The following is a 55,517-nucleotide window of genomic DNA, read 5'->3' as shown; positions in this document are numbered from 1 at the left end:
CCGGGTCGGCCGTGAAGAACAGACAGACGAGCTTGGTGGAGGCTCCAAGCGCCTCGAACGTCTCGTGCAGCTCCTCGTACTCCTCCGTCGTCAGGTCGTCGTCGAGAGGGAACAGCCCTTCTTGAAGCTGCGGCCCGTGCCCCAGGAGCATCCGGCGGCGCGTAGGGGAAGCGTTGGAAGCCAACCGAGCACGATCAAGCGGCCTCGGACGGTCGGCGTACTTGAAGGGGAAGAGCGCGTGGTCATTGATGACGGCGTACTCGTACCCACGCACGTCCCGCACGGCTTCCTCTAGCTCCCGCGCCGTATCCGCCAGGTTCTCCCGCACCGCCTCCGCCAAGGTGGCACCGTAGGGACTGCGCTTCTTCAACCGGGCCGTCAGATGCACGGCGTGAGCTCGCGCGTGCGCCCTGGCCAGTTGCACCGGAACCGCGGCAGCGAGCCCGCCGGCACGCTGCCCGAACCGCTCTACCGCCCAATCCGACGGCACGACCCGATCCTCACCTAACGCAGACACGCAGCGTCCCCTCCCCCGGTCACCCCGCCTCTCAACTGTTTGACACGTACACGAAGTGCCCACAAGGGAGCGATCCGGCCACATGGGACAGAAGGCTTTGCTGCTCACAAGGCAGCAGGCAGTCAGCATGGCCAGCCGTAGATCGAGACCTGGAGCCCTTGGCTCGCCTTTTTGACGTGCGGCAAAGCCGGTGGCGGTGCACACTTCTTCGCCGTGGAGATCATCAAGGGCGAGCTGCGGCGTCTTCAGTCCGGCCTCGGGGCCGATGACGGTCGACAGCGGCCGTTTCTCGTGCGGGTCCGGTTCATTGCCGAGGATCCAGCGCGGGTCATCGCGAATGCCCGTGCCGTGCTGGCGTGTGTGGTCCAGCGGACGGGTGACTGGCCAGCGTTCGGACGATGGTCGGAGCTGCTGCCGGCGGAGTTCATGCAGCGGTGCGCGCCGGAGCCGGAGCCCGGCCCGCCATTCGGTGCCCAGACCTGGCTGCAGACGTGGCAGGCGATGACGCCCGAGCAGAAATCAGCCTTCAACCAAGAGCCTTGGACGCTGTCGGACTGGCTCTACTACTTCGACCCGACCGAGGACGGCATGGGCGACGATCGCAGCTGGTGGTGGTGGGACGCGGGGTCCGATGAGCCAGGCAACGGCTGGGTTGAGGTGGCCACCACCGGCTGGCCGTTCGGCAGCGGTTCACTGTCCTGGCTGATCAAGGCCAGCGGTGGCAGGGATCTCGATTATCGAGCCTGATCTACAGCTGGAGCATTCGGTGACATCCGCCTTGTAAGGGCGGGAGTACGGGGTGGGTCTGGCGCCCAGGTCATACGAGCTCTAGCAGCAGCCCAGGTCACTCACACATCTCCACTGTGGCGGACCGTCGTTGACCGTGATTGACCGCACCATGTGGCACGACTGTGGCACGCTCCGAGCGACCGAGCGCTTAGAAGATGCGGGCAAGCCCTGGTGGTTCCGTTCGATGCCACCCTGTCGCAACCGCTCAAGACCGCTGTGTCCCGTTGCCGTCCGCTGCCGTTGCCGTCAGCGTTGCCGTCACTGCCGTCGACTGCTGCGTTTGCCCAGGAGAGCACGAGTAACAGGCAGGCTTGGAGCACTGCGGAACGTAGATGCGCCACAGTGCATCGCCAGTGCAGAACCCTCACTTGTACAAGCTGATGTCGCCCTCGGGTGACCCTGTGGCGAACAGCATGCTGCCGTCGGCACGCGCGAGTACTTGGATGTCTATTCCAACCCACGGAATCCCGACAAACTCGCCGGTTGCTGCGTCCCACTCACGGACCTTGTTGTCGGTCCCCGAGGTGAACAGCCGCGCGGCACCATCCACCACAGCCGGGGCCACCGTGGGGTACTCCGCGCTCAGCGATATCGGCTCCCCAACCGACTCACCAGTTTGCGCATCCCAGCGCCACAAAGTGCTATCGGAGTCTACGGCGATGAGGAGGGTGGAGCCGGTCGGAAGAATCAGCGACGTGATCTGGCGGATCGCGGCGCGTGATCCAGTGATGGAATTCCCGATCCGATCGCCAGTCTTGGAGTCCCATCGCAAGATGACGCCGTTCTCGTCACCTGAAGCGATTACCGCAGTACCGTTCCGTCCTGGAACGGCCGTGACGGCCATGACCCAACCTCGATGCCCCGTCAGCGGTGCGCCCAGCGGGTCGCCGCTCATGGCGTCCCAGCGGAAGATGTCGCTGCCGGCACCGACGAAGAAGCGGCGCCCACCGGGCAACACGCCTGCGGCGACGTCCCAGACGGTGCTCACCTCTTCCATGTACGGGCTGGACAGTTCCTAGCCGGTCAAGGCGTCCAGGCGCTCGACACCCTCCTCATTTGCTGAGGCCAGTACTGCACCGCCGCCAGGTGGGCACGCGACAGCCTTGCCCGGGCCGCCGCCCACGTAGAACTCGACGGACCACACCTCGCGGCCAGTCTCTGGATCCCACCGATAGCAGCGGTCTCCGCCGTGGGAGGACGACAACACCACCAGTTGACCGTCGGCAGTTTCGGCGAGCAGGGGCCAAGCGCCGTAGGCCATGCCAGTTCTGATGACCTGTACTTGCGATGTGCGGATCGGCTGTGGCATCACACCCCAACCGTAGATCCCCCATGCAGAGAGCAGACCTCAATCGTGTCGATGCCTGGTGGCGAACAGCTGGCTGGGAGGGAGGCCTCGCCGTGCTGCAGCCAACGCCCCGTACGCGAGATGGACTCTGACACCCGCTTTAGGAGTTCGATCCGAACCCGCTCCGGAGGCCGTCGTCGACGGGTGCGACAGCCGGACAGGGGTGCTGGTGTACACCTTCGTCCGGCGTCGTTGATGTCAGCCGTGGATGTCAGAAGCCTTCTGATCCGTAGCTAAGAATGGATCGGTCATCCAGAGTCATTACGGCCGCTTTCGGGCCGCTGTCGACTTCATGGCGGGCGCTGTCGGTTGCTGTCGCTGCTGTACGGAGGGGGGCGTGCGCCTCATCATCACCAGAGCCACCAGCGGGGTAAGTGCCCTTGACCTGCCGTGGTGGTGCTTGTCGCGGTTGCTGGTCCAGGGCGGGGGAGCCCGTAGATGGCCGCGACTTACCAGCCGGTCGGGCACGCATCGGGCACGCGTTCAGCTGCACGGATTGACGCAGTCCAAGCCGTGATCCTATTGTCCGCCTTGCGCGTGGTTGCAGCCGACGGCAATGAAAGCCGACCGGATTCTGATTAATGCCGAAATCTGAGTAAGTGAGGGTAGTTGTGGGGGTGCTGCTCTCGTACCTGGTCCTTTTCCTTATTGAATGCGGCTTGATGGCGCTGCAGATTATCGGCGCGTTCCTGCTCATGTTGAGTGCCGCTCTGTTTATCCGGCGCTTCGCTATTGCGCGCAAGCGTCGACCCGATGGCCACTTCCCGAAAGCGACGCCAGTGGTGCCATATGTGCTTGGCGGCATCGGCATTTGCTCGCTGGTTCCTACTTCGGCAGCGCTCTTCATCGGGAAGGAGTTGGGCATTTTTGAAACCTGGGCGATATAGGCCGAAACCGTTGTGGTCTGCGGGGGCATCGTCGGCCTGCCGAGGCTGGTAGCAGTCGGCTGCGGGCGCGGTGGTTGCTGCACCTTGCTGCTGTACATCACCAGTTTGGAAGATCGCGTATACGGATGGAGTGATGGCGACGGGTGATCGTGAGGGACGTACGATGCCGTTGTGGATGTCTCAGGGGACGACTTGCGCTGTGGGCTCTGTGGGCAGCCTTTGAGTGGCCTGCACGAGCAGCATGGCGATGAAGCGGTGGTCGGCGCGGGCAACCGTGTGGAGTACGTGATCGTCGAGCTGCGTGGAGCCACGGCCTGCTATCAGGCCGTCGATGACCCCTCTCGGACACGCAAGACGGATGCAGCCTTTTTGGCACAAGAGCTGGGGACTGGCCTGTCAGATCTCCCCGGCCGTCATTACACCTGCTGGGAGACACCTACGGAATACGGCGTCATCCGGAGCGGTTTCGAACCGGCCTGACACGCAACGGCACCGGGCCATTCGCCGCTTAGCACGGCAGCCCCAGAGTCCAGCAGCCCCTGACAGGGGCTAGCGGATCCTAAATGACCGAGCCAAGCCGACGAAGATCTTGAAAACCGTCGTGGCAGCGATGTCACCGTGGGTTCAATCCCACACCCACCGCATATGAACGTCCCCTGACCAGGTAAATCGGTCAGGGGCCGTTCCTGTGGTCTCTGCCTGTGAGTGACCGTTGTTCCCCGGGGTTGCCCGCTCGATCGGGCACGGGAGGGGCACGCCTCGTTAGCTGCTGATCGGCGCCCAGCTCGCTGTGAGGTCTGCGCACTCGATCCGCACGGTTCCGGTCGTCAGCCTCAGCTCGTGGCTGCATCCGGCCTCGTGCGGCAGGACTTCGTCCAGGCGCACGCTGTTGTAGTCCGACAGCTCGACAGGACCACCGTCGTCAGACGTGATTTGAACGCTGCTGACGCCCCTGTAGCGGATGGTGAGTACATCGCTCTCGCACCCTGACCAGGCGAACCGAAGCTCGTAATGCCCCAGGTCATCAGCAGCTGAGGGCAGCTCTTGGGGCTTCAGGTCCTTCACACAGCGTGGTGCCGAGAAGTCGTAGTGCTCGGGGTGCGAAGCAAAGGCCCGTACCCCAGGAGGCAGCTTCGGAAGGATCTCGGACAGCTTGGCGATATAGGGGCTGGGGTCGTGCCAGTAGGTGCCTTGCCCCTGCTGCTCCACAACTGCGTACTTCACGATTCCCCTTCGGTCGGTGGTCAAAGGTACTTGCATCGCCGGGTGACCGCCCGCAGTGAGACGGGCCGGTGTCCGTCCCTCCTCAACCCATCACTCACCCCAGCTCCCATCCCGTCTGCCGTCGACCCACACACCGTGGAGCGGGCGTGGTTCATGGCGTCCAGGTGGAGCGCGCCACTGTACGAACGACCTGGACGCCATGGGCCGCGTCTGCTCGGCTTTGCCTGGGTCGATGGCAGACGGGAACCGATGGTAGAAGCCCCGGAGCGATCCGGGGCTTCTACCTTTCTCTCTGTGGTCTCTCGGCCACACTGGCTGGCGTGAACGACTGCGTGGAGTACGCCAATTACGTGGCCGCCGAGATGAAGCGAAACGGCTACGCCAGGCACTGCGTGGCCCGCGGCGACGTGGATGAGCAGCTTCTGGCTGCCTATGAAGTAGAGCTGAACGCCGCGACCGATGAGAGGCCCCTTCAACGCTTCTTCGAGGAGCACCCCGGCATCCTCGCCCAAGAGCTCGGAGCGGCCTGCCGATGGGTGCTGCCCCAAGTAAGTCTCGGTGGACGCTACGTGCCGGATTTCCTTGTTGCGCGAATCGACAGTGGCGGAGTGCGCTGGACCTTGGTTGAGCTGGAGAGTCCCACTGCGCAGCTGTTCACCAAGGATGGGCAGCCAAGGAAAGAGCTGCGCAAAGGTCTCAGCCAGATCCAAGACTGGCGGGACTGGCTGACTGCCAATCGAGATGTTGCTCGGCGGAGCCGAACCGATCAAGGTCTTGGGCTCATCGGTATCGATCACATGGCGAGTGGGCTCGTGATCATCGGTCGTCGCCACCATCGCTTGGTGGCTGATCAGGAGCGGTTGAACTCGCTCGTGTACCGCGAGCGCGTTCTGATCCGTTCCTATGACTGGCTCTTGGACGAGGCGCGGGGTCGAATCCGTATTCGCGGGGAGTTGGCTAGGAGCGGCGCAGTCATGTGTGAGGACTGTGATCTTCCGGGGCGGTCCTTCCAGTAGGAAGCTCACCACAGTCGTTGGCACTCACGTTCCGTAGCCTCCTGGAGTGGGGAGCCAGGTGACCCTGGACCTCGTGTCCAAGAGGCCCGTCGAGGTGACGAAACCCGCGATGAGCTGCAGCGGAGCACTCGAAGATCATTACGTGGTCATTACGTGATCACTGACAAACTGCTGCTTTCGGCGGCATCCGCCTGCACATACGCGAAGACCCCGACCGCAGCGTTTCCGCTGGTGACGGGGTCTTTTAGGCACCTCATACAGGGTGCCCCCGGCAGGATTCGAACCTGCGCACACGGCTCCGTAAACCGTGTGTGCGAAACTGCCGCGATGACCTCAGAGACGATCAACGCGGCAGCCGCGGGCACTTGGAAACTCGGAGATCTCACCGTCAACCGCATCGGCTTCGGCGCGATGCGGTTGACGGGCAGCGCGGCCTTCCACCACGGCATGCCGAGCGACCGTGAACGCTCGATCGCCGTGCTGCGGCGCGCGATCGAGCTGGGCGTCAACCACATCGACACCGCGGCGTTCTACTTCTCGGCGCTGCGCTCCGCGAACGAACTGATCAACAGTGCGCTCGCCCCGTACGCGGACGACCTGGTCATCGTCACCAAGGTCGGGCCGTTCCGCGACTACTCGGGGGAGTGGGGCACCTCGGCCAGGCCCGAGGACCTGCGCGGCCATGTCGAGGAGAACCTGCGCCAGCTCGGCCGCGACCACCTCGACGTGGTCTACCTCCGCCGTATGCGACAGGACTCGATCGCCGAGCACTTCGGCGCGCTCGCCGAGCTGCGCGACGCGGGCCTGATCCGGCACCTTGGCATCTCCAGTGTCGAGACCAGGCACCTCGCCAAGGCGCAGGCCATCGCGCCGGTCGTCAGCGTGCAGAACCAGTACGGGCTCGACTCCCCGGACCCCGAGGCCGACGCCGTACTGCGGGCCTGCGGTGAACAGGGCATCGCCTTCGTGCCGTTCTTCGCGATCGCGGGCAAGGGCGGTGCGCTGGGCCCGAGCGGCGCCACCGACGACGAGGTGCTCGCCGTCGCGCGGGCGCACGATGCGACACCCGCCCAGGTCAGACTGGCGTGGACCCTCCAGCAGGGCCCGCACGTGCTCGCCATCCCCGGCACCGGCAACCCGGACCACCTGGCGGAGAACGTGGCCGCGGGCGCGCTCCGTCTCACGGACGACGAGATGGCCCGCCTCGACGCGCTCCACACGCGGGGCCAGTGAGGTCGAGGGCCCCTGCCGGCGTGCGACAGGGGGCCCTCCGTGCTCAGCCCGCGTACGCGCTCAGCGGGTAGTGGTCGGACAGGTTCGTGTACGTGTAGTCGGTGCCCCAACTGGACACCGTCCAGGGCGCGCACTGCTCCTTGACGACCTCGTTCTTCCAGACCACGGGGCGCGCGTGACCGGCGCGGTGGAGCACGTAGTCGAGATCCTCGCGGGGGTCGGTCGGGTACCGGTCGTGCGCGATGGAGTTCTCCTGCGTGTCGAAGGAGTACGGGTGTCCGGTCCGCGCGTCCGCACCCACCAGGTCGGCGTCCGCGAGCATCGACGCGTACTCGGCGCTCCGCGAGTCGACGTTGAAGTCACCGGCGACCAGGACCTGTTCGTCCGCCGGGATGTTCTTGGCGTCCAGGAACGCGTCGATCGCCTTGAACTGCCGGCTGCGCATCGACGCGGCCTCACCCGCGTCGCACCCGGGATCCGTCGACTGCGCGTGGGTTCCGACCATATGAACCTTGGCGCCGTTCACATTCAGCACCACATAGGCGAATCCCTTGTTGGACCACCAGTCCGCGCCACACGCGTCCTTGTAGACGTACTGTTCCTTGTGCAGGATCGGCCACTTGCTCAGTACGGTCACCCCGCCGTCCTCGGGCGTCGTCGACGAGTACGCCCCGCCCGTCGCGTCCCAGCCGCTCTTGCTCCGCCCGACCACCGGCGTCTGGTACGGGTACTCGGCCGCTGCCGCGCTCTTGAGGGCATCCGACGACGTGTTGTCGAACGCCTCCTGGAGCACGACGACGTCGTTCCCGCGGAAGAACGAGGTCTTCGGTATCTCCGCGGCACGGTGGTCCTGCCCCCAGTTCGGGTACAGGTTCTTGCTCATGAGGAAGACGTTGTACGTCAGCACCCTCATCGAAGGCGTCGTCGCGGCCTCCGCCGGCGCGGCTCCGACGAGGCCCGCGGCGGTGAGCGAGAGGACGAGGGTGGCTGCGCCCTGGGTACGGCGCAGTGAGGAGAGCGGCACTGGATCTCCCTGTGAGTGAAGGGGGTTGAGTGGCGCCGCACATCAAATCACCGGGGATTACTGCCAGGTAACTCCCGTGCAGGAAAAGGATGTATCCCAGAGGTACGTCCAGGGGCACGTCCAGCGGTTCGCCCGGAGGCGCGTCCAGAAGTGCGGGCGTCCCTCACAAGCCCGCCCCCGTCGCGCCCGGTGCGTCCAGGCGCAGGCCCTCGCTGCCCAGGACGCGACGTAGCGGCCGCCCGCCCACGCGGGATGGCCGTGGGGCAGGCGGCTGCCGACGGGTTCAGCCCAGCCGCTCGTGCAGGAAGGCGACCGTGCTCTCCCAGGCCTGTGCGGCCGACTCGGGGGCGTACGTCTCGGGGCGGCCGTCGTTGAAGAAGGCGTGCTGGGCGGGGTAGAGGCGGAGATCGGGCGTGATGCCGGACTGCTGCTGGATCGCCTCGCTCAGCTGCTCCAGGCTCTCCTTCGGAATGCTCGTGTCGAGTTCGCCGTAGTGGCCCAGGATCCGCGCCTTCAGGCCGGAGAAGTCGGGCAGCTCGCCCTGGATCACGCCGTAGAACGGCACCGCCGCGCTGATGCGCGGGTCGGCCGCGGCCTGGTAGATGACGAAGCCGCCGCCCATGCAGAAGCCGACCGAGGCCACCGTGTCGGAGGTGACCTCGGGCAGCCCCAGTAGATGGTCGACCGCGCCGGAGAGCAACTCGACGCCGCGTGACACGGGCAGTTCCTGCATCATCCGGAAGGCCTCGCCGCTGTCATGGGCGACATTGCCGCCGTACAGGTCGGGCGCGAGGGCGACGAAGCCCTCCGCCGCCAGTCGGTCCGCGACGTTGGCGATGTGGTCGGTCAGGCCCCACCACTCCTGAATGACGATCACGCCGGGGCCCTGCCCGGAGGGCGGCAGGGCCAGATAGCCGTGCGTGGTGCTTCCGGCGCTGGGGAACGTCACGTTCTGATGGGCCGGGGCTCCGGTCGACTTCGGCAGCTCGGACATGTCACTCAACTCCTGTGGGGGCAGCGTCAGGTGGGGCGCGGCGGGGCCGGTCCCGAGTGGATCTCCACGATGTCATGCGTGCGTACGGCCCCCTCGCCCGGCCCGTACGACGAGGCCTGCCGCCACCTTCTGCATGAGGCCGTACGCGAGGACCGGCAGCAGCGCATGCGGCCGGTCGGGCAGCATCGTCGTGATGAGGACCGCGCCCGCGCTGCTGTTGTTCATCCCGCAGGCCAGGGTGACGGAGGCACCGGCGGGCGCGTCGAGGCGCAGCACGCGGGCGGTGATCCGGCCCAGCGTGAACGACAGCCCGCAGACGGTGGCGGCGACGGCCAGCGCGGCCACGAACATCACCGGTTCGGGATGGGTGAGGAAGCGGCCGAGGGCACCGCTGGCATTGATGTACGTCAGCAGCAGCGAACCCAGTATCGCCGCGTGGAGCAGGTGGTCCATGAGGTGGCGGGGCAGGGCGAGTCGGCACAGGATTCCGGCGCCGCAGGGCAGCAGGACGCCGGTGAGCGCGAAACCGTTCCCCGCGGTCCGTGCCGCTTCGGCCAGTGTGCCCGCGTAGTCGCCGCTCAGCAGCGGGCACAGTGCCGTCATCGTGACCGGGATCGTCAGGGGGCTGACGATCGTGGATGCCAGCACGAGGCCCACTGTCGTCGGCTGGTCGCCGTCTCCCTTGCTGGTCCACACGGTGGCCCCGGCTGCCACGGGCATGGCGGCGATCGTGATCATCGCCGCGACCAGTCCACTGCCTCCGTCGCTGTCGGGGGACTGTCGCAGCGCGAACGCGATGAACGGGATGATCAGCAGCGGCGCGACCAGATGCAGGATGAGTCCGGTCAGCAGCGCGGTGGGACGGCCGAGTAACGCCCGCAGCTCGTGCGGGGGCGCTTGCAGGCCTGCGGTGAACAGGATCAGGGATAGCAGGAAATGCGGTGTTCTGAAAGGGAGTTCAAGGACTCCGGCTGCGCCGATCGTGTGCGTGTGGCGCAGCCACAGGCCCGGGGCCGGCACCGTCGCGGCGGCGAGGTAGGACGCGCCGGCGGCCCATCCGAGATGGCTACGGAGTAGATCGAGGGGGGACTTCGTGCTGGGCGGGCGGTGCATGGCGGCGCTCTTCCGTCGTGGGATCTGGGCGGAGACGGGACGCCGATATCGCGGAAGCGGAAGCGGAAAGGGTACGGGGGGCGAACCGTGCGACGACGTAGGTGCACAGGCTCAGCCAGCACAGGCTGAACAGCCAGCCGCCGAGGACGTCGGAGAACCAGTGAACTCCCAGGTAGACACGGGACAGTCCGACCAGCACGGCCCAGCAGCCGATGGCCGAAGCGAGCGACTTTCTATGGCGTGGAGCCCGCGCGAGCACCGCGAGAGCGAGCAGTCCGGCGGTGACGGCGGATGTGGTGGTGTGGCCCGAGGGGAAGGACCAGCCGGAGGCGTGGGTGGCCCAGTCCGCCGTCGCGGGGCGGGGCCGGGCGACCAGGCACATCACCCCGTACCGCACGGCTTGCGCGGCGGCCAGACAGCCGAGCAGGCCGACGACGGAGAGGATCCGCTGCCGCGCCGTACGGCCGAGGACGAGGCCCGCCACGGCGACCAGGACGTACGGGAGGAGCCCCGTGCCGGTGTACGTCACGCCGCGGGCCAGGGCGAGTGCCATGTCCGGGCGGTGTCGCAGCGACCAGGAGGCCAGGTCCTCGTCGCCGAACAGTACGGCGCCGCCCCGGCCGATAAGGATCAGCGTGAGCAGCACGAACGCGACCGCGCTCCCCACCGCGGTCGAGCCGGCGAGGTCTGTGACATCCTCGCGCGACGACGCGGTGCGCGGGGCTGCGGCCATCGGTGGTCCCCCTCTGTGGTGGGCGCGCGGACGCAAGAGACCTCACCCGCGCTGACTACATTCCTGTAGACGGTCTACACAACTGTAGACGATTGGGGGTCGGGGATCGTTCCCGGACCGCTTGACGGGATGCCGTACCCTACGTGTTACGTATAACCCTGGAGAGGTCCGGATGAGACGCATCGCCCTGGTCACCCTCGTCGTCGACGACTACGACGAGGCGATCCGCCACTACACCGAATCCCTCGGATTCCGGCTCGCCGAGGACACGCCGCGTCCCGACGGCTCCCGCTGGGTCGTCGTCGAGCCGGGCATGGAGGGCGGCGGCAGCGGACTGCTGCTGGCCCGGGCCAAGGACGAGGCGCAGCGCGGCCGGATCGGTGACCAGACCGGCGGGCGCGTGGGCTTCTTCCTGCACACCGACGACTTCGCCCGCGACTACGCGCGGATGCAGGCCGCCGGCGTGACCTTCCTGGAGGAGCCCCGCCACGAGCCGTACGGCTCGGTCGTCGTCTTCCAGGACCTGTACGGAAACCGCTGGGACCTGCTCCAGCCCGCCCACTAACCAGACCTCCCCCAAGACGACCTGCCGAGGAAAGACACGCATGACCGCGCCCCGCATCGACATCGACACCATCCGCCGGCTCCCCAAGGCCGTGCTGCACGACCACCTCGACGGCGGTCTGCGCCCCGCCACCCTCGTGGAGCTCGCGGAGTCGGCCGGCCACGCCCTGCCCACCACCGACCCGCAGGCGCTGGCCGACTGGTACTACCAGGCCGCCAACTCCGGTGACCTGGTGCGCTACATAGCCACCTTCGAGCACACCCTCGCCGTGATGCAGAACCGCGAGGGCCTGCTCCGCACCGCCGAGGAGTACGTGCTCGACCTGGCCGAGGACGGCGTCGTCTACGGCGAGGTCCGCTACGCGCCCGAGCTGATGGTGAACGGCGGGCTCACCCTGCCCGAGGTCGTCGAGACCGTGCAGGAGGGCCTGGCGGCGGGCATGGCCAAGGCGGCCGCCGCGGGCACCCCCGTGCGCGTCGGCACCCTGCTGTGCGGCATGCGCATGTTCGACCGCACCCGCGAGATCGCCGACCTCGCGGTGGCCTTCCGGGACGCCGGCGTCGTCGGCTTCGACATCGCGGGCGCCGAGGACGGCTTCCCGCCCGCCGACCACCTGGCCGCCTTCGAGCACCTGCGCGGCGAGAGCGTCCCGTTCACCATCCACGCCGGTGAGGCGCACGGCCTGCCCAGCATCCACCAGGCCCTGCAGGTCTGCGGCGCCCAGCGCATCGGGCACGGCGTCCGCATCACCGAGGACATCGTCGACGGCAAGCTCGGCCGCCTCGCGGGCTGGGTGCGCGACCGCCGTATCGCCCTGGAGATGTGCCCGACGTCCAACCTCCAGACGGGCGCCGCCACCTCCATCGCCGAGCACCCCATCACCGCCCTGCGCGACCTGGGCTTCCGCGTCACCCTCAACACCGACAACCGTCTGGTGTCGGGCACGACGATGACCCGCGAGATGTCGCTGCTGGTCGAGGAGGCGGGCTGGAGCGTCGAGGACCTGCGCACGGTCACGGTGAACGCGATCAAGAGCGCGTTCATCCCGTTCGACGAACGCACCACCCTCATCCACGACGTGGTGCTGCCCGGCTACGAGGCCGCCCTCTAGCTGATCCCTACGTACAGGGCCGCGCTCTAGAGCAGCCCGCGCACGTACGCGGCCTGGCCGACATGCTGCAGATCGTCGGCCAGGACGCTCACCAGCCGTACGCCGAGGGTGACCGCCGGGGTCCAGCGCTCGTCCACGACGCGCTCCAGGTCCTTGGCGGTCAGCCCGCGCACGAACTCCAGGCTCTGTTCGTGCACCGCGTCGTAGTAGCCGATCAGCAGGTCACCCGACTCCACCTGCACCTTGGCCACCTTCGCCGGGGTGTGACCGTACCCCGTGTCCCCGCGGCGCAGATCGAGCCCGAAGCGCTTCTCCCAGCCCTGTGCCAGCCAGACCTGGTCGAGCCCGGCGGCATCGGCGACATGGTCGTCCTGGATGCGGGTGAGATGCCAGATCAGCCATGAGATGGAGTTGGCGGCCTCGGCGGGGCGGGCGTTGAGTTCGTCCGGGGCGAGCCCCTCCACGGCGGCATGGACTTCTTCCTGGATGCGGCTGTACGCGTCGATGAGGATGTCCTTCGCATGCATGCGTCCACCATCGCGCACAGCGGTCGATCACGCGTCCGGAATCCAGCTTCCGTGGAAGCCCAGCGGCACGAGCGGACCCAGCGGTTGCGATACCACTCCGCGCGGCCGTCCCGCAGCCGCACGCCGTGCACCATGCCGTCGCCGAGCATCCAGTGGTGGGCGCGCGGGTCCTCGAGTCCAAGGACGTTGGGGCCGTTGCGCAGGAAGCGGCCGTTCAGGTCGCGGGGGATCTGTCCGGTGACCGGCAGGTCGAACGCCGTCAGCTCTTCGGTGACGGGCTTGAACGCCCCCTCCAGGAACGGGTAATGCCTGGTGTCCGGTGCGCGCGGCGGGGCCGCCGCGGCTCGTCCGCCCACGCCGCCGACGAGCCCTCCCGCCGCCACTACCGCCGCGCCCCGCAGCACTGACCGTCGTGTGTGATCCGTCATCTCGGTCCCCCCGCCTCGCCGTTCTCGTGCTGGACGTCCACGAGTCTGTGGCTACGGGCCGGGCTGGGTCAGGAGTGCCGGGGCCCCTCCGGGGGTGGTCTCAGACCCCCTCTTTCGAGGTGTCGAGGAGCGCAATCAGCGTCCGCGCCGCCGGACTGGTGGCCTCCAGTGGCGGCAGCATGGCGACGGTCTCGTACGACGCCTCACCAGCGCCCTTGAGGGGCAGGGCAGTGAGATCGCCGGCCTCGCGCTTGAGGCCGAAGTGCCGTGGTACGACGGCGATGCCGAGGCCCTCGTGGACGAGCTCCAGGAGGCTGTGCACGTCGTTGACCTCAAGGGTCACGGTCCGGTGCACGCCCGCCGCCGCGAAGGCCGCGTCGGTGATGCGGCGCGGTCCCCAGTCGGGATGGAAGTCGACGAAGGCCTCGCCGCCCAGCTCCTCGGGCGTGAGCACGGCGGCGGTCGCGAGATGGTGCGTGGGATGGCAGAGCACGGTCATCGACTCGCTGGCCAGCGGGACCGAACGCAGCTGGTCGGTGTCGGCCTGCGTCCTGACCGCGAAGGCCAGATCGAGTCGGCCCGCGGCGACCTCCTCGGCCAGCGCTCCGGACCCCGCCTGCCGCAGCCGGATCTCGACATCGGGATGGCGGCGCCGGAACGCGGCGAGCAGCCTCGCCACATGCACTCCGGCGATGCACTGTTCGGTGCCGAGGGAGAGCGTGCCGCGCAGCACGCCCTGCACGGCGGCCACCGCGTCGTGCGCCGAGCGGACCTGGGCCAGGATCCGCTCCGCCTCGCCCAACAGGGCGCGACCGGCCTCCGTGAGCGTGACCCGACGGGTGGTGCGCACGAACAGCGGGGCCTGCAGCTCCCGCTCCAGGGAACGGATCGAGGACGACAGGCCGGACTGCGACACCATGAGCCGTTCCGCCGCCCGGGTGAAGTGCTGGTCCTCGGCGACCGCGACGAAGTGCTGAAGGTGGCGCAGTTCCATGAGCGGCAAGCCTAATCGCTGATTGAGAAGCGGCAGCGCTGAATCCCATCCGATTCTCCCGTTGGACCGCTGCCCGGGCGCGCGCGAGAGTGGAGACCTGTTTTCCCGGCCTTCCAGGAGTACGCGTTGTACACCGCACACCCCGACCGTTACGCGGACATGCCCTACCGGCGCACCGGACGCAGCGGCCTGAAGCTCCCGGCGCTGTCGCTCGGCCTGTGGCACAACTTCGGCCCCGACCGGCCGGTGGAGACCCAGCGCGCCATCCTGCGCCGCGCCTTCGACCTCGGCGTCACGCACTTCGACCTGGCGAACAACTACGGGCCGCCGCCCGGCGCCGCCGAGTCGGCCCTCGGCGACGCCCTGAGGGCCGACTTCGCGCCCTACCGCGACGAGTTGGTCATCTCCACCAAGGCCGGATACCTGATGTGGCCGGGCCCGTACGGCGAATGGGGCTCGCGCAAGTACCTGCTGTCCTCGCTCGACCAGAGCCTTGGCCGGATGGGCCTGGACTACGTGGACATCTTCTACTCGCACCGCCCCGACCCGGAGACTCCACTGGAGGAGACGATGGGCGCCCTGCACTCGGCGGTCCAGCAGGGCAAGGCGCTGTACGTCGGCGTCTCCAACTATTCGCCGGAGCAGACGCGCGAGGCCGCCCGCATCCTGGGCGAGCTGGGCACCCCGCTGCTGATCCACCAGCCGCGCTACTCGATGCTCGACCGCCGCCCCGAGGAAGGGCTCCTGGACGCGCTGGACGAGCTTCAGGTGGGCTCCATCGCCTACTCGCCGCTGGAGCAGGGCCTGCTGACCGGCCGCTACCTCGACGGCATCCCGGAGGGTTCGCGCGCCGCGAGCGACAGCCCCTTCCTGAGCGCCGACACGGTCACCGAGGACCTCGTACGGCAGCTGCGTGCCCTCGACGAGATCGCCAAGTCGCGCGGCCAGTCCCTGGCGCAGCTCGCCCTCGCCTGGGTGCTGCGCGGCGGCCGGGTGACCTCGGCGCTGATCGGCGCCAGCAGCCCGCGGCAGCTGGAGGACAGCGTCGCGGCCATCGGGAACCTGGAGTTCGATCCGGACGAGCTCGCCCGGATCGACGCGATCATCAAGCCCTGACGCCCACCGATCGGACCCTGCGGCGCTCGGTCGAGATGATGACGGTGCGGTGCTCGGCTCGGGCGACCAGGCCCTCGGTTCAGGCGGTCAGGCGCTCGCTGAGCTCCCACAGCCGGTCGGCCGCCTCGGGGTCGACGGCGTAGGGCAGCACACCGGCCTTCCAGGACCTGTTCATGAGGGTCCAGTCGCTTCCCTCCTCCGGCCTCATCCGGGGTGCGACGTCGCTGTTCTCGCAGTAGAGGCCGCCCCTTCCGTCGAGCAGGGGGCTGGTGGCGCACCACACGCTGGTGGCCGCCCCCTGCTCGACGGTCTTGAGCTGCCGGTCCGGGTCCAGGATCGGCTTGCCGTCGGTGTCGAGGACGCCGACGGCCTTCAGGTCCTCCTCCGCGAGGTACTTCTTCAGGCCGGTGTCGACGATGCTCCCCGGATGGAGGGAGAAGGCCCGCACGCCGTCCGCCTTTCCGCGCGCGTCGAGTCCGAGCGCGAAGAGGATGTTGGCCGTCTTCGACTGCCCGTAGGCGACCCAGCGGTCGTATGCGCGGTGCTCGAAGTGCGGGTCGTCGAACAGGACGGGCGAGAACCGGTGCCCCCAGGAGGACACCGAGACGACCCGGGCCCCGTGCGCCCGGCGCAGTGCGGGCCACAGGCGTGCGACCAGTTGGAAGTGGCCGAGGTGATTGGTGGCGAACTGCACCTCGTATCCCCGCGCGTCGCGCGTCAGCGGAGGCGCCATGACGCCCGCGCTGTTGACGAGGAGGTGCAGCGGCCGTCCGGAGGCGAGGAAACGTTCGGCGAAGGCGTCGATCGAGGCGGGATCCAGCAGATCCATGGTCTCGATCTCGACGCCGTCGATCTCCTTCAGCGCGGCCCGGGCCCTTTCGGTGTGGCGTGCCGGTACGACGACCTCGGCGCCGGCGGATCGCAGCACGCGGGCGGTCTCCAGGCCGATGCCGGAATAGCCGCCGGTGACGATGGCGACCTTGCCGGTCAGGTCGATGCCCTTGATGACGTCCTCGGCGGTGGAGGTGGCGTCGAAGCCGGAGTGGAGGGGCTGTTGGACGGTGGTCATGGCGTGGATCTCCTCACGTGTGCCTTCCAGGCCACCGTAGAACCGGTCCTCCGTACGATGAATACTTGAGAGTCCGCATTACTTGCGCGATAGTACGGATATGCCGATCGATCCGCTTTCCGACACTCTCGCGCTCACCGACGCCCGCTGTGTGATCTCCGGTGGGTTCACCGCGGGTGGGCCATGGGCGCTGCGCTTCCCCCTGCCGGACCGGCTCAAGATCACCGCCCTGGTGAAGGGAAGCTTCTGGGTGGCCCTCGACGGCATGCCGGAAGCCGTCCGGCTGGAGGCCGGCGACGCGGCTGTCTTCGACGGCAGCCGGCCCTTCGTGATCTCCAGCGATCCGGCACTGGAGCCGGTGGACGCGTCGAGGCTCTTCGCGGACTCGACCGAGCCCATGGTTCACCTCGGCGAGGCGGAAGACGTCGTCTCCGTCGGCGGACATGTCGAACTGGGGCGCTCGGGCGAGGAGTTGCTGCTGCACGCACTGCCGCCGCTGATGCATGTCCGCGCCGCCGCGGAGGAAGCGCCCGTGCTGCGCTGGCTGCTCGACCAGCTCCTGCACGAACTGACGGCGGGGCGGGCCGGTGCCGACTTCGCGGCGGACCAGCTCGCCCAGCTCATGTTCGTCCAGGTCCTGCGCGCCTACCTCGCGGACGCCGACGCCCTCCCGGCCGGCCGGCTGCGGGCCCTCGCCGACGAGCGCATCGCCCCGGCCCTGCGTCTCATGCACGCCGAGCCGGGCCGCCCCTGGCAGCTGGAGGAACTCGCCAGGGCGGCGGCCATGTCCCGGACCACCTTCGCCCAGCGGTTCCGCGCCGTGGCCGGTGTACCGCCGCTGACCTATCTGCTCGACTGGCGGATGAGCCTGGCCCGGCGGGCGCTGCGGGACGGGGAGACCTCCGTGTCCGCCCTCGCGCAGAAGGTGGGATACACGTCCGAGAGCGCGTTCAGCAATGCCTTCAAGCGGACGACCGGCGTCGCGCCGAGGCGCTACCGGGACGCGGTCCGGGCGGCGGTCACGAGCTGAGCGGCCCCTCGGTCGGCGCTACGCGTTCAGGCGCTCCTCCAGGTGGACGGTCACCGTGTCTCCCTCCTCCTTCCCGATCGCCTTGCGTATGTCGGCCTTGACCGGCAGCTTGTGGGTGCCGTCGCCGAGGGCCATGAACGAACTGCGGAAGGGCCGGCCGTCGATCGTGCCGCTGACCTTGACCAGTCCGCGGGTTCCGAAGAACGCGACGGACTCCGGCCAGACGACATAGGTCCAACCGCCTGTCGCAGGACTCTTCCGCAGTACCGCGGTGAACTCCGCGTCCACCTTGCTCGCCGTGCTCATGCGATCCTCCCTGTCCGGTGGTCCTCCTACTCAAGAGACCGCCCGGACCGGGAAAACTCATCGCTGTCGCCCCGACGTCACTGGGCAATACACCTATGCCGGAACGCGGTCCAGGAAGCCGTGCACGGTCCGGATACGGCCCTCGCCGTTCAGGGTGATCACGTCGAATCCGGCGATGGGCGCCGAGCCGTCCGCCTCGTTGACCAGCTCCCAGCCGAAGCGGGCGATGTCGTGGTGCCCGTCGACCGCGCCCAGCAGCCGGAACACGAACCCCGGGAACTGCTCGTGCGCCGCGGCGATCACGGCCGCGATCTGCTCGTGCCCGCGGACGTCGGCCAGCGGGTCGGTGTAGCTGCCGTCCACGGTCCAGGCGGCGGCGACGGCCTTCGCCAGCGCGTCCGGCTCGCCCGCGTTCCAGGCCTCGAAGTAACGGGCGACGGCGGTCTCGTAACGGTCGTTGTTCGCGGACATGGTGAATCAGCCTCCATCGAGGTCGTCTCTACTGGTCAGGGGCCGGATCCCCAGGTGTTGTGCCCCGTCGGGATCCGGTACGACCACCATGCCGGGCGCCGCTCGGGGCGTCGATTACCCCACGGGTAATGCCGTGAGCGCGGGGCCTTCGGCGCTGCCCGCACCGTTTCGGCCAGACCGGGCGGTGAATATGCCAAGAGACTGGCTGGAATCACATGGTGACAGAGTGTCAGGAGTGGCGATACTCAATTCCTAGGGCAATTCAGCCACGCCCGGGACAGCACCATCGTGCACAACGAATGAGCCGCAGGGAAAGCGAGGCCGGACCGGCAGCGAGCGACGCCGATGGGGGAGCGATCGTGCACGACGAATTCCTGTGCCATGTCACCGCGTACGGAATATGCGGTGGCCAGCGCGTCGGCGTACCCCTGGGGACGTATCGCGCGCCGACCCTGGCGCTGGCCCTGTGGTGGATGCGGGACCGCGCCGCGTGGATGGCCGAGCGGCTCGATCCGCAGCCCGAGGACCCCACCTTCCCGCCGAACTCGATCGCGCCGGTGGCGGACACCGTGCCGGACGTGCCGAGCATGCTGCGCGCCTGGTGCGGCGACTCGGTCCAACAGGAGCTGGTCGCTGAGGAGTTGGCCGCGGGAAAGCTCGTCCGCATCGCCACCAGCGACGACACCACCGAATACGAATTGCTCGCCGAATCCGTGGACGCCCTGCGCATGAGCCGGACCGCCGCCGTGCTCGGCATCTCCGCCGCCTGATCGCCGGCTGTTTCCGCCTGGGTGCACCGATCGGGCGCACATGTGGACGAATCGATAGAATTCTGGCATGGGAGAGCGGCCGGTCGCGCCGAATGCGCCGGAACTCGTCCTCGAGACCGAGACGGGCTCCACGGTGATGAGTCCGAGCCGCGACTATCACGTCGGGCGCGACCCCTTGAGCGACGTCGTGATCGACGACGCGCGGGTCTCGTGGCACCACGCGGTGCTGCGGCCCGAGGCCGACCACTGGACGCTCGAGGACGAGAACAGCACGAACGGCACGTACGCCGACGGCCGACGCGTCCACGAGTGGGGGGTGGGCCCGGGCAGCGTCATCCGCTTCGGCAGCCCCTCCGACGGCCCGCGCGTCGTCCTCGTCGACCGCCCGCCGCCCGCCGGGGAGCGTCCCTCCCGGGTCTCCATGCCGGGCGCCACCGGCACCTTCCGGCGGCCGACCACCGTACGGCGGCTCCCCGCCCGCACCGTCCGCATCGGCCGCCGCGGCGACAACGACCTGGTCATCGACGACCTGACCGTCTCCCGACGGCACGCCGAACTGCGCGCGGGCCCGGACGGGACGTACGAGATCGTCGACCTCGGCAGCCACAACGGCACGTTCCTCAACGGGCAGCCCGTCGAGCGCACCCCGGTCACGCAGGGTGACATCGTCGGCATCGGCCACTCAGCGTTCTGCCTCGTCGGCGACCAGCTGCAGGAGTACGTCGACACGGGCCAGGTCTTCCTGGAGGTCCAGGACCTCACCGTCGAGGCCGACCGGGGTCGTATCACCCTCCTCGACCAGGTGTCCTTTCCCGTCGGCGCGAAATGCCTGCTCGCGGTCGTGGGCCCGAGCGGCGCCGGAAAGTCCACCCTCCTCAACGCCCTGACCGGGCAGCGCCCCGCCGACCGCGGCACCGTCCTCTACGACGGCCGCGACCTCTACCACGACTACGCCGAGCTGCGCCGGCGCATCGGCCTCGTCCCGCAGGACGACATCCTGCACGCCCAGCTGACCGTGCGCCGGGCCCTCGCGTACGCCGCCGAGCTGCGCTTCCCGCAGGACACGGGGAAGGCGGAGCGCCGCGCGCGGGTCGACGAGGTGATCGGCGAGCTGGGCCTGGAGCAGCGCGTCGACGAGCCCATCCACAGCTTGCCCGGCGGCTGGCGCAAGCGCGTCAGCATGGCCCTGGAACTGCTGACCAAGCCGTCGCTGCTGTTCCTCGACGAGCCGACCTCGGGGCTCGACCCCGGCATGGACCGCTCCGTGATGCACATGCTGCGCGGCCTCGCCGACGACGGCCACACCGTCATCGTGGTCACCCACAGCGTGCTCAGCCTCGACATCTGCGACCGGCTCCTCGTGCTCGCGCGCGGGGGCAAGGTCGCGTACTACGGGCCGCCCGACGACGCCCTCGCCTTCTTCGGCTACCGGCACTGGCCCGAGGCGTTCGAGGCCTTCGAGCGGGACGAGGGCAGGGACTGGGCGGGGGAGTACCGGGACTCGCCGTTCCATCAGGAGTACATCGACAACTCCACCGCGCAGCCACATCTGCCGCCGGCTCCCCCGGACGCCGCCGTCGGACCGCCGCCCGAGGCCCAGAGCTGGGGCTCGCAACTCGGCACCCTGGTGCGCCGGTACGCGGCCGTTCTCAGTGCCGACCGGACCTTCCTCGCCGTCATGATCGTGCTGCCGTGCGTGATGGGGGCGATGGCCCGCGCCGTGGCCGGCAGCACACTGACGCTGGAGACGGCGATGAACGTGCTGCTCATCCTGTGCATCGGCGGAGTCCTGACGGGCGCGGCCAACGCCGTGCGCGAACTGGTGCAGGAGCGGGTCATCTACCAGCGGGAGCGCGCCGTCGGCCTGTCCCGATCGGCGTACCTGATGTCGAAGATCGTCGTCCTCGGCACTGTCACCGTCCTTCAGGCCGTCGTGCTGAGCCTCGTCGCCCTGTTCGGCGTCGACCTCAACGCGCCAGGCGGCAAAGGGGTCCTCATGCCGCCGTTGCTCGAGATCACGCTTGCCGTGGCCCTGCTCGCCTTCGCCTCGATGATGCTCGGCCTCGTCGTCTCCGCCGCGGTGACCAAGGAGGAGGTCACCATGCCGCTGCTGGTGCTGCTCGCCATCGTCCAGGTGGTATTCAGCGGTGCGCTGTTGAAGTTGTACGGGCTGCCCGGCATGGAGCAACTGGCCGTGCTCGTCCCCGCGCGCTGGGCCCTGGGCGCGATGGCGGGGACCATCGGGCTGGCCCGGATCGTCCCGGGGCCCCTGGCCGCCGACCCGCTGTTCCGGCACTCGACCGGCGTCTGGCTGCTCAGCGCGTGGATGCTGGTCGTGCTCTCCGTCGTCTTCGGATACGTGGTGTTCCGCCTGTTGGGGCGGTACGAACCCGTGGTCATGCGGAAGTAGGCGCCGATGACGATCCCCGCTTTCCGCCCCACGCATGTCGTCCCCCAGGACGGCCTGCCCGCCTGGGAGAGCCCGGACCCGTCGCGGCCCACGGTGCCGCTGGACGCGCTGCTGCCGGTCCAGCTGGTCGACCGGCTCGGGGACTGGGGCCGGGTCGTCTGCGCCAACGGCTGGTCGGCCTGGGTCGACGGCCGCCTCCTGATCGCCGTACCGCAGGCGCCGCCCGCCGCGAGCAGCCCGCTCACCCGCACCGCGGACCCGCGCCCGCTGCTCGCCCGCGTCGAGCAGGCGCTCACCCGCTATCGCACCGCCGCCGAGGAGCTCGCGGCCGGACAGCTCGACGGGGAGTCCTTCCGCAACCGCACGCAGGGCGAGCGGATCGGCGTCGTCGTCGACGGCGAGTCCCTCTGGCTGTACGACGGTGAGCACGAGCGGTGGGTGTACTGCGACGGGACACGGCTGAGCACGTTCGCGACCGAGGGAGATCCGGCGGCGGGGACGCGGGAGCGAGCCGGGGAGGCGCCCGAGGCGGGGCAGACCAGGGGCGTACGCGACGCGGCTCCGGACAGCCGCGAATCCACCCGACTCGTGACGTACGACGGCGACGACCGGGATGACGCCTGACGGATCGATCCTGCGTGAGGGCTGATCCCGGTCCGCCACCGGAAGTGCCAAGGCGGACCTGGCCGGTCTTCCCGCGTCGCCCCGACGCGACGTCAACGTCGGGGGCCGCCTCCTTGACCTCGCCCTTGTGGTGGACGCCCTTCGTCAGCAGACCGCCGAGGAACCCGGTGACCAGCCCCCACAGCAAGGCGAACCCGAGCGCGGACCACACCTCGGGCTTCAGGAAGAGTTCTCCCTCCAGGCCGCCCCCGATGTCGCCGATGCCGATGATCGACAGGCCGTAGTGCGCCGAGATCCGGCCGACGAGACAGATCATCAGCACCGTGAACGTGAGCGCGACCGCCATGTGCACGGCGTGCTGCCAGGCCCGCATCCGGGCCGGTGAGCGGGCCGCCATCAGGAACGCGGCCGCGAGGAGCAGCACCGCGTCGACCACCACCAGCCACCACACTCGGCCGTCGTGGTCGGCGAGGGTGCGGAGGTTGAGCGTGGAGACGTCCGGGGTGCGCAGCACCTCGTCGAGCAGATGCGGCATCGGCAGCCCGAAGGGCCCGTCCACACGCCCGTTCCAGGTGGCGCCCAACCCGATCGTGAAGGTGAGCCAGACGAGGTTCGGGAGCCCGAGGAGGATCAGGGCGAACGTCTCGGCGGTGTGCCCGCGCGTCGCCGCCACCACCAGCCCGATGACCACGCCGAGGGCGACGTACGCGAGCAGCAGCGCCACTATGGCGAAGGCGGCCGGACGCACCGACTCCTGGAACCGCAGCAGCCGCGCGGGAAGCGGCGCCCCGCGCGAGACCAGCAGGGCGAGCACGAACACGCCCGCCAGCCACAGCACTCCGAAGCCGAGCGTCCGCGGCAGGTCGGCCTTGAAGCCCACCTCGGGCGTGGCGCCGAGGAGTTCACCGATGTCAGCGATGGTCCCGTTCCCGAGGGAGACCTCGAAGTTCTGGCGGGCGAACAGCGCGAGTCCCACCAGGGCCAGCACCCACAGGACGGCGATCCGGGCGGCCCACCCGGCCAGTTCGGGCGCGCCGGCGACGGCCCGGTGCCGCAGCGGCCGCAGGAAACCGGCCGCGATCACCAGGGCTCCGGCCAGCGTGACCGACAGCGGAATCACCGTCAGGCCCGCCTGGGTTTCCGCGATGACTCCGGCGTCGCCCGTGAACTCGACGGTGCCGCCGACCGCCGCCACGACGGTGGCCGCGACGACCCGCGGGAACGCGTTGTCGGGGAGGTCCGTGGCACCCGCCGCCCACAGCCCGAGCGCGGCGACCACCCCCATGACGACCAGCCCGGCCAGCACGACCACGACGGCCCGGACCCAGCCGTGACGGGCCGCCGTCCGCACACCGCTGCGGGCAACTGCCTGGTCGGACGGTGTCTGGGCGCTCACGCTGCCACGCTAAGCAGCGTCGGCACGGTCCGCCCCTCGGGAGGCCCGACCGCGTCGGCTTGCGAGCAGCACGGGACCGGAGCACACAATGGGTTCGTTATGGAAAAAGCGGCACAAACTGTGGGAAGTACCGCGGATCCCTACACCGGAAGAAGAGCTCCGTGAGCGTCGAACCTCCGTCTTCAGGCCGACCCACCGGACCCCCTTCGGGCCCTCTGTCGGGGGGTCCGTCGCAGCCGAGCTCGTCCGAACCAGGCCCCACCCAGCCGACTGGCCGCCCGCCTTCGCCACCGCCGAGCGGTGCGGGCGGCGGCGGTGGTGCGGGCGGCCCGGGTGGTCCTTCCGGGCCAGGCGGTCCGGGCGGCCCGGAGAAGCCGCGCAAGGGGCCGGAGGGGCCCTGGTGGAAGTCGGCGCCGCGCGTCGCGTTGATCAGCGGTGGCGTGGCGGCCGCGGTGATCCTGGGCCTTGTCTTCACCAACACCGACTCGGGCGGCGGGAAGAACACCGGCAGTGAGGTCTTCCTCCAGGCCGCGGGCACGGCCGGCCCCGACCCGTACACCGAGTCGACGGCGACCGACAGTTCCAGCGCGCCCGAGACCCCCACGGTGTCGACCGGGTCGGAAGCCGCCAACGTGACACGCGGCGTGGTCGGTTCCACGCCCGGCCTCTACAGCGGCACCCGCAACGCCGCCAGCTGCAACGTGGAGAAGCAGATCAGCTCGTTGCAGGCGGACCCGGCGAAGAACAGGTCGTTCGGCGCGACACAGGGCGTCCAGCCGTCCGGAGTCCCGGCGTATCTGCGCTCGCTCACCCCCGTACAGCTGCGCGTGGACACCCGCGTCACCAACCACGGCTACCGAAACGGCGCCTCCAACAGCTACCAGGCGGTCCTCCAGGCGGGCACCGCCGTCCTCGTCGACTCCCACGGCGTGCCCCGTGTTCGCTGTGCGTGCGGCAACCCGTTGCGCGAGCCGGTCCAGCAGCAGACCACGCCCAGGCCGACCGGCGACAAGTGGCCGTCGTACCGGCCACAGAATGTCGTGGTCGTCGCGCCCTCGGTCACGGTCGTCAACGTGTTCGTCATCTTCGACCCTCACAACGACGAGTGGATAGCCCGGAACAAGGGCTACAACGTCCGCCACGACCGGAAGACGCGTCCGCCGGTGCGCCCGCCCTTCCCGACCGTGAGCGTCTCGTCCCCGACGCCGAAGTCTCCGACGCCGTGCGCCGCTTCGCCGGGTGGCTCGACTACGTGCCCCCCGACATCCCCGTCGCCCAAGTCCTCGTCGCCTTCACCGACGTCGACATCCCCGTCGCCCAAGTCCTCGTCGCCTTCGCCGACGTCGAAGTCCCCATCGCCCAAGTCCTCGTCGCCTTCGCCGACGTCGAAGTCCCCATCGCCCAAGTCCTCGTCGCCTTCGCCGTCGAAGTCCGAGTCCCCGTCCACCAAGCCTCCGACCACGACGCCCACGGAGGCCTCGAAGCCCGGCTCCCCGTCCGCCGATCGCACGACAGCGCCCCCGTCCGCGCAGACAGAGTCCGCTCCGGCGCCCTCTGCCGCCCCCTCCGCGCCCAACAGCGCCCCGAAGCAGTCCGCGCCCCCTGAGGAGAATCGCCCTGAGGAAAATCCCCCCGAGGAGAATCCCCCTGAGGAGAATGCTCCGGAATCTTAGGAGCCCTAGCTCCGGTGAAGACGACCGCCGAGACCACGCAACCGGCCTCCCTGCCGGCCGCCGGCCGGTGGGAGCGGGACACGCTCGTCGGGTTTCTGCGGGACCAGCGGCTGACGTTGGAGATGAAGTGCGCCGGACTCGACGCCGAGGCGATCGCCCGGCGTTCGGTCGAGCCGTCGAATCTGTCGTGCCCGGGCTGGTGCGGCATCTGGCCGGAGTCGAACAGGCCTGGTTCCGCCGGGTGATGGCCGGACAGGACGTGCCACGGCACTACCACTCCGACGGCGATCCCAACGGAGACTTCAACGGCGCGGTGCCCGACCCCGAGGTCGTCGACCAGGCCTGGGCCACCTGGCGCTCCGAAGTCGCCTTCGCCGAACGGTTCGTGGCCGAGACCCCCGGCCTGGACGTCACCAGCACGAACGACGACGAGCCCATCGCACTGCGCGAGGTGCTGGTGCACATGATCGAGGAGTACGCCCGGCACAAACGGCCACGCGGACCTCCTGCGCGAACGGATCGACGGCCGCGTCGGCCAGTAGCGGGCGGCGCGTCAGCAGGGGGCGACGGCACGTCGCGATCTCGCGTGTGACCGACCGGCCGACGCGGCACCCCGCCGGGCGCCCGGATTCACCGAGAGCAGAACGCCGATCCCTTCCCGCGCAGCTCGGCGCTTCTAGGCTGAAGGGGTGAGCAACCAAGCGCCGAACGAAGCCCGCGTCATCCCTCTGCGCCGGGGGGCCACGCCGGCCCCGGCTCCGACCGGCTCTCCGGCTCCGTCCGGCGCCCCGGATCGAGCGCCGCAGCGGCCCCGGCCGGTCCTCGCGCCGCGGCCGGCGTCACCGGCGCCCGCGACCAAGGAGCCACTGTGGCGCGACCTCGTGGGCGACGTCCTGCGGCGCGAGCGCCTCGCCCAGGAGCGCACGCTCAAGGACGTGGCCGACGCGGCCCGGATCTCCATGCCGTACCTCTCCGAGCTGGAGCGCGGCCGCAAGGAGGCTTCCTCCGAGGTCCTCGCGGCCGCCGCTCGCGCCCTCGGCCTCGGCCTCACCGACCTGCTGTCGCTGGCCCAGGACGAACTCACCCGGGTCGCCCGGGTCGGGGCGGGCCGCGGCCGCACCTCGTCGACGACCTCGACGAGCCGGGCGACCTCGACGTCGCGGTACGACGGCATGTGCCTGGCCGCCTGACCGGCCCGCGGTGGTCCGACGCACGGCGTACGGCCCCGGGCCGGGTGTCAGACCACCGCGAGCCGCCGGCTCAGCACCTCGTCCGCGAGCCCGTACGCCACGGCCTCCTGCGCGGTGAAGACCTTGTCGCGGTCCATGTCCGCGCGCAGCGTGGCGATGTCGTGGGGCGTGTGCCGGGAGAGGACCTCCTCGACCTGGGAGCGGATCCGGAGCATCTCCTTGGCCTGCAGGCTGAGGTCCGAGACCGTGCCCTGCCGTCCGCCGCTCGCCGGCTGACCGAGCAGCACGCGCGCGTGCTCCAGCACGAACCGCCGACCGGGATCGCCCCCGGCCAGCAGTACCGCCGCCGTCGAGGCCGCCTGCCCGACGCAGAACGTCGAGATCGGCGCCTGGACGAACGTCATCGTGTCGTAGATCGCCATGAGTGAAGTGAAGGAACCTCCGGGCGAGTTGATGTAGATCGCGATCTCGCTCTCCGGGCTCGACGACTCCAGATGGAGGAGTTGCGCGATGACGACGTTCGCCACGCCGTCGTCGATCTCGGTGCCGAGAAAGATGATCCGCTCGGACAGCAGCCGACTGAAGACGTCGTACGACCGCTCGCCCTGCGGGGTTCGCTCGACGACGTTCGGAATCGTGTACGTACCCATGTCAGAGCCCCATCCGTCGTCGTGACGCGGCAGGGCGGACGTCGTCGAGCGACTCCACGACCCGGTCCACCATGCCGTACTCCCTGGCCTGTTCGGCCGTGAACCAGCGGTCGCGGTCGCCGTCCTGGGAGATCGTCTCCTCGCTCTGGCCGGTGTGCTCCGCGGTGATCCGCTCGATGGCCTTCTTCGTGAACTCCAGGTTCTGCGCCTGGATTTCGATGTCGGCGGTCGTGCCGCCGATGCCGGCGGACGGCTGGTGCATCATGATCCGCGCGTTCGGCAGTGCGAAGCGCTTGCCGTGCGTGCCCACGCTGAGCAGGAACTGGCCCATGCTCGCCGCGAATCCCATGGCGAGCGTCGAGACGTCGTTCGGGATCAGCCGCATCGTGTCGTAGATCGCGAGGCCCGCGGTCACCGATCCGCCCGGGCTGTTGATGTACAGGCTGATGTCGGTCCGCGAGTCCTCCGCCGACAGCAGGAGCAGTTGCGCGCACACCCGGTTCGCGGAGACCTCGTCGACCTGCGTGCCGAGGAAGACGATCCGCTGCGCGAGCAGCTGCGCGGCCAGATGGTCGTCGAAGCGTGACGGAGGGGTGTCGCCCTCCTCGGCCCGCGGCGCGCGGGCCGGGTCCCAGCCGGTGATGAGTGGAGTCATCGGTCCTCCTAGTCGTGACGCGGCTGCCGTCGCCGCGCCCTCCACTCTCGGCCCCAACGCCTCCGTGGATCGGATTTCTCTGCCCGCGGCAGATTCGCCGAGGGCAGAGCCCGAACGCGCATGACTCGCCCCGCTCGGCCCACCGATCTGTTCGAATGCGGTATGAGCATCTTCGTACGCGCGCGATTCGACGCCCACGACCAACGGCAGGCGGATTTCGAGGAGTTGGCCCTCGCCCTGCAGAAGCAGGCGAAGGACGAGCCGGGAACCCTCACCTACCGCTGGTTCTCCGCCGGAGCCGGCAGCTACCTGGTCATCGAGGAGTACACCGACGACGAGGCGGTCGCGGTCCACCAGGAACGCGCGGCAGAACTGCTGGCACGCGCCGGGCAGTACGCGGACTTGGTCCACGCGGAGATCTACGGCACCGTCGGCCCCGAAATCCGCGCATGGGCCGAGGCACGTCCGCAGGTGACCGTCTTCCCGGACTTCCCCGAACACGGCACCGAAAGCTGAGGCGCACCGTCGTTACGGGCCACACCACAGCCCCCGTACGGCCTTATCGGCGACTGCGCGCCCGGGCCCCGCGCGGCGGGCGGATGAACTGCAGCTCCAGGGTGACCGGAGGTGCCGCGACGCCCGGTCCTCCGGCGGACGCCCAGCGCAGCACCTCGTCCGTGCAGTCGTCGTCCATGGCGAAGCCGATCCAGGTGGCCCGGCCGCCGGCCCGGCGTCCGGCGGCGGACGGCTGCACGACGATGACGTTCGCCTGATCGCATGGGCCGAGACAGTCGGTCGTACGCACCGCGAAGCGCCCACCGGACGCGTCGGCACCGGCCCGCAGTCGTTCCAACTGCCAGTCGTGGTCGGTGCCGGGGTGCTTGCGCGGGTTGCCGCAGCAGCAGCCCCGGCAGACGACCAGGGTGCAGGGCCGCGAACCGGCGGCGCCGATCGCGGTCGTGCGAAGACTCTGAGGCGTCGCGCCGGTCACGAAGATGCGGGTCCTTTCGCGTGGAGTGCCGTGCACCGGAGTACGGGTTCTCGCGGATGGCGGCGATCACACCGTACGAGACGCCGCACCTTCGGTGTTGATCACCCCCCGGTGCGAGGGCCGTTGGCGTCAGCCGGCCGTGCGAAGCTCTCGGAAGAAGGCCCGCACATCGGCGATCAGCAGATCCGGCTCCTCCATCGCCGCGAAGTGGCCACCCCGGTCGAATTCGGTCCACCGGACGATGTTGTTGGTGCGCTCGGCGACATGCCGGAGCGGTACGAAGTTCTCCCGGGGGAAGACGGCAAGGGCGGTCGGGGTGGTCGACGGCTCGGGCGGCTTGCCCCCATAGTCCGCGTGGGCCCGCTCGTAGTAGACACGGGCGGACGATCCGGCCGTGCCGGTCAGCCAGTACAGCATCACATTGGTCAGCAGCAGATCCCGGTCGACGGCGTCCTCGGGACGGTCCCGCGAGTCCGTCCACTGCTTGAACTTCTCTGCGATCCACGCGAGTTGGCCGACCGGCGAGTCCGTGAGGGCATACGCGAGGGTCTGCGGCCGGGTGGACTGGATGTCGGCGTACCCCTGTTCGTCGCGGCGCCATTCCTGGCCCCGCCGCCATGAGGTCAGCGTCCGCTCCCGCTCGTCCGGGCTCAACGCGGCAAGTTCTCCGGGGGTCGGCTCGCTGGTCGCGTGGGATCCGGGCAGCAGATTCAGATGGACGCCGATGACGCGCTCGGGGTGGGCCCGGCCCAGTTCGCGCGAGACGGCCCCGCCCCAGTCCCCGCCCTGCACGCCGTAGCGCCGATAACCGAGACGCTCCATCAGCTCGGCGAACGTGCCGGCCACCCGGGTGAATTCCCAGCCGGTGTCCCGCGTCGGCCCGGAGAGCCCGAACCCGGGAATGCTCGGCACGACGAGATGAAACGCGTCCGCCGGGTCGCCGCCGTGGGCACGCGGATCGGTCAACGGGCCTACGACGTCGGTGAATTCGACGATCGAGCCGGGCCAGCCATGCGTGATGACCAGGGGAGTCGCGTCCGGTTCCGGCGAGCGGATGTGTGCGAAATGAACGCGCGCACCGTCGATCTCGGTCGTGAACTGCGGCCATTCGTTGAGCCGCGCCTCCGCCGCACGCCAGTCGTACTCGTGCCGCCAATACCGTACGAGCTCTTTGAGATAGTCCCGCGGAATCCCGTATGCCCAGCCCACTCCCGGGAGTTCGTCGGGCCAGCGGGTGCGGTCGAGGCGTTGATGGAGGTCGTCCAGGTCGCTCGCGGGAAAGTCGATACGGAAGGGATGGATGCCGTGGGTGGTGTCCGTGGAGGTCATATGCGCGGATGCTAGCTCCGCGCGGTACGGCGCCCCCATCGGATTTCTGGCGTCCGGCGGTTGCGTCCGGAGCCGTCGGCAGCACGTTACCGGCTGGTAGGAGCGGTGGAGGCGGGGCGGTGGAGGCGGCGGTGGGCGCGCCACCGATGAGTTTTGGGACGAGGATCGGTCGACAGAGGTGACGACGTTTCCCGCCCGAGGAGGTACATATGCCCGCCGACGGATTCACCACGTGTCTGTGGTTCGACGGCCAGGCCGAAGAGGCCGCGCACTACTACGTCTCGATCTTCAAGAACTCCAAGCTCGGCAGGATCGGCCGCTACACCGAGGCCGGGCCGGGCCCCGCCGGGACCGTCGTGGCCGCCGAGTTCGTGGCCAACGGACAGAAGTTCGTCGCCCTGAACGGAGGCCCGCAGTTCACATTCGACGAGGCCATCTCGTTCCAGATCCACTGCGACGACCAGGAAGAGGTGGACCACTACTGGAACAAGTTCATCGAGGACGGCGGCGAGGCAGGCCCCTGCGGCTGGATCAAGGACAAGTACGGCCTGTCCTGGCAGGTCGTCCCGAGCCGGCTCATCGACCTGATCAGCGACCCGGACCCGGAGAAGGCGGCCCGCACGACGCGGGCGATGCTCCAGATGTCCAAGCTGGACATCGCCGAGCTCGAGAGGGTGTACGCGGGCGAGTAGGGCCAGGGACCGACCGTACGGGCGGGCCGCACGCCGCGCTGGACTCGGCTGCGGTCCGCCCCTCTTGACGCACCGCGGAACTGATGCCAGGCACGTGGTACGTGGCCGTAGGCAGGCAAGGCCTGGCCCTGGTCGTCCAGACTCGGGACGGGCGCCGTGGGGTTGCTGATGAACACGTACGGCTTCGTGCGGGGTTGAGCTCGCTGACCTCGTGGGCGTCAGCCGATCACCGATCGGGCGCCGCAGGGGACGGTCCGTCATGATCGGCGTCGTGAGACGGCGCATACACCTGGACCTGGCCGCAGAGTCTCTGATCCGGCACCGAGCGCGATGGACATCCGATCAGTGCTCGGTGTCTCCCCTGCCCGCCTCACTCGGTGAGCGTGGTCGCGCCGGGCCACGCGGGCCCGGGCCTCGGTGCGTGGATCCGGTCAGCGGACACGGTCGGCGATCACCCGCGTGATCTCGCGCGTGATGCGCACGATCCCGGGCGAGCGGACCGGGCACGGCTTCGGTGTGGACGTGGTCGGGGCCAGGCAGAAGTGCAGGTAGTCGTCGTCTCGGTGCAGGGCGGTGCGGTCGCGGTTCGGCTGGGTGCAGTACGTGGGGTGGTCGTGCTCGTACGAGGTGCACGGGAGGTACTGGGCCCAGGTGTAGCGGGCCGTTGCGGGGCTCACGGCTCTGCCGGCGTCGGCGACGAGTTCGCCGGAGGTGTCGGCCCGCTTCTCGTACAGCGCGTTCACGCGCCGGACCCGGTCGGGAGTGATCGGGTCCGGCCCCTGCAGCACCCACACGACCTTCGGTGGCCGGGCTCCGCCCGCCCGAGCGATCTGATCGGTCAGCCGCTCCGCGTCCGCGGTGTAGCGCGAGAAGTACGTGCTCTGGTTGGCGTCGTAGGTGATTCCGTCCATGCAGGGCGTGTAGCCCCAGGAGTTGCCCCAGAACTGCAGCACCACGAAGTCGGGCCGCAGCGAGCGGACCAGCGCGGCCGCCTTGTCCGCGGTCGGCACGAGCGACCTCTCCCCGGTGCCTTCCAGGTAGTCGCACAGGGTGGTCCCCGAGTAAGGGGCGCTCGTGTAGCGCGCGTGCAATGCGTCCCGCAGGGACTGCCCGAGCACCTTCTGGTTCTCCATGGCGAGCGAGTCCCCGAGATAGAGCACGGTGGGGGCCTTCGCCGGTGCGCCGGGGGAGCCGGCCGCCCGCTGGCGCGTGGTGGAGGACGGTGACGGCGAGGCGTCCCCAGGCCCCGCGGGCGTCGGCGGTGAGGCCTCCGGCCCCGACGCCGGATCCCCGCAGGCGCCGAGCAGCAGCCCGGCCAGCAACACCCCCACGATCCACGGCTTTCGCATGACGCAACTCCTGCCCCGCCCACCGAAAGGGTTCCCCAGGCAAGCACAACCGGGCACAAGGGGGAAGACATACGTCGGCCATGCGGCGGCCGCGCCCACGCGCCGCCCGCCGGCGGGCGACGGTCAGCCGTTCCGGTGGTCTCCCTGTAAGAGATCGTCCGGGGCCTCCAAGAGTTCCAGCAACTCCGCGAGCGGCAGCGGCTTCGCCAAGTGGGCGTCGAATCCCGCGGCTCGCGACTGACCGCGGTCGCTGCCCCGGCTGAAACCGGAGACCGCGATGAGGCGGACCTTGTGGCCGTGCGGGCGGGCGCGCACCGAGCGTGCCACCGCGTAGCCGTCGAGATCGGGCAGGCCCAGGTCGCACAGGACGACGTCGAAGAGATGGGACGCGGTGGCCGTGAGCGCGTCCGCGCCGGTGTGCACGGCCGTGACGTGGTGCCCCTGCCGCTCCAGCAGCGTGCGGTAGGTCGTGGCGAGATCCGTGTTGTCCTCGACGATCAGAATGGCCAGCTGCCGCGGCGCGCGCCGGGCGGGCGGCACGCGGCGCGGCTCCGGAGTGCCGGTCGTGGCGAGGGGGAGCAGCACCGTGAACGAGGCGCCGGTTCCTGGTCCTTGGCTGTGCGCGGTGATCCGGCCGCCGTGGAGTTCGACGATCGTCCGGGCCACCGCGAGTCCGAGGCCCAGACCCTCGGGGGTGCTCGGGCCCGCGGGGGCCGCCCGCATGAAGACCCCGAACAGCTCCTCGGCCTGCCCGGGTTGGAAACCGATCCCGTCGTCCTCGACGGTCAGCCGCACCTGCCCGTCCGTAACGTTCGCCGTAGCCGCCGTAGCCGCCGTAGCCGCCGTCGACAGCCGCACCCGCGTACGGCCGCCCGGGAGCGTGTACTTGAGCGCGTTGGACAGCAGATTGGTCAGCACCTGGGCCAGCCGCAGCCGGTCCCCGTCGACGAGCACCGGACCGGTGGGCAGGTCGACGTCGAGCGTACGGTCCTCGTGACCGAACAGGCCGCGGATGTCCGCACACGCGCCGTGGACCACCGAGCACAGGTCCGTCCGCTCGCGCACCAGCTCCAGCCGACCGGTGACGGCCCGCGTTCCGTCGAGCAGGTCGTTGCTCATCCGCACCAACGTGCCCAGCTGCCGTTCCAGGACCGACAGCGCCGGATGGCCCTCCGGCAGATCGAGCGCGAGCAGCTCGGTGGCCGCGGTGGCGGCGGCGAGCGGATTGCGCAGCTCGTGCGAGAGGGTGGCGATGAACCGGTCCTTGGCCTGCTGCTCCTCCTTCAACGTCCGCCCCGCCGCGTCGAGTTCGGCGTTGGCCCGACTCAGCTGCTCGTTCACCTCGCGGATCTCCCGGGCACGGACGAAGAGGTCGATCTCCATGCCCTCGGCCCGCATCTGCGCCTCGGCGACGACACGCTCCTGCTCGCGCCCGACCCGGCGCAGATGGACGAAGTCGGTGACGTCCTCGACACGGTGGATGATGTGCGTGACCCGGCCGTCGCCGTCCACGACGGGTGTGTTGACCGGACTCCAGTACCGCTCGACGAACGCGCCCGCCTCGCCCGTCGGGATGTCGTAGCGCTGCAACGCCATCGTGTCCGTACGGCCGGTGCTCACCACGGTCCGCAGCGAACGGCGCAGGTTCGCCACCCCGTCGGCCGACGGGTCGTCCGGGTTGTCGGGGAACACGTCGAAGATGGGGCGCCCGACGATGCTCCGCTCGGTGCGGGTGGCCGTCAGATACGCGCGGTTGACCTCCACGATCGTGAAGTCGGGCGTGAGGACGAGCAGCGGGGAGAGTGTCGCGTCGAACAGGCGCCGGAAGTCCGGGGCGGGATACGGGATGCTCGCGGACATGGCGGACCTCAGGGATCGAGTCGGTATCCGAAGCCGCGCACCGTGGTGATCCGCGGTGCGGGCGTGGGGAGTCCGGAGAGCTTGCCGCGCAGCCGGTAGACGTGCTCGACGACGGTCGCGGGCTGCTGCCAGGACGCTCCCCAGATCTGTTCGAGGAGCTGCTCGGCGGAGAAGACCCGGCCGGGGGCGCGGGCCAGCAGCTCCAACAGGGCGTACTCCTTGGGCCGCAGCGTCAGCGGGATGCCCGCCACGGCGGCCTGATGCGCCGCCGTGTCGACACGCAGCGCCCCGACCTCCAGGACGTCCGGCACGTCCGGCGGCTGGGAACGGCGCAGCACCGCGCGGATCCGGGCGACGAGTTCGCGCTGTGAGAAGGGCTTGACCAGGTAGTCGTCGGCGCCGACCTCCAGGCCTGCCACCCGGTCCGTCTCGTCGCCGCGCCCGGAGACGACGATGACCGGGAGACGGCTGGTGGAGCGCAGGGCCCGCAGCAGTTCCAGGCCACTGCCGTCCGGCAGCCCCAGATCGAGGACCACCAGATCGATGCCGTCGTCGTACATGACGGCCTTCCCTGCCCGTGCGTCGATCGCCCACGTGACGGTGAACCCCGCGTGCTCCAGATAAGTACGGCACATCAGTGCGAAGTCGGGATCGTCTTCGATCAACGCGAGGTGAGGACGCATCCCGCACCACCCGGCCCAGCTGCCGCCCCCGCGTTGTTTCGCTGGTGAGCGGGCGTTGATGCCCCGACCATGTGGCGAAGGTAGAACAGAAACGGCCCACGGTTCAAGGGGGAGCCGCCCGGGGGGAGTTCCGGCGCGGGCTCGTGCGGTGTGGGGATGGAGCACCGCACGAGCCCGCGCCGGAACGCGTCGGCTGTTCATCTCCCGGTGCCGCGGTGACCAGGCCGCCTACGGCACGAGAGGCCCGCGCACCGCCCACGGAACGGGACCGGACAGCTTGAGCGAGCACACCCTGGAGCGGATCACCGGCATCTCCTGGCCACTGCCCGGCGACCACGCCCGCCTCTACGCGGGAGCCGGTCTGCTGCTCGTCGAACTGCGCGGCGACATCGACCTCGCCGCCGCCCTCCACGTGCACCCGTGGCTGGACTCGGTCGCGGCCCTGCCCGCCCGGCTGTACGTCGTGGACCTGCGCCCCGCGACCTTCATCGACAGCACCGGCCTCGCCATGGTGCTGCGCTTCCGCCGGCGGGTCACCGGCGCCGACACGCACTTCGGCCTGCTCTGTACGCGGCGCCTGCACCGGCTGCTCCGTGCGCACGGCACCCTGGACATGCTCAGCCCCGCCGACACACTGGACGAAGTCCTCCCCGGGTGGAGCCGGCGGAGCGCCCGCTGACCGACGTCATGTCGTTTGCCGGCGGCGGATGCGGGCGGCCAGCACCGCCACATCGTCCTCCGCGTGACGGGCATCGAGCTTGACGAGGACGTCGTCCAGCATCACGTCGACAGGCGCCCCCGGCATCAGCCGCAGTCCGGCCAGCCGGGCGAGCGACTCGTCGATGTCCTCCCCACGGCGCTCCACCAGACCGTCGGTGAACATCAGCAGGGTGTCGTCGGCCGCGAGCGCGCGGGTGGTCAGCTCGTAGCCGCCCACACCGGTGCCCAGCGGGGGACCGACCGGCAGCTGCACCAGCTCGCCGGTGCCGTCCCCGGCGAACACCACCGGAGGCAGGTGCCCGGCCGCGGCGAGCGCCGCCGCGCCGCGCGCCGGGTCGACCTGGACGAGCAGACACGTGGCGGGACGCCGGCTGCCGTTCTCGGCGACCGCGGCGTCCAGGCGGCTCAGCACCCGGTGCGGCGGCAGATCCGTGGAGGCGACATAGCGGAGCATCGAGCGGTACGCGTTCATGTCCACCGCCGCGTCCAGACCGTGCCCCATGACATCGCCCACGACCAGCAGGGTGCGGCCGAAGTGCAGCCGTACCGTCTCGAACCAGTCCCCGCCCACCAGGGTGCTGCCCCCGGCCGGCAGATAGCGGGTGGCCAGATCGAGGTTGGGATGCGGTCGGCCCGGTTCGGCGAGAAGCGCCCGCTGGAGGTCGAGGATCGTACTGCGCACGGCGTTGTGCTGGCGCGAATGGCCGAGGTGGACGGCGGCGAGGCGTGCCGCGTAGTGCGTGCCGGAGGTCTCCGCGTCGGTGAACGTGGGCCCGTGGCGGACGGCCAGCAGCACCCCGTACAGGCGCCCGTGCGCGAGCAGCGGCACGGTCATGACCCGCCGCGGAACCAGGCCGGACAAGTCGAGCGAGGCGGTGATCGGATGCCCCTCGTCCAGGGCGCGGACGGACAGCGGTCGCGCGCCGTGCGAGGGCCACGGGGTCAGCAGATCGGTGCTGCCCGCCATGGCGACGCGCGTGAGGTCCGGGGCAGTCGTGGGCCGGGTGGCCGGGACGTCCGCGGGCAGCAGGTCCACCGCCGCCGCGTCGCAGAAGTGCCGCCGCACGAACTCGGCGAGCTCGGTACACGTGGTCCGCTCGTCCAAAGTCGTGCCGATGGACTCGACGGCGTCCTCCATGGCAGCGAACGGCGTCCGCATGCCTTCGGGGTCCTCACCGCCTCGGCCTGCCATGCCACCTCCACCGCAAAAACACGCCTGCGTCCATCCACGCACGCGGGCGGCGGGCCCGCATGCTCAATGCCGCGGCGGACGGTCGTTCACCAGTACGGCCGCCCCGTCGAAACGACCCGCCTTGAGGTCCTGCAGGGCTCGCTGGGCCTCGGACAGCGGGTACGGGTGTGTGGTGGCGCGTACGCCGTGCCGGGCCGCGAGCGTCAGAAAGTCCCGGCCGTCCTCGCGCGTATTGGAGGTGACGCTGCGCAGCTCCTTCTCGTAGAACAGCTCGCTCTCATAGCGCAGCGGCGGGGTGTCGCTCAGGTGGATCCCCGCGACCGACAGGACCCCGCCCCGGTCGAGTGCCCGCAGCGCGACCGGGACCAGGTCGCCGACCGGCGCGAACAGGATCGCGCTGTCCAGCGGCTCCGGGGGCTCGTCGTACGCCCCGCGGGCGGACGCGGCGCCGAGCTCCAGCGCCAGCTGCCGCGCGGCCGGATCGCGGGTCAGTACGTGGACGGTGGCGCCCTGCGCGAGGGCGAGCTGCGCGCACAGGTGGGCGCTGCCGCCGAAGCCGTACATTCCGAGCCGCCCGCCCGGTGGCAGCGAGGCCCGCAGCAGCGCGCGGTAGCCGATGATGCCCGCGCACAGCAGCGGGGCCAGGGCGATGTCGTCCATGTCGCCGGGCAGCCGGTACGCGTAGGCGGCAGGAACGGTCGTGTACTCCGCGTAGCCACCGTCGGCGTCCCAGCCGGTGTACTCGGATGCCGGGCAGAGGTTCTCGGACCCGCGTACGCAGTAGCGGCAGGTGCCGTCCGTACGGCGCAGCCAGGCGACGCCCACGCGATCGCCCACGGCGAAGCCGCTGACGTCCGCGCCCGTCCCAGCGACCACGCCGACGACCTCGTGCCCCGGCGTCACCCCCGGCCGGCGCACGGGCAGATCGCCCTCGCTGACGTGCAGATCGGTACGGCACACCCCGCAGGCGCGGACGTGTACGAGGAGCTCGTCGGGCGCCGGCGTCGGTACCGGCTTCTCGACGAAGCGCAGCGGATTCGCGTCGATCGGCCCGGGCAGGGCCACTTCCCACGCGTGCATCGTCATCCCGTGCCCCGTCCTGTCGACGACCACCTCTGCCCGCTCCCCAGTGTCGTGCAGCTCGTCCCGCTCGGCGCGCGGCTCTGGCGGAGGCTGGTTAGCGTGACATGCGGAACTGTTCATCGAACCGGAGGAGGTCGACGTCGTGGCCGTACAGCCCGAAGGAACGCCCTGTTGGGCGGACGCGATGTTCAGCGATGTCGAGGGGGCCAAGAGTTTCTACGGCGACGTACTCGGCTGGACGTTCGGCGAGGCGTCCTCCGAGTACGGCAACTACACGCAGGCGTACGCGGACGGCAAGGCGGTGGCCGCCGTCGTCCCGCCGATGCCCGGGCAGGAGGGCCAGTCCGCCTGGTGCCTGTACTTCGCCTCGCCCGACGCGGCGGCGACGGCCACGAAGATCAAGGACAACGGCGGTGAGGTGCTGATGGAGCCGATGCAGGTCGGTGACTTCGGCACCATGGTGCTGGCCCGAGACCCCAGTGGCGCCGTCTTCGGCGTCTGGCAGGCGGGCATCCACCAGGGCTTCGAGGCGACGGGCGTGCCCGGCGCGTACGCCTGGGCCGAGCTCTTCACCCGTGAGCCCGAGAAGTCCGACTGGTTCTTCCCGGCCGTCTTCCCGTTCAGCGCGAAGCAGATGGACGACGAGGGCGTGGACTACAGGATCTTCAGCCTGAGGGAGAACCCGGTCCTGGGCCGGATGAAGATGACGGACGAATTCCCGCCCGAGGTACCGCCGTACGTCAACGTCTACTTCGCCGTCGAGAACTGCGACGCGGCGGTGGCGAAGGCGACCGAGCGCGGCGGCGTCCTGCGCTTCGGGCCCATGGACAGCCCGTTCGGCCGGTTCGCTGCACTGAGCGACCCGCAGGGCGCGGCGTTCTCGGTCATCGACGTCAAGACGACCCAAGGGGACATGCCCAAGATGACCGATGTGTGAGGCATTGCCTCGCGCGGGGACTGGTGACCAGCCACCGCGACGGCGAGTACGTCCTGCATACGGCCACCCCGCTGGGCCTGCGGCTCCTGGGCTCGGGCGGCTTCCCCGGGGCCCGGTGAGCCCGCGGCGCGAGGTCCCGGCCGGACCGTGGCATGATCGGGGCCATGCCTGAACGCGTTGTGGCCGCCTGTGACGGGGCTTCGAAGGGAAACCCGGGACCCGCCGGATGGGCCTGGGTCGTCGCCGACGGGGACGAGTCCCCCACCCGCTGGGAGGCCGGCCCGCTGGGCACGGCGACCAACAACGTCGCCGAACTCACCGCGCTGGAGCGCCTGTTGACGGCGATCGCACCGGACGTGCCGCTGGAGATCCGGATGGACTCCCAGTACGCGATGAAGGCCGTCACGACCTGGCTGCCCGGCTGGAAGCGCAAGGGCTGGAAGACGGCCGCCGGAAAGCCCGTCGCCAACCAGGAACTGGTCGCCCGCATCGACGAACTCCTCGACGGCCGCACCGTGGAGTTCCGCTACGTGCCCGCGCACCAGGTCGACGGCGACCGTCTCAACGACTTCGCCGACCGCGCCGCGAGCCAGGCGGCCATCGTCCAGCAGCCCGCGGGCAGCGACCTCGGCTCCCCGGAGCCGCCGCCCTCTCCCGACACCCCCGCGCCTTCGGGCGGCACCCGCCGCCGTACCTCCGCCAAGACGCCCCGACAGGGCACGTCGGCCCGCACGATCAAGGCCAAGTTCCCCGGCCGCTGCGTCTGCGGCCGCTCGTACGCCGCGGGCGAGCCCATCGCCAAGAACCCCCAGGGCTGGGGCCACCCGGAGTGCCGCACGGCCGAGCCGAGCAACGCGTAGGCGCTCCGCGTCAGGAGACGCGCGCAGCGACGCGCTGACGGCCAGGTCTTCACCGAGCCCCGCCACGACCTGAGCGGCGAGAGCGGCGGGGAAGTCCTGGGCCGTCCACCGCCCGTCATGGAGTGCAAACCCGAGCTACGTTCCTCACCGTTTTGGAGCCCACACGCCCCGCAATCTGCTGCGGTGGGGGCCCAGTGGGCGCCGCGCTACTGGTTGGACTTGGCCGCACTGATGTCGCCAAGCGCGGACTGCGGATCGCGTTCGATGGCCATGTCGCCCAGGGAGACGATGCCGACGGGGTGTCCATGGTCGACGACCGGGATGCGGCGGACGGAGTGCTCGCGCATGAGTTCGATGGCGTGGTCCACGTCCTCGTCGGGGCCGACGGTGACCAGGTCTTCGCTGCACGCGCGGGCCACCGTCGTCTGCTCCAGGTCGCCTCCCTCGGCCAGTGCGCGGACCACCAGGTCGCGGTCGCTGACCAGGCCGCGCAGCTGGTCGCCGTCCGTCACCAGGACAGTCCCGATGTTGTTGTCGCGCATCAGCTGGGCCACCGCCGTCACCGAGGCCTGGGGTTCGACCGTCACCGGTGCGCTGGTCATGATGTCGCGTACGTGCTGAGCCATGATGTGTCCTTTCGCCAGGTCCAGCGGTGCCGATCACCGCCATTCACCAGCCGGGTACCCATGGAGAGCGCACCAGCACGTCGTCCCCCTGGGGCATCGGCTGCCCCGCGCACGCGGGCGTGGATGCGCCGCCGGCTTACGGGTCAGTGCGCTTGACGGGGCCGTGGGGTTCGCCGGTGCCGGGGGCGAGTTTCTTCTCCGGGGCTCCTGCCACGCGCGCCAGCTCCGGCGAGGCCGTGTCCAGCGGCACCGACCACCCGCGCAGCAGCCCCAACTGGACGGCCTGGCGCGGGAGTACCGCGTTCAGGAGCCAGTCGGCGGCGACGCGGACGCGGTTGTCGGGCATCGCGGCGAGGTGATAGCCGCGGGTGATGGCTCCGGCGAGCGGGCCCGAGAGCGGCACGCCGAGGGGGTTGGCGGCGGCCTTCGCCCCGCCGAGGTCGACGGTGAAGCCCAGGTCGCGGTGGCGGTAGGCGCGGCGGCTGCCGCTGCCGAGCGAGGCCGCGACGTTGTGGGCCGCGACCTTGCCGTGCCGCCAGGCGTGCTGCGCGGTCATCGGGGTGTACTCGCCGGGCTTCTCCAGATTGGGCACGGCGGCCGCGTCCCCGCAGGCGAACACCTCGGGACGGCCCGGCACTTGGAGGTAGGGATCGACGAGTAGGCGCCCGCGTTCCAGGGGCAGCCCCAGCCCCTCGACGAGCGGATCGGGCCGTACGCCGACGCACCACACCAGGGTTCGGGTGTCGACGAACTCCCCGTCGCTGAGCCGCACTCCGGTCGGCGTCGCCTCCTCAACCGAGGTCTCCGTCCGCACGTCGACGCCCCGCTGCCGCAGAACGCGGTCGGCGGTGCGCGAGAGCCGCTCGTCCAGCTCTGGCAGTACGCGCGGCGCGATGTCGAGCAGCAGCCAGCGTGGCCGGATGCCCTCGCGCAGCGGTTGCTTCCGTACCAGCGCGTCGGTGAACAGTTTCCCCTGCGCGGCGACTTCGGTCCCGGTGTACCCGGCGCCGACCACCACGAACGTGCACCGCGCGGCACAGCTCTTGGGATCGTCGGACCCGGCCGCGAGTTCCACCTGCCGGGTCACGTGATCGCGGAGATACAGCGCCTCGGGCAGACCTCGGAAACCGTGCGCGTACTCGGCGACCCCTGGAATGGGCAGCAGCTTGTTGACGCTGCCGACGGAGAGGACGAGACGGTCGTACGTCAGCGTGCCACCGTCCCCCTCGGGGTCCGTGTAGTGCACGGAACGCGCGTCGAGATCGACGCCGTCGGCCTCGCCGAGCACCAGCCGCACCTGGGGCAGGGTGCCGGACAGCGACGCGGTGACACGGCGCGCCTCCAGGAGTCCGGTGGCGACCTGGGGCAGCAGGGGCAGATACAGAAAGTAGTCGGTCGGGTTCAGCAGGGTGATGTCCGCCTGGTGCCGGGTCAGCCGGGACAGCGTGCGGGCCGTCCGGTACCCGGCGAAGCCGGCGCCGACGATCAGAATGCGGGGTCGACTCACGGTTCGCCTCCAGCGGGGTCGCGCGTACGGAGTCTTCTGTCGCTGATATCGGGCTTCTCGCGTCCCCCTGGTCACGGCACCGAAACGCGGCGCTCGGCGTTTCGCACCTGCCCGGGGTTACCCGGCCAGTGGCCCGACCTGACCCGACCCTGTCGCGTCCCGTACGTGGCAGGTCCTGGCGGCGCTCAGCTCCGGCTGCGGCGAACCGGTCATTTTCCGGCGTAAGCCGTGGCTCTGCGCGGCCAGCGGGGGAGGGTCCTCTGCCGGGGGCGTCATCGAGCAGAGGAACGAGCACAATGAGCGACTCATTCGTCCTGGACGTGACCAGGATTCGCGAAGAAGCCCAGCGGAAGATGGAGGCGGGACCAGTCACAGGCAGCTACGGCCTCGACGAGGAGCGGGTGATCGCCATCCTCAATGACGTGATCGCCACGGAGGTGGTGTGCTGGCTCCGATACACCCGCCACGCGATCTCTGCGATCGGCATTGACCGTGCCCAGGTGTCAGCGGAGTTCACCGAGCACGCAGCCGCGGAGATGCAGCACGCGATCCGGGCCGCGGAGCGCGTCTCTCAGCTCGGCGGCGATCCCGACTTCGACCCTGCGACGCTGGTTCAACGCGCCCACACCGACTACACCACGCCGGCCAGCGACGACCTCAAGGCGATGCTGGAGAACAACCTGCTCGCCGAGCGCATCGTGATCTCCACCTACCAGGAGATCATCCGCTGGCTGGGCGACCACGACCCCACCACACGTCGGCTGATGGAGTCGATCCTGGAAGAGGAAGAGGAGCACGCCGACGACATCATCGACCTCCTCGGTACCTGACCTTCAGCAGTGGTGCCGAAAGGATCACTGAGCTGCACGCTGGATGCTCCGGCATCCAGAGGAACTCAGCTCTCGCCGCTACAGCAGGACCGGCTTCTCGCGCGGAGGAGTGGGGCGACCCGGAGTCACCCGGCTGGGCTAGTTCCGATGGTCCATCCGGCGCAGTGGGGGTTGCATGAACAGGTGGGCGGCGCCAGGAAGTAGGCGCAATCGTTCCGGTACCGCCTGAGCAAGCCAACCGACCGTCAGCCGTGGGGTGGAGCGAGGGAGAGGCCGATGTATGAGATGCGAGCCGGCCCCGCGACGACCGGCATGTGCGGCACGGTGTGGCACGTCATCGCCAAGGATGATGCGCGCACCACCTTGTGTGGACGCCAGTTGGCCCAAGCCGCACCAGGCTCCGGTCCGGTCCTCGATGAAGCGCCGGCGAAAGCCTGCTGTTCGCCGTGCATGGCAGCCTTCCGCGCTGCCATACGAGCCGAGGCGAACTGAACCGCGCCGCTGTCAGGGGCGCGTATGTCTCTACCTACGGTGTGCCGGTATGCCTCCCGACCAGCTGGATACGCCCTGGCTGGTCACGCCCCGACAGCTCGTGCGATCAGCTTCCTCACCAGTGCGGCTGCGCCTCCCAACGCCGCTGACGTGAGGGCGGGATGCCGCGCGAGCGCAGCCTGCCCGGACCGTGATGCTGCACGGTCGTCGAACTCTCCGTGGGCGCCGTAGTCGCTTCCGTCGCGCCCGTCGAGGGGCTGCCAGAGATTGTGCGGGGCATCGGCGGGCGCCCTCTGGCTTGTCTGCTGCGAGGAAACTCCGGTTCGTGCCAGATAGCGGTCGAGCATCGCGGGTGCTACACGGTTGCCGAGGATGGTCGCGAGGGTGGAGCCGCCGACGTAGTACTGCTTGCGGCGTGGATGGTCGGCCGCGTACGCGATGGCCCTGGCGGCGACCTCGGGCTGGTAGATGGGTGGCACTGGCTGCGGACGGTTGGGGAGCCGGGAGAGCACCCAGGAGAACTGCGGAGTGTTCACGGCCGGCAGCTGGACCACCGTGATCCGGACGTGGCTGTGCCGATGCATCAGCTCGGTCCGCACGGTTGAAGTGAAGCCGTTCACGGCATGTTTGGCGCCGCAGTACGCGGACTGCAGGGGGATGGACCGGCAGCCGAGTGCCGAACCGACCTGGACGATGGTGCCCGAATCGCGCGGCAGCATCCGTGTCAGCGCGGCCCTGGTGCCGTACACGCAACCCAGATACGTCACCTCGGTGACCCGCTGGTACTCCTCGGGCTCGATCTCCATGAAGGGGGCGAACACTGAGGCGAAGGCGATGTTGACCCAGATGTCGATGGGGCCGAAGGCTTCCTCTGCGGCTTCGGCGGCTGCCTCGACCTGCCGGTGGTCGGCGACATCGGTCGGGAGGACCAGGGCCTGTCCGCCGAGTTCCTCGACCTCCGCCGCAGCGGCCTCGAGCCCGCGCTCGCCGCGGGCGACGAGTGCCACATGCGCTCCCCGACGGGCGAACATTCTGGCCGTCGCCCGGCCGAGTCCCGCGCTGGCACCCGTGACGACGACGGACTGAGTCATGCTCACGCCTTTCTGGTTCCGGGGCCCCGCGGACAAGTCGGCCGCTCAGGGGCTCTGTCAAGCCGTGCGGTGTCTCTCTGCCCGGTCCGTGCCCAGCGTCATCCCGTGACCCGGTGCTCCCTCGGCGCCCGGGGCGAGTCGCCCGCCTGCGGGATCCAGGACCCCGGTGAACAACAGTTGCTCCACCTCGACATGGTCGTGGAACCATTCGAGGTGACGCTAGGTCAGGATCTCCAGACGCCGGACGTTGTCGACGGTCTTGCCGTAAACCTGGGCGGACGCCCCACACGAGTTGTTGCCGATCATCCCGCCCAGGCTGCAGTGGCTTTGCGTCGCGGCCTTCGGTCCGAATTGCAGGCTGTACTCGGCCAGTTGACGGTTCCGTTCGTCCAGGACGATGCCCGGCTCGACGACACACGTTCTGCCGTCGGCATCCACGGACAGCAGACGGTTGCAGTACTTCGTCCAGTCGATGACCACGGCCGCGTTCGTGCACTGACCCCCAAGGCTCGTGCCGCCACCCCGCGACAGCAGGGGCGCACCGAACCGTGCGCACACCGCGACCGCCCGCGCCCCGGCGTCAATGCTGCGAGGCAACACCACTGCGATGGGGACTTGTCGGTAATTCGATGCGTCGGTCGCGTAGGCGCCGCGACTTCCCGCGTCGAAACGCACCTCACCGTCGACCTCGCCATGCAGCGCCTTCTCCAACGTTGCCAGATCCAGTGCCGACTGCTCATCTACGGCGTGCCGGGTGGCAGCGCCTGGTGCTGGGCTGCGACTCGTGACCATGCCCCAGTGCCTCCGTTGCATGGGTGAGGTTGTTGAGTACCCGGCCGTCCGATGCGCATACCCGCCGCCGGCGTCGCCCTCGCGGACACATCCACCGGGCGCAGGCAGGCGCCGGGGGACTGCCGCCGGCGATCGCAACAGGTGGGACAGATGACGGTGGATCGCTGACGCGTCGGCCAGGGTTCCATCGACATCGAATCCAGCCAGGGTTCCGTCGACATCGAATACGGCCGCTCGCGCCATGGGACTGCCTTCCCTCTCGTGCCAGGACGGATGGGTCACGACGCTGCGGCATGGTGGCGTCCCTGCGCGCCCGCGAGCGCCTTGACGAGCTCCTCGCGGCTCATGGCGGAACGGCCGGCGATATCCGCCTCCGACGCCAGCTTGTACAGCTCCGACTTGGTCAGCGAGTCGAGTGAGGAGGCGGACTTCCTGCGGCTCGGACGTTCGGAGGCGGTCTTCTTCGACGTGGCCTTCTTCTTCGTCTTCGACGGGGCGTTCTTCTTCGTCTTCGCCTGGTCGAGGCTTGCCCGCAGGGCGTCCATCAGGTCCACGACGTTGGTGGACTCGGCGGGCTGCTCCGCCTTCTCGACGGTCTCGCCCTTCTTCTTGGCCTTGATCAACTCCTCGACCTTCTCCTGGAAGGTGTCGTGGAAGTCCTCTGGGTCCCAGTCCATGCTCAGCGAGTCGATCAGCTGCTCGGCCATCTTCAGCTCTCGGTCGGCCAATTTGGTCCTGCCCGGGAGTTGGTCGATCTCCTTGTGAGGGTCACGGATCTCGTCCGCCCAGTGCAGCGTGTGCAGCGTCAGGATCCCCGCCTCCGCCTTCAAGGCCACCAGATACTCGCGATTGCGCATGACGAACGTGGCGATCCCCGCCTTCCCCGCGTGCTCGAGGGCCTCCTCCAGCAGCGCGTACACCTTCGCGTACTGCTCGCTCTTGGGCCCTAGGTAATACGTCTTGTCGAAGAAGATCGGCTCGACATCCTCCAGGTCGACGAAGCCGGTGATCTCCAGCTCTCGTGACCGGCCGGGCGCGATGTCCTCGAGCTCGTCGGGCTCGACCAGTACGTACTCGTCGCCCGTATCAAACCCTTTGACGATCTCGTCCGGCGGAACCTCCTCCCCAGTGCGCTCGTTCACGCGCTTGTTGCGCACCCGGTCCGAGGTGCCGCGCTGGAGCTGATGGAACCGGATGGTGTGGCTGTCCGTCGCGGTGAACAGTTGCACTGGCAAGGACACCAGGCCAAAGGTCAGAGCCCCGTTCCACACCGCACGTGCCATGGCGGCAGCCACCTCCTCCCGCTCCCTCCATGGCACCGCGCTGGACGGATGATCGCATCTCATCCGAAGTCGGGACGGACGCATGCTCAGCCCCTCGGAGGCCACAACGTGATCACGCTGTCGGCCTGCGGCGTTGCTGTCGCGACTGCACCAAGAGCTGCGCTCGCTTCAGTTTTCATGCGATATGTCGTCATCGTTCCGTTTACGTGCCCTGGCTTCGGGCAGTCGGCCCTGTGTGCCGCGGCCCGCGTCTGGGAGCGAGGGAAGAGGCGGAATAGGTGGTTACCCCCTGCGCCGCGGCACACCATGCGGTGCGCACGGTGCCTGTGTAGGGCAAGCGGTCGCTCTTATCCGCCCGGGGATTCTCGTCGTGCGCCGTGAACTCCTGTCGGAGAAGGTGAGGGAGTGTGTCATGAGCAAGAAGGACGAGGCCGCAGTTCGGGCACTGCTCGATCAGCATGGCCAGACCTACGCTGCTCAGGCAGGCATCAAGCTGCGGAACACCCCCGCGCCGCTGTACCAGCTCTTGGTGCTCTCACTGCTGCTGTCCGCCCGTATCCGGGCGGACACCGCGGTGGCGGCGGCTCGCGCGCTGTTCGCCGCCGGGATGCGCGATGCCCGCCGGATGGCGGAGGCCACCTGGCAGCAGCGCGTTGATGCGCTCGGTGAGGGTGGCTACCGTCGCTACGACGAGCGGACCTCGAGCCAACTCGGCGCTGGAGCCGAACTGCTCCTGGAGCGGTACAAGGGCGATCTGCGCCGACTGCGCGAGGGCGCAGACCCGAAGAAGTTGCTACAGGAGATCCCCGGCATCGGTCCCACCGGGGTGGACATCTTCTTGCGGGAGGCCCAGGCCGTGTGGCCGGAGTTCTCCCCCTACCTCGACCGCAAGGTGCTGGAAGGGGCGGAGCGACTCGGGTTGCCGACGTCTCCGGAGGCACTGGCGTCCCTCGTAAAGGACGCTGATCTGCCGCGACTGGCCGCAGGGCTGATCCGAACCGCCCTCGACAAACGCATAGCCGAGGAGGTGCGCGGCGCAGCAGCGGCCTGAAGGCAACCCGCTGGGGGATTCGGCGGAGGGCCAGGGATTCACGGGATGACGCCGGGAAGGCAGACGAGGTTTGATCCACCACGGGTTTCCTGCCCGGAGAGACCGGTTTTCCACTCCGGCACGAGAGGAGATGTCGATCATGTCCGCCAAGGCCAGGAGCTCACTGGAGCAGTACCGCTCCAAGCGGCACGCTGACCGCACGCCCGAGCCCATGGGTGGCACCTCGCGCAGGAGCGGCAAGCGGCGGTTCGTCGTGCAGAAGCACGCGGCCACCTCCCTGCACTACGACTTCCGGCTCGAGGCGGGCGGTGTTCTGAAGTCGTGGTCGGTGCCCAAGGGGCCCTCCACCGACCCGCGTGAGAAGCGTCTGGCCCTGCGCACCGAGGACCACCCCCTGGACTACGTCGACTTCGAAGGCGTCATCCCAAGTGGCGAGTACGGGGCCGGGGCGGTCATCGTCTGGGACTCGGGCACGTATCGGAATCTGGCCGCGCGGGAGGGGAAGAAGCTTCCCGTCGCCCAGGGGGTCAGCGACGGGCACGTGAAAGTGTGGCTGGAGGGGGAGAAGCTGCGCGGCGGCTACGCATTGACACGCACGGGCCAAGAGGGCGAAAAAGAGCGGTGGATTCTGGTGAAGACGTCTGACGAGGAGGCCGATGCCCGCCGCAACCCCGTGAGTACCGAACCTGCCTCGGTGCGGACCGGCCGTACCGTGGAGGATGTCGGCGAAGACGCCTGATGACCAGAAGCGGCCTATGATCAGAAGCAGGCGACTGCGGCAACGACCAACGCCGTTGTGAGCGCCGCACCAGCCCCGCTGTGAGTGCCGCAAGCCCCCGGGAACGGGTATCCGGTCCGGTACTCGCAGGCACCGCCGCCGGCTCGCCCTCGCCGTACTGCCCAAGCAGAAGTACCGATGCCGGGGAACCGACGGCCGGCCTGTTCGCGTGCCGCAATACGGGGTCCTCAGGAGGCGTCTTCCTGCACGAGGGCGTTGAGTTGACGCCTGGCCGGCCCCAGGGAACGCCTGCAGCGGCTCAGCCCCGTCCAAGGGTCGCCGTGTCCGGAAAGTCGGTCGGGGAGGGTGCGCAGGGTCCAGTGCCGCGGGCCGATGCGGGGGTCGTCGAGTTCGTCCCATTCGAGGGGGGTGGCGACCGGTGCGTGTGGCCGGGCCCGGACGGCGTAGGGGGCTACCGAGGTCTGGGCGTAGGCGTTGCGCTGGGTGTCCAGGTACAGCCGGCCGCGGCGCTTGTTCTTGCGCACCTCGGTCGTCAGTTTCTCGGGGTGCCGGGCGGCGAGCAGGTCGGCCACCTGCCGGGCGAAGGCACGCGTGGTGTCGAAGTCGGTGCGCCGGTCCAGCAGCAGGACGAGGTGCAGGCCGCGTGAGCCCGTTGTCATCACCGCGGGTCGCAGCCCCAGTTCTGTGGTGAGGAGGTCCCCGAGCTTATGGGCGGCCCAGCGCACGATCTCGAAGTCCTCACCCGGGGGGTCCAGGTCGAAGATCAGCCGGTCCGGGCAGTCGAGCCGGTCGATGCGGCTGAGCCATGGGTGCGGAGTGATACAGGCCTGATTGGCGAGGTAGGCAAGGCTGGCGGCGTCGTCGCACACGGCCATGGTGACGGTCCTGTCCTCTTTGGCGACCTCCTTGCGGTGTATCCAGTCCGGGAAGTAGTCGGGTACGTCCTTGTGGAAGAACGACTTCCCGCCATAGCCGTCGGGGTGGCGTTCCATGGCCATCGGGCGGCCCCGCAGATGGGTCAGCATGGGCCGGGAGACGGTGCGGTAGAAGTCGACCAGTTCGGCCTTGGTGATCCCCTCGTCGGGGAAGAGTTCCTTGTCCGGGTTGGACAGTGCAATCGTTCGACCGCCGACGCGTATCTCGTCCTTCGTGCTCACCGTTTCTCCTTCGGTCTCTCCCGTACCACCTCGGTGGCGGGTTTGTCGCTGCGCAGACCGATGAACCGCGGGTGGCGCAGTTTGCCGTCACGGGTCCACTCGGTGAACGCGATGTCGGCGACCAGCTCCGGACGTACCCAGTGCGCGCCATGCTCGCGGATTTCGCCCCCGGTGAAGGGCTGCCGATCGCATTCCAGCTCGTCCAGGCGCTGTCGCAAGTCGGCCAGGATCCGGCGGTCATAGCCGGTGCCCACCTTGCCCGCATAGCGCAGTCGACCCTGCTCGTGGTGCCCCACCAGCAGTGCTCCGAACCCGGTGCGGCTGCCCTTCGGTTCGGTGAAGCCGCCGATCACCAGCTCCTGCCGCTGCCCGCACTTGAACTTCAACCAGTCCGTGGAGCGACGCGGAACGTAGCGGCTGTCGGCTCGCTTGGCGATCAGCCCCTCCCACCCCCACTCGCACGCCTGGCGCAGGTAGGCCTCGCCGCTTGTGTTGCGGTGCGGGGTGAAACGCAGAGGGAGAAGGAGAGGGCGCGGCGCAACAGCGCCTTGCGTGTGCGCAGGGGCAGGTGGGTGAGGTCGCTGCCGTCCAGGTGCAGCAGATCGAAGACGTAGTAGACGATCGTGATTCCACTGGAGCGGGCAGCATCGGGATCGTGGATGCCCATGCGCTGTTGCAGCCGGGCGAAGCTGGTCCGGGTGCCTTCGAAGGCGACGACTTCTCCGTCCACCACGAAAGCCTCGCACTCTTGCCGGGCGAGGGCTTGGGCCACCTCGGGGTAGGTGTCGTGCAGCTGATCGCCGCTCCGCGACGCCAGCCGAGGATGGTCCCGAGCCCGGAAGCCCAGGCACCGCTCCCCGTCCAGCTTGCGTTCGAAAAGCACCCGGGGTCGGAGAAGTAGTCCTCGGTCAGTGTCGCGAGCATGGGCCATACGGTGCGTGGCTGGGCTGCGGAGCGTAGTGCTGCGCGCTCTTCGGCTGACAGATCGTCAAGCAAACCAGCCATGCCGTTCATCTCTCGCCACGCCGTTCATCCGCCGGTGCCCTGGCCACCGCGTCGACCAGCGTGAAGAACTCCTCATACACGACAGCTCCGTCGGCACCCGGTCGTCCGCCGGGTGCCCCGTTGGCTGACCTGCGCATCACCAGCCCCAACTGTGGCTAATCAGCCGAGTTTCCCTGGGCCCCACTGTTCCGGCCCACCGCCCCGCCACTCGATCAGTCGCGGGTCGTCGATCGTCGTGTCCGCCTCAGGCAGACCTGCACGACGCAGGAACTCGATCAGGTCGAGAAGGCGGTACGCAGTGCCGACGTCCTCGCTCCGGATCGTCACTGGCCTGCCACCCTCTGGCAGTGGAGCGTGCACGATCACAGGCGCATCTTGGGACATGCTCCCAGCCTGCTCTGGATCATCCGGACACGCATCCCGGCTACTGGCCCGGTTCGACTCGTTCGGGCGGTTCGAAGAATCTGGCGTAATCACTGGGGATACGGCTGAGGATGCCCTTGAGCTGCGTGTCGCTGACGGTGTCCGCGATGGCGCCAAGGACGGCCGCGGCGTCGAGGGCGGCCTCTTCTTCGAGTGTGCCTGCCGCCTGTGCGACGCGCGTGACAAATGTACTCACATCCCAAGTGGGCGTTCTCTCTGCTGAGCCGGCGATGAGGGCCTCACCGGCCACGGAGGGGAGCTGAGTGGCCAGCTCCCGCGCCATGGAGCGACCGAGTCGGCGGCCCAGGACGCCGAGGACGGTGTGAACGGCGTCCTCGGCGCATTGGCGGTCGTCGTAGCCGCCGCGCCCCCGGACGGCGGCCAGATACGTCGCGTAGTCGATGACGTGTGTGTCCATGGATGGCCTCCCGTGGCTGCTGGAAGGAGCTGTCCGACGGATCACCGATCAACGTGCGGAATCGTCACGGGATGCTGTGCCGGATTCATTCCGCAGGCCCATGGGCCAGAGCGGGGATGATTCCGCCGGCGAGGACATGTGTCCGCTGGCGGTCCGAGAGTTGGTGGTGCACCGGGTACTCCTCACCCCGGCCGGTGTTCCGCACCCGCAGCGTCGGTGGTGTGCCCTGGGCGAGGGCGGCGTGCAGGCCGTCGAGCCGCAGCCGGTCGCCTCGGGTGATGCGGTCGTAGTCGGCGGGGTCGTCGAATTCCAGGGCGAGTACGCCGAAGTTGGCGAGGTTCTGCCAGTGGATGCGGGCGTAGGACTTGGCGATGACGACGCGCAGCCCAAGGTAGCGCGGGGTGATCGCGGCGTGCTCCCGGGAGGAGCCCTGGCCCCAGTTCTCGCCGGCGACGATGAAGTGCCCTCCGGCGTCCCGGGACTCGGCGGCGCGGTGCGGGTACTCGGGGTCGATGCGTGTGAGCGTGAATTCGGCGAGCTTGGGGATGTTGGAGCGGAAGGGCAGCGCCTTGGCCCCCGCCGGGGAGATCTCGTCGGTGGATACGTCGTCGCCGGCCTTGAGCAGGACCGGGGCCTCGATGCTGTCCGGCAGTGGGTCGAAGTCGGGCAGGGTGGAGATGTTGGGGCCGCGCTCCAGTTCCACCTCGGCGGCCTCGTGCGGCGGCAGAGGTGGTTCGAGCATGGCGGTGTTGATCGTGGCGCGCTCCGGTATGTCCACGGCGGGGTTCTGCGCTCCCTCCCGGGCGGCCCAGTCGCGCGGGTCGGTGATGACTCCGGTGAGGGCGGAGGCTGCCGCGGTCTCCGGGGAGCAGAGCCATACCGCGTCGTCCTCGGTGCCCGAGCGGCCGGCGAAGTTGCGGGGGAAGGTGCGCAGCGAGTTGCGTCCCGCGGCCGGAGCCTGGCCCATTCCGATGCAGCCCAGGCATCCGGCCTGGTGCAGCCGGGCCCCGGCGGCGATCAGGTCGAAAACCGCGCCCGCACGGCTGAGATCCTGGAGGATCTCCCGGGAGGAGGGATTGACGTCGAAGCTGACTCCCGGCGCGGTCTGGCGTCCTCGGACCATGGCGGCGGCGACGGCGAAGTCGCGCAGGCCGGGATTGGCGGAGGAGCCGATCACCACTTGGTCGACACGTTCACCCGCCGCCTCGCGCACCGGCACCACGTTGCCGGGCGAGGAGGGCTTGGCGATCAGCGGCTGCAGGGTGGAGAGGTCGATCTCCTCCTCAAGGTCGTAGCGGGCGTCCGGCTCGGCGCCGATCTCGGTGAAGTCCTGTTCGCGGCCCTCCGCACGCAGGAAGTCGCGCACCGCGGCGTCGGCCGGGAAGACGGTGGTGGTGGCGCCGAGCTCGGCACCCATATTGGCGATGACGTGCCGGTCCATCGCCGTCAGCCCTGCCAGGCCCGGACCGTGGTACTCCAGGATGCGGTTCACCGCGCCCTTGACCCCGTGGCGGCGCAGCATCTCCAGGATCACGTCCTTGGCGCTGACCCATTCCGGCAGGCTGCCGGTCAGCCGTATCCCCCAGATCTGGGGCATGCGCAGATACAGCGGCCGCCCGGCCATGGCCAGCGACACCTCGAGACCGCCCACGCCAATCGCGAGCATGCCCAGGGAGCCGGCGGCACAGGTGTGGGAGTCGGAGCCGGCCAGGGTCTTGCCCGGGATGCCGAAACGCTGCATGTGGGTGGGGTGTGAGACGCCGTTGCCCGGCTTGGAGTACCAGATGCCGAACCGGCGCACCGCCGAGCGCAGGAAGGCGTGGTCTTCTGCGTTGCGCTCATCCGCCTGCAGCAGATTGTGGTCCACGTACTGGACGGAAACCTCGGTCCGCACCCGGTCCAGGCCGAGCGCCTCAACCTCCTGCATCACCAGTGTCCCGGTGGCGTCCTGGGTGAGGGTCTGGTCGACCCGCAGGCCGATCTCCTCACCCGGCACCATCCGCCCCTCCAGCACGTGCTCCCCGATGAGGCGGTGCGCCACCGTGCCAACGGATCGCTGCACGCCGCCCATGCGCCCACCTCCCTGCACATCACGAACCTAGGCATCGCTTCCGCCGGACGATCCCCGGGTACCCGGAATCACGACGGCGACCCGCACCGAAAGCGGCGAGAAGCGATGAAAGGGGGCGATGTCCGGGGCGTTCTGCACCGCGAGCGGCTTGGCATCAGACTGTGAACGTGGGCCTAGGGACAGGCGCCGCGCAAGCGCCCACCATCGGAGTGCTCGGCTCGTACGGCGGCTTCAACGTCGGCGACGAGTCCATCCTGGCTTGCGTGCTCGGTTGCCTGCGCGCCGCACGCCCAGGCGCGCGGTTGGTCGTTTTCAGCAGGAACCCCGCGCACACCAAGGCACATCACACATGCGCGGATCACGTGACGGGCTGGGAGGGGATCAGCCAGCAGCAGATCCGGGAGTCGTTGTCCGGTCTCGACCTGCTCGTCCTCGGTGGCGGCGGGATCCTGTACGACGGAGAGGCCCGCCGCTATCTGCGGCTGGTGGGCGCCGCACAGGACCTGGGCGTGCGCACCTTCGCCTACGCCGTCGGCGCCGGACCGTTGCACGATGCCGAAGACCGGGAGGCCGTACGCACCGTCCTGGCGGAGATGGGTGACGTGGTGGTACGCGACGACGAGTCCCGGCTGGTGCTGGAGGAGGCGGGTCTCGAGCGGGACATCACGGTCACCGCGGATCCCTCCTTGATGCTCGCACCCGATGAGTTCACCGAGCAGATGCTGCGATACGAAGGCATTCCGGCCGACACGCGCCTGGTGACGATGTCCGTGCGGGAGCCCGGCCGGGCGGCTGAGCACCTGGATGTGGCCGACTACCACGCATTGCTCGCCGATGTGGCGGACTTCCTGGTGCGCCGCCTCGAGGCGTATGTGGTGTTCATGCCCATGGAGCGGCAAGATGTGCGCCACGCACACGCGGTCCTTTCCCACATGACGGCGCCGGACCGAGGCCGGATCCTCAACGGCGAGTACGGGCCGGCGCAATTGCTGGGCTTCATGCGGCATGTGGAACTGGCCGTGGGGATGCGGCTGCACTTCCTGATCTTCGCCGCGCTGGCCGGCGTGCCGTTCCTGCCGCTTCCCTATGCCGGGAAGGTCTTCGACTTCGCCCGCAGGCTGGGGGCTCCGGCGTTGGTCGGCGTGGCCAGGGAGCAGGCCGGGCTGCTGCTCGCGGAGGTGGACCGGCTCTGGGACGAGTATCCGAAGCGGCGCGAACCGCTCGCTGCGCGCGTGGCGGAGCTGCGGGAGCTGTCCCGGGTGACGTGCGGACGCTGCGGGGCGCTGCTGGCCGATGTCGAAGTGGCACGGGCCGGGGCCTGGGCCGGACCGGACGAGCCCGGGCAGGGCGCCGGAGTTCCCGCCCCGACACCGGCAGGGTCGGAGGTGGCCGAGCGGAGCGCGGGAGGTCGCGCCCCCGCGGAGGGAGAAGCGGATGCCGATCCTGACACAACCTGACAAGCCCTCTACCGTCGTGCTGCCGCCCCGCGAGGCCGCGTACGCCGGTGTGGCCGACGTGCTCGTGGTGGGCGGAGGGCCGGCCGGGCTCGGCGCGGCACTCGCCGCCGCGGACGCGGGGGCCGACGTGATCCTCGTCGAACGCTACGGATTCCTGGGCGGCAACGCGACGGTGGCCCTCGTCATGCCGCTGATGTCCTTCCACAACGAGATGCAGCAGGCCGAGGAGGGTGACTCCGCCCGTCTGCTCCCCACCGACCACGGCCGGGGCGAGCCGGTGGTCGCCGGCGTGGTGTCCCGGCTGCTGGACCGGCTCGCCCAGCGCGGCGGCGCCATCCCGCCCTCGGTCGAGACCGGCTACACCGTGCCGTTCGACCCCGAGATCTTCAAGCTCGTCGCACTCGACCTGCTGGACGAGGCGGGGGTGCGGCTTCTCCTGCACGCCTTCGCGTCCACGGTCCTGCCACTCGAGGATGCCCAGCGGGTCGTCTTCGAGACCAAGTCCGGCCCGGTCGTGATCGACGCGCAGGTGGTCGTGGACTGCACCGGTGACGGCGACGTGGCGGCGGCTGCGGGCGCCCCGTACGAAATCGGACGGCGCGAGGACGGGCTGGTGCAGCCCATGACACTGATGTTCCGCGTCGTGGACTTCCAGCAGCCGGACTTCGCCGCCTATGTGCGGGAACATCCTGACCAGTGGCGCGGCGTCCATGGCCTGTGGGACCTCGTCAAGGAGGCGACGGAGCACGGCGAACTGGTCCTGCCACGTGAGGACATCCTCTTCTTCGCAACGCCGCACCCCCGCGAGGTCAGCGTCAACAGCACCCGCATCACCCGGGCGTTCGGCACCAGCGTCTGGGACCTCACCCGCGCCGAATACGTCGCGCGCCGCCAGATGGAGCAGATCGACCGCTTCCTGTGCCAGCACGTACCGGGCTTCGAGGGCTCGTACATCGCGCAGAGCGGCGTCCAGATCGGCGTACGCGAGAGCCGCCGCATCCTGGGCGACTACCAAC

General features: G+C 69.5%; 53 protein-coding genes and 5 pseudogenes (2 of these 58 cut by a window edge). 24 read left to right on the top strand and 34 right to left on the bottom strand.

The window, feature by feature from the left end; translation table 11 throughout:
- Nucleotides 1–340, bottom strand: partial view of a hypothetical protein gene (locus ACFY0T_RS28345; protein WP_388876277.1) — the 5' portion only. The gene continues 110 nt to the left of window position 1, outside the view; the window shows 340 of its 450 coding nt (coding positions 1–340); its start codon is at nt 338–340; its stop codon lies off the left edge, out of view.
- Nucleotides 341–730: 390 nt separating this feature from the next.
- Between ACFY0T_RS28345 and ACFY0T_RS28340 the strand changes: the two genes are divergently transcribed.
- Complete coding sequence (locus ACFY0T_RS28340; RefSeq protein ID WP_388876274.1) at nt 731–1,264, top strand: hypothetical protein; 534 nt, start codon at nt 731–733, stop codon at nt 1,262–1,264.
- A gap of 406 nt (nt 1,265–1,670) precedes the next feature.
- Here ACFY0T_RS28340 and ACFY0T_RS28335 read toward each other — a convergent pair whose 3' ends face one another.
- On the bottom strand, nt 1,671–2,294 hold the full coding sequence (locus tag ACFY0T_RS28335; protein WP_388876271.1) for a WD40 repeat domain-containing protein: 624 nt from the start codon (nt 2,292–2,294) through the stop codon (nt 1,671–1,673).
- Nucleotides 2,295–3,265: 971 nt separating this feature from the next.
- On the opposite strand from ACFY0T_RS28335, the gene ACFY0T_RS28330 reads away from it, so the two are divergent.
- On the top strand, nt 3,266–3,541 hold the full coding sequence (locus ACFY0T_RS28330; RefSeq protein WP_388876268.1) for a hypothetical protein: 276 nt from the start codon (nt 3,266–3,268) through the stop codon (nt 3,539–3,541).
- A gap of 171 nt (nt 3,542–3,712) precedes the next feature.
- On the top strand, nt 3,713–4,021 hold the full coding sequence (locus ACFY0T_RS28325) for a hypothetical protein (RefSeq protein WP_388876265.1): 309 nt from the start codon (nt 3,713–3,715) through the stop codon (nt 4,019–4,021).
- A 282-nt stretch (nt 4,022–4,303) separates the two neighbouring features.
- On the opposite strand, the gene ACFY0T_RS28320 is transcribed toward ACFY0T_RS28325, so the two are convergent.
- On the bottom strand, nt 4,304–4,765 hold the full coding sequence (locus ACFY0T_RS28320) for a hypothetical protein (protein ID WP_388876263.1): 462 nt from the start codon (nt 4,763–4,765) through the stop codon (nt 4,304–4,306).
- Between the two features lie 320 nt (nt 4,766–5,085).
- Here ACFY0T_RS28320 and ACFY0T_RS28315 point away from each other — a divergent pair, with 320 nt between their 5' ends.
- Together ACFY0T_RS28315 and ACFY0T_RS28310 are read left to right on the top strand one after the other, a co-directional pair.
- On the top strand, nt 5,086–5,781 hold the full coding sequence (locus ACFY0T_RS28315) for a Shedu anti-phage system protein SduA domain-containing protein (RefSeq protein WP_388876260.1): 696 nt from the start codon (nt 5,086–5,088) through the stop codon (nt 5,779–5,781).
- Nucleotides 5,782–6,108: 327 nt separating this feature from the next.
- Nucleotides 6,109–7,014 carry an aldo/keto reductase gene (locus ACFY0T_RS28310; RefSeq protein ID WP_388876257.1) on the top strand — a complete coding sequence of 302 codons (906 nt, stop codon included), beginning with the start codon at nt 6,109–6,111 and terminating at the stop codon, nt 7,012–7,014.
- A 43-nt stretch (nt 7,015–7,057) separates the two neighbouring features.
- Here the strand turns inward: ACFY0T_RS28310 and sph are convergent, their stop codons facing one another.
- From sph to ACFY0T_RS28290, 4 genes are all read right to left on the bottom strand, one after another.
- On the bottom strand, nt 7,058–8,038 hold the full coding sequence (gene sph / locus ACFY0T_RS28305) for a sphingomyelin phosphodiesterase (protein WP_388876253.1): 981 nt from the start codon (nt 8,036–8,038) through the stop codon (nt 7,058–7,060).
- 283 nt (nt 8,039–8,321) lie between these two features.
- Nucleotides 8,322–9,032 carry a dienelactone hydrolase family protein gene (locus ACFY0T_RS28300; RefSeq protein ID WP_388876250.1) on the bottom strand — a complete coding sequence of 237 codons (711 nt, stop codon included), beginning with the start codon at nt 9,030–9,032 and terminating at the stop codon, nt 8,322–8,324.
- A gap of 72 nt (nt 9,033–9,104) precedes the next feature.
- Nucleotides 9,105–10,145, bottom strand: a complete 1,041-nt coding sequence (locus ACFY0T_RS28295) for a sodium-dependent transporter (protein WP_388876247.1) — start codon at nt 10,143–10,145, stop codon at nt 9,105–9,107.
- Nucleotides 10,099–10,878, bottom strand: a complete 780-nt coding sequence (locus tag ACFY0T_RS28290; protein WP_388876245.1) for a phosphatase PAP2 family protein — start codon at nt 10,876–10,878, stop codon at nt 10,099–10,101. Before ACFY0T_RS28290 ends, ACFY0T_RS28295 begins: the two co-directional genes overlap by 47 nt.
- Before the next feature lie 172 nt (nt 10,879–11,050).
- On the opposite strand from ACFY0T_RS28290, the gene ACFY0T_RS28285 reads away from it, so the two are divergent.
- Nucleotides 11,051–11,443 carry a VOC family protein gene (locus tag ACFY0T_RS28285; protein ID WP_388876242.1) on the top strand — a complete coding sequence of 131 codons (393 nt, stop codon included), beginning with the start codon at nt 11,051–11,053 and terminating at the stop codon, nt 11,441–11,443.
- A gap of 40 nt (nt 11,444–11,483) precedes the next feature.
- Nucleotides 11,484–12,554 (top strand): adenosine deaminase, encoded by a 1,071-nt coding sequence (locus tag ACFY0T_RS28280; protein ID WP_388876239.1) that lies wholly within the window; start codon nt 11,484–11,486, stop codon nt 12,552–12,554.
- Nucleotides 12,555–12,580: 26 nt separating this feature from the next.
- Here ACFY0T_RS28280 and ACFY0T_RS28275 read toward each other — a convergent pair whose 3' ends face one another.
- From ACFY0T_RS28275 to ACFY0T_RS28265, 3 genes and pseudogenes are all read right to left on the bottom strand, one after another.
- Complete coding sequence (locus ACFY0T_RS28275; protein ID WP_388876236.1) at nt 12,581–13,081, bottom strand: DinB family protein; 501 nt, start codon at nt 13,079–13,081, stop codon at nt 12,581–12,583.
- A 56-nt stretch (nt 13,082–13,137) separates the two neighbouring features.
- Nucleotides 13,138–13,509, bottom strand: a pseudogene (locus ACFY0T_RS28270) (carotenoid oxygenase family protein); the annotation flags it as partial.
- Between the two features lie 100 nt (nt 13,510–13,609).
- Nucleotides 13,610–14,503: a LysR family transcriptional regulator gene (locus tag ACFY0T_RS28265; RefSeq protein ID WP_388876233.1), complete on the bottom strand. Its 894-nt coding sequence runs from the start codon at nt 14,501–14,503 to the stop codon at nt 13,610–13,612.
- A 126-nt stretch (nt 14,504–14,629) separates the two neighbouring features.
- Between ACFY0T_RS28265 and mgrA the strand changes: the two genes are divergently transcribed.
- Nucleotides 14,630–15,619, top strand: a complete 990-nt coding sequence (mgrA, locus tag ACFY0T_RS28260; RefSeq protein ID WP_388876230.1) for an L-glyceraldehyde 3-phosphate reductase — start codon at nt 14,630–14,632, stop codon at nt 15,617–15,619.
- 79 nt (nt 15,620–15,698) lie between these two features.
- Here mgrA and ACFY0T_RS28255 read toward each other — a convergent pair whose 3' ends face one another.
- A complete protein-coding gene (locus ACFY0T_RS28255) occupies nt 15,699–16,688 on the bottom strand; it encodes an oxidoreductase (RefSeq protein ID WP_388876227.1) in 990 nt (329 codons plus the stop codon).
- 100 nt (nt 16,689–16,788) lie between these two features.
- On the opposite strand from ACFY0T_RS28255, the gene ACFY0T_RS28250 reads away from it, so the two are divergent.
- The gene (locus tag ACFY0T_RS28250) at nt 16,789–17,718 is read left to right on the top strand and encodes an AraC family transcriptional regulator (RefSeq protein ID WP_388876224.1); all 930 of its coding nucleotides are present in this window, start codon (nt 16,789–16,791) and stop codon (nt 17,716–17,718) included.
- Between the two features lie 18 nt (nt 17,719–17,736).
- On the opposite strand, the gene ACFY0T_RS28245 is transcribed toward ACFY0T_RS28250, so the two are convergent.
- A complete protein-coding gene (locus ACFY0T_RS28245) occupies nt 17,737–18,024 on the bottom strand; it encodes a DUF1905 domain-containing protein (protein ID WP_388876221.1) in 288 nt (95 codons plus the stop codon).
- A gap of 93 nt (nt 18,025–18,117) precedes the next feature.
- On the bottom strand, nt 18,118–18,495 hold the full coding sequence (locus ACFY0T_RS28240; RefSeq protein ID WP_388876218.1) for a nuclear transport factor 2 family protein: 378 nt from the start codon (nt 18,493–18,495) through the stop codon (nt 18,118–18,120).
- Between the two features lie 359 nt (nt 18,496–18,854).
- Here ACFY0T_RS28240 and ACFY0T_RS28235 point away from each other — a divergent pair, with 359 nt between their 5' ends.
- Together ACFY0T_RS28235 and ACFY0T_RS28230 are read left to right on the top strand one after the other, a co-directional pair.
- Nucleotides 18,855–19,265 (top strand): hypothetical protein, encoded by a 411-nt coding sequence (locus ACFY0T_RS28235; protein ID WP_388876215.1) that lies wholly within the window; start codon nt 18,855–18,857, stop codon nt 19,263–19,265.
- A gap of 67 nt (nt 19,266–19,332) precedes the next feature.
- On the top strand, nt 19,333–21,675 hold the full coding sequence (locus tag ACFY0T_RS28230; protein ID WP_388876212.1) for an FHA domain-containing protein: 2,343 nt from the start codon (nt 19,333–19,335) through the stop codon (nt 21,673–21,675).
- Between the two features lie 730 nt (nt 21,676–22,405).
- On the opposite strand, the pseudogene ACFY0T_RS28225 reads toward ACFY0T_RS28230, so the two are convergent.
- Nucleotides 22,406–23,695 (bottom strand): annotated as a pseudogene (locus ACFY0T_RS28225) (streptophobe family protein); the annotation flags it as partial.
- Between the two features lie 161 nt (nt 23,696–23,856).
- Here ACFY0T_RS28225 and ACFY0T_RS28220 point away from each other — a divergent pair.
- From ACFY0T_RS28220 to ACFY0T_RS28210, 3 genes and pseudogenes are all read left to right on the top strand, one after another.
- A pseudogene (locus ACFY0T_RS28220) lies at nt 23,857–25,119 on the top strand (DUF6777 domain-containing protein); the annotation flags it as partial.
- Nucleotides 25,120–25,382: 263 nt separating this feature from the next.
- Nucleotides 25,383–25,910 (top strand): annotated as a pseudogene (locus tag ACFY0T_RS28215) (DinB family protein).
- Nucleotides 25,911–26,057: 147 nt separating this feature from the next.
- Nucleotides 26,058–26,558 (top strand): helix-turn-helix domain-containing protein, encoded by a 501-nt coding sequence (locus tag ACFY0T_RS28210; RefSeq protein ID WP_388876209.1) that lies wholly within the window; start codon nt 26,058–26,060, stop codon nt 26,556–26,558.
- A 47-nt stretch (nt 26,559–26,605) separates the two neighbouring features.
- Here ACFY0T_RS28210 and ACFY0T_RS28205 read toward each other — a convergent pair whose 3' ends face one another.
- Both ACFY0T_RS28205 and ACFY0T_RS28200 read right to left on the bottom strand, forming a co-directional pair.
- Nucleotides 26,606–27,208, bottom strand: a complete 603-nt coding sequence (locus ACFY0T_RS28205) for a ClpP family protease (RefSeq protein WP_388876206.1) — start codon at nt 27,206–27,208, stop codon at nt 26,606–26,608.
- 1 nt (nt 27,209) lies between these two features.
- Nucleotides 27,210–27,863 carry an ATP-dependent Clp protease proteolytic subunit gene (locus ACFY0T_RS28200; protein ID WP_388876203.1) on the bottom strand — a complete coding sequence of 218 codons (654 nt, stop codon included), beginning with the start codon at nt 27,861–27,863 and terminating at the stop codon, nt 27,210–27,212.
- 162 nt (nt 27,864–28,025) lie between these two features.
- On the opposite strand from ACFY0T_RS28200, the gene ACFY0T_RS28195 reads away from it, so the two are divergent.
- Nucleotides 28,026–28,379, top strand: coding sequence for a putative quinol monooxygenase (locus ACFY0T_RS28195; RefSeq protein ID WP_388876200.1), 354 nt, complete (start codon nt 28,026–28,028; stop codon nt 28,377–28,379).
- A 43-nt stretch (nt 28,380–28,422) separates the two neighbouring features.
- Here ACFY0T_RS28195 and ACFY0T_RS28190 read toward each other — a convergent pair whose 3' ends face one another.
- Both ACFY0T_RS28190 and ACFY0T_RS28185 read right to left on the bottom strand, forming a co-directional pair.
- Complete coding sequence (locus ACFY0T_RS28190; protein WP_388876197.1) at nt 28,423–28,854, bottom strand: (2Fe-2S) ferredoxin domain-containing protein; 432 nt, start codon at nt 28,852–28,854, stop codon at nt 28,423–28,425.
- A 129-nt stretch (nt 28,855–28,983) separates the two neighbouring features.
- Nucleotides 28,984–30,183: an epoxide hydrolase family protein gene (locus ACFY0T_RS28185; protein WP_388876194.1), complete on the bottom strand. Its 1,200-nt coding sequence runs from the start codon at nt 30,181–30,183 to the stop codon at nt 28,984–28,986.
- A gap of 209 nt (nt 30,184–30,392) precedes the next feature.
- Between ACFY0T_RS28185 and ACFY0T_RS28180 the strand changes: the two genes are divergently transcribed.
- A complete protein-coding gene (locus ACFY0T_RS28180; protein ID WP_388876192.1) occupies nt 30,393–30,875 on the top strand; it encodes a VOC family protein in 483 nt (160 codons plus the stop codon).
- A gap of 431 nt (nt 30,876–31,306) precedes the next feature.
- Here ACFY0T_RS28180 and ACFY0T_RS28175 read toward each other — a convergent pair whose 3' ends face one another.
- The 3 genes from ACFY0T_RS28175 to ACFY0T_RS28165 all read right to left on the bottom strand — a co-directional run bounded on the left by ACFY0T_RS28175 (nt 31,307) and on the right by ACFY0T_RS28165 (nt 34,767).
- Nucleotides 31,307–32,224, bottom strand: a complete 918-nt coding sequence (locus tag ACFY0T_RS28175) for an SGNH/GDSL hydrolase family protein (protein ID WP_388876189.1) — start codon at nt 32,222–32,224, stop codon at nt 31,307–31,309.
- A gap of 123 nt (nt 32,225–32,347) precedes the next feature.
- Nucleotides 32,348–34,084 (bottom strand): ATP-binding protein, encoded by a 1,737-nt coding sequence (locus ACFY0T_RS28170; RefSeq protein ID WP_388876187.1) that lies wholly within the window; start codon nt 34,082–34,084, stop codon nt 32,348–32,350.
- An 8-nt stretch (nt 34,085–34,092) separates the two neighbouring features.
- Nucleotides 34,093–34,767 carry a response regulator transcription factor gene (locus ACFY0T_RS28165; RefSeq protein ID WP_388876184.1) on the bottom strand — a complete coding sequence of 225 codons (675 nt, stop codon included), beginning with the start codon at nt 34,765–34,767 and terminating at the stop codon, nt 34,093–34,095.
- A 277-nt stretch (nt 34,768–35,044) separates the two neighbouring features.
- Here ACFY0T_RS28165 and ACFY0T_RS28160 point away from each other — a divergent pair, with 277 nt between their 5' ends.
- The gene (locus ACFY0T_RS28160) at nt 35,045–35,446 is read left to right on the top strand and encodes an STAS domain-containing protein (RefSeq protein ID WP_388876181.1); all 402 of its coding nucleotides are present in this window, start codon (nt 35,045–35,047) and stop codon (nt 35,444–35,446) included.
- A gap of 6 nt (nt 35,447–35,452) precedes the next feature.
- Here the strand turns inward: ACFY0T_RS28160 and ACFY0T_RS28155 are convergent, their stop codons facing one another.
- Complete coding sequence (locus ACFY0T_RS28155) at nt 35,453–36,679, bottom strand: PP2C family protein-serine/threonine phosphatase (RefSeq protein ID WP_388876178.1); 1,227 nt, start codon at nt 36,677–36,679, stop codon at nt 35,453–35,455.
- A 63-nt stretch (nt 36,680–36,742) separates the two neighbouring features.
- Nucleotides 36,743–37,759: a zinc-binding alcohol dehydrogenase family protein gene (locus ACFY0T_RS28150; RefSeq protein WP_388876810.1), complete on the bottom strand. Its 1,017-nt coding sequence runs from the start codon at nt 37,757–37,759 to the stop codon at nt 36,743–36,745.
- 145 nt (nt 37,760–37,904) lie between these two features.
- Between ACFY0T_RS28150 and ACFY0T_RS28145 the strand changes: the two genes are divergently transcribed.
- Nucleotides 37,905–38,699, top strand: coding sequence for a VOC family protein (locus ACFY0T_RS28145; RefSeq protein ID WP_388876175.1), 795 nt, complete (start codon nt 37,905–37,907; stop codon nt 38,697–38,699).
- Between the two features lie 152 nt (nt 38,700–38,851).
- Complete coding sequence (locus ACFY0T_RS28140) at nt 38,852–39,559, top strand: ribonuclease H (RefSeq protein ID WP_388876173.1); 708 nt, start codon at nt 38,852–38,854, stop codon at nt 39,557–39,559.
- A gap of 206 nt (nt 39,560–39,765) precedes the next feature.
- On the opposite strand, the gene ACFY0T_RS28135 is transcribed toward ACFY0T_RS28140, so the two are convergent.
- A complete protein-coding gene (locus tag ACFY0T_RS28135) occupies nt 39,766–40,185 on the bottom strand; it encodes a CBS domain-containing protein (RefSeq protein WP_388876170.1) in 420 nt (139 codons plus the stop codon).
- A 136-nt stretch (nt 40,186–40,321) separates the two neighbouring features.
- Nucleotides 40,322–41,692, bottom strand: a complete 1,371-nt coding sequence (locus tag ACFY0T_RS28130) for an NAD(P)/FAD-dependent oxidoreductase (RefSeq protein WP_388876167.1) — start codon at nt 41,690–41,692, stop codon at nt 40,322–40,324.
- A gap of 296 nt (nt 41,693–41,988) precedes the next feature.
- On the opposite strand from ACFY0T_RS28130, the gene ACFY0T_RS28125 reads away from it, so the two are divergent.
- The gene (locus ACFY0T_RS28125) at nt 41,989–42,522 is read left to right on the top strand and encodes a bacterioferritin (protein WP_388876164.1); all 534 of its coding nucleotides are present in this window, start codon (nt 41,989–41,991) and stop codon (nt 42,520–42,522) included.
- A 575-nt stretch (nt 42,523–43,097) separates the two neighbouring features.
- On the opposite strand, the gene ACFY0T_RS28120 is transcribed toward ACFY0T_RS28125, so the two are convergent.
- The 3 genes and pseudogenes from ACFY0T_RS28120 to ACFY0T_RS28110 all read right to left on the bottom strand — a co-directional run bounded on the left by ACFY0T_RS28120 (nt 43,098) and on the right by ACFY0T_RS28110 (nt 46,138).
- Nucleotides 43,098–44,105, bottom strand: coding sequence for an SDR family oxidoreductase (locus ACFY0T_RS28120; RefSeq protein WP_388876161.1), 1,008 nt, complete (start codon nt 44,103–44,105; stop codon nt 43,098–43,100).
- 222 nt (nt 44,106–44,327) lie between these two features.
- A pseudogene (locus tag ACFY0T_RS28115) lies at nt 44,328–44,897 on the bottom strand (FAD-binding oxidoreductase); the annotation flags it as partial.
- Nucleotides 44,898–45,175: 278 nt separating this feature from the next.
- A complete protein-coding gene (locus ACFY0T_RS28110; RefSeq protein WP_388876158.1) occupies nt 45,176–46,138 on the bottom strand; it encodes a Ku protein in 963 nt (320 codons plus the stop codon).
- A 454-nt stretch (nt 46,139–46,592) separates the two neighbouring features.
- Here ACFY0T_RS28110 and ACFY0T_RS28105 point away from each other — a divergent pair, with 454 nt between their 5' ends.
- Both ACFY0T_RS28105 and ACFY0T_RS28100 read left to right on the top strand, forming a co-directional pair.
- Nucleotides 46,593–47,231 carry an endonuclease gene (locus ACFY0T_RS28105; protein WP_388876155.1) on the top strand — a complete coding sequence of 213 codons (639 nt, stop codon included), beginning with the start codon at nt 46,593–46,595 and terminating at the stop codon, nt 47,229–47,231.
- Between the two features lie 139 nt (nt 47,232–47,370).
- Entirely contained in the window at nt 47,371–47,970 is a 600-nt protein-coding gene (locus ACFY0T_RS28100; protein ID WP_388876152.1) for a DNA polymerase ligase N-terminal domain-containing protein, read from the top strand.
- A 227-nt stretch (nt 47,971–48,197) separates the two neighbouring features.
- On the opposite strand, the gene ligD is transcribed toward ACFY0T_RS28100, so the two are convergent.
- The 6 genes from ligD to ACFY0T_RS28070 form a co-directional block, all read right to left on the bottom strand.
- Entirely contained in the window at nt 48,198–49,127 is a 930-nt protein-coding gene (gene ligD / locus ACFY0T_RS28095) for a non-homologous end-joining DNA ligase (RefSeq protein ID WP_388876149.1), read from the bottom strand.
- The gene (locus tag ACFY0T_RS28090) at nt 49,124–49,480 is read right to left on the bottom strand and encodes a hypothetical protein (RefSeq protein WP_388876146.1); all 357 of its coding nucleotides are present in this window, start codon (nt 49,478–49,480) and stop codon (nt 49,124–49,126) included. The genes ligD and ACFY0T_RS28090 overlap by 4 nt, the downstream gene beginning before the upstream one ends.
- An 83-nt stretch (nt 49,481–49,563) precedes the next feature.
- Entirely contained in the window at nt 49,564–50,010 is a 447-nt protein-coding gene (locus ACFY0T_RS28085; protein ID WP_388876143.1) for a hypothetical protein, read from the bottom strand.
- A gap of 281 nt (nt 50,011–50,291) precedes the next feature.
- Nucleotides 50,292–50,459: a hypothetical protein gene (locus ACFY0T_RS28080; RefSeq protein ID WP_388876140.1), complete on the bottom strand. Its 168-nt coding sequence runs from the start codon at nt 50,457–50,459 to the stop codon at nt 50,292–50,294.
- A gap of 97 nt (nt 50,460–50,556) precedes the next feature.
- Nucleotides 50,557–50,973, bottom strand: coding sequence for a DUF2267 domain-containing protein (locus ACFY0T_RS28075; protein WP_388876137.1), 417 nt, complete (start codon nt 50,971–50,973; stop codon nt 50,557–50,559).
- Nucleotides 50,974–51,058: 85 nt separating this feature from the next.
- Nucleotides 51,059–53,035 (bottom strand): aconitate hydratase, encoded by a 1,977-nt coding sequence (locus tag ACFY0T_RS28070; protein WP_388876134.1) that lies wholly within the window; start codon nt 53,033–53,035, stop codon nt 51,059–51,061.
- 176 nt (nt 53,036–53,211) lie between these two features.
- Here ACFY0T_RS28070 and ACFY0T_RS28065 point away from each other — a divergent pair, with 176 nt between their 5' ends.
- Together ACFY0T_RS28065 and ACFY0T_RS28060 are read left to right on the top strand one after the other, a co-directional pair.
- The gene (locus tag ACFY0T_RS28065; protein ID WP_388876131.1) at nt 53,212–54,501 is read left to right on the top strand and encodes a polysaccharide pyruvyl transferase family protein; all 1,290 of its coding nucleotides are present in this window, start codon (nt 53,212–53,214) and stop codon (nt 54,499–54,501) included.
- Nucleotides 54,479–55,517, top strand: the 5' portion of a protein-coding gene (locus ACFY0T_RS28060; protein WP_388876128.1) for an FAD-dependent oxidoreductase. It continues 425 nt past the right edge of the window; only the first 1,039 of its 1,464 coding nucleotides appear in the window; it begins with the start codon at nt 54,479–54,481; its stop codon lies off the right edge, out of view. Before ACFY0T_RS28065 ends, ACFY0T_RS28060 begins: the two co-directional genes overlap by 23 nt.

Source organism: Streptomyces sp. NPDC001530, assembly GCF_042894545.1.
Lineage (GTDB): Bacteria > Actinomycetota > Actinomycetes > Streptomycetales > Streptomycetaceae > Streptomyces.
This window is presented reverse-complemented; position numbering and strand designations above follow the sequence as displayed.

Excerpts from the sequence above, each read along its gene's own strand:
- ACFY0T_RS28240 (WP_388876218.1), bottom strand. The coding sequence starts at position 18,495 with ATGTCCGCGAACAACGACCGTTACGAGACCGCCGTCGCCCGTTACTTC.
- ACFY0T_RS28245 (WP_388876221.1), bottom strand. The coding sequence starts at position 18,024 with ATGAGCACGGCGAGCAAGGTGGACGCGGAGTTCACCGCGGTACTGCGG.
- ACFY0T_RS28165 (WP_388876184.1), bottom strand. The coding sequence starts at position 34,767 with ATGCGTCCTCACCTCGCGTTGATCGAAGACGATCCCGACTTCGCACTG.
- ACFY0T_RS28150 (WP_388876810.1), bottom strand. The coding sequence starts at position 37,759 with ATGCACGCGTGGGAAGTGGCCCTGCCCGGGCCGATCGACGCGAATCCG.
- ACFY0T_RS28175 (WP_388876189.1), bottom strand. The coding sequence starts at position 32,224 with ATGCGAAAGCCGTGGATCGTGGGGGTGTTGCTGGCCGGGCTGCTGCTC.
- ACFY0T_RS28265 (WP_388876233.1), bottom strand. The coding sequence starts at position 14,503 with ATGGAACTGCGCCACCTTCAGCACTTCGTCGCGGTCGCCGAGGACCAG.
- ACFY0T_RS28140 (WP_388876173.1), top strand. The coding sequence starts at position 38,852 with ATGATCGGGGCCATGCCTGAACGCGTTGTGGCCGCCTGTGACGGGGCT.
- ACFY0T_RS28135 (WP_388876170.1), bottom strand. The coding sequence starts at position 40,185 with ATGGCTCAGCACGTACGCGACATCATGACCAGCGCACCGGTGACGGTC.
- ACFY0T_RS28075 (WP_388876137.1), bottom strand. The coding sequence starts at position 50,973 with ATGGACACACACGTCATCGACTACGCGACGTATCTGGCCGCCGTCCGG.
- ACFY0T_RS28120 (WP_388876161.1), bottom strand. The coding sequence starts at position 44,105 with ATGACTCAGTCCGTCGTCGTCACGGGTGCCAGCGCGGGACTCGGCCGG.
- ACFY0T_RS28125 (WP_388876164.1), top strand. The coding sequence starts at position 41,989 with ATGAGCGACTCATTCGTCCTGGACGTGACCAGGATTCGCGAAGAAGCC.
- ACFY0T_RS28310 (WP_388876257.1), top strand. The coding sequence starts at position 6,109 with ATGACCTCAGAGACGATCAACGCGGCAGCCGCGGGCACTTGGAAACTC.
- ACFY0T_RS28255 (WP_388876227.1), bottom strand. The coding sequence starts at position 16,688 with ATGACCACCGTCCAACAGCCCCTCCACTCCGGCTTCGACGCCACCTCC.
- ACFY0T_RS28170 (WP_388876187.1), bottom strand. The coding sequence starts at position 34,084 with ATGTCCGCGAGCATCCCGTATCCCGCCCCGGACTTCCGGCGCCTGTTC.
- ACFY0T_RS28185 (WP_388876194.1), bottom strand. The coding sequence starts at position 30,183 with ATGACCTCCACGGACACCACCCACGGCATCCATCCCTTCCGTATCGAC.
- ACFY0T_RS28280 (WP_388876239.1), top strand. The coding sequence starts at position 11,484 with ATGACCGCGCCCCGCATCGACATCGACACCATCCGCCGGCTCCCCAAG.
- ACFY0T_RS28105 (WP_388876155.1), top strand. The coding sequence starts at position 46,593 with ATGAGCAAGAAGGACGAGGCCGCAGTTCGGGCACTGCTCGATCAGCAT.
- ACFY0T_RS28290 (WP_388876245.1), bottom strand. The coding sequence starts at position 10,878 with ATGGCCGCAGCCCCGCGCACCGCGTCGTCGCGCGAGGATGTCACAGAC.
- ACFY0T_RS28295 (WP_388876247.1), bottom strand. The coding sequence starts at position 10,145 with ATGCACCGCCCGCCCAGCACGAAGTCCCCCCTCGATCTACTCCGTAGC.
- ACFY0T_RS28155 (WP_388876178.1), bottom strand. The coding sequence starts at position 36,679 with ATGGCAGGCCGAGGCGGTGAGGACCCCGAAGGCATGCGGACGCCGTTC.
- ACFY0T_RS28205 (WP_388876206.1), bottom strand. The coding sequence starts at position 27,208 with ATGGGTACGTACACGATTCCGAACGTCGTCGAGCGAACCCCGCAGGGC.
- ACFY0T_RS28195 (WP_388876200.1), top strand. The coding sequence starts at position 28,026 with ATGAGCATCTTCGTACGCGCGCGATTCGACGCCCACGACCAACGGCAG.
- ACFY0T_RS28180 (WP_388876192.1), top strand. The coding sequence starts at position 30,393 with ATGCCCGCCGACGGATTCACCACGTGTCTGTGGTTCGACGGCCAGGCC.
- ACFY0T_RS28230 (WP_388876212.1), top strand. The coding sequence starts at position 19,333 with ATGGGAGAGCGGCCGGTCGCGCCGAATGCGCCGGAACTCGTCCTCGAG.
- ACFY0T_RS28285 (WP_388876242.1), top strand. The coding sequence starts at position 11,051 with ATGAGACGCATCGCCCTGGTCACCCTCGTCGTCGACGACTACGACGAG.
- ACFY0T_RS28300 (WP_388876250.1), bottom strand. The coding sequence starts at position 9,032 with ATGTCCGAGCTGCCGAAGTCGACCGGAGCCCCGGCCCATCAGAACGTG.
- ACFY0T_RS28100 (WP_388876152.1), top strand. The coding sequence starts at position 47,371 with ATGTCCGCCAAGGCCAGGAGCTCACTGGAGCAGTACCGCTCCAAGCGG.
- ACFY0T_RS28200 (WP_388876203.1), bottom strand. The coding sequence starts at position 27,863 with ATGACTCCACTCATCACCGGCTGGGACCCGGCCCGCGCGCCGCGGGCC.
- ACFY0T_RS28275 (WP_388876236.1), bottom strand. The coding sequence starts at position 13,081 with ATGCATGCGAAGGACATCCTCATCGACGCGTACAGCCGCATCCAGGAA.
- ACFY0T_RS28250 (WP_388876224.1), top strand. The coding sequence starts at position 16,789 with ATGCCGATCGATCCGCTTTCCGACACTCTCGCGCTCACCGACGCCCGC.